At 35.3% G+C, this 42,400-nt stretch carries 45 protein-coding genes and 3 pseudogenes; 12 read left to right on the top strand and 36 right to left on the bottom strand.

Annotated elements, in window-relative coordinates:
- Nucleotide 1 precedes the first annotated feature (1 nt).
- The gene (locus ADJ83_RS23885) at nucleotides 2-1,363 is read right to left on the bottom strand and encodes an IS4 family transposase (RefSeq protein ID WP_048717268.1); all 1,362 of its coding nucleotides are present in this window, start codon (nucleotides 1,361-1,363) and stop codon (nucleotides 2-4) included.
- Between the two features lie 553 nt (nucleotides 1,364-1,916).
- On the opposite strand from ADJ83_RS23885, the gene ADJ83_RS23880 reads away from it, so the two are divergent.
- The 3 genes from ADJ83_RS23880 to ADJ83_RS23870 all read left to right on the top strand — a co-directional run bounded on the left by ADJ83_RS23880 (nucleotide 1,917) and on the right by ADJ83_RS23870 (nucleotide 3,456).
- Nucleotides 1,917-2,387: a hypothetical protein gene (locus tag ADJ83_RS23880; protein WP_268817776.1), complete on the top strand. Its 471-nt coding sequence runs from the start codon at nucleotides 1,917-1,919 to the stop codon at nucleotides 2,385-2,387.
- A gap of 102 nt (nucleotides 2,388-2,489) precedes the next feature.
- On the top strand, nucleotides 2,490-2,984 hold the full coding sequence (locus ADJ83_RS23875; protein ID WP_031534681.1) for a CBO0543 family protein: 495 nt from the start codon (nucleotides 2,490-2,492) through the stop codon (nucleotides 2,982-2,984).
- Entirely contained in the window at nucleotides 2,977-3,456 is a 480-nt protein-coding gene (locus ADJ83_RS23870) for a CBO0543 family protein (RefSeq protein WP_031534680.1), read from the top strand. Before ADJ83_RS23875 ends, ADJ83_RS23870 begins: the two co-directional genes overlap by 8 nt.
- A gap of 59 nt (nucleotides 3,457-3,515) precedes the next feature.
- Here ADJ83_RS23870 and ADJ83_RS23865 read toward each other — a convergent pair whose 3' ends face one another.
- Complete coding sequence (locus ADJ83_RS23865; RefSeq protein WP_031534678.1) at nucleotides 3,516-4,223, bottom strand: DNA alkylation repair protein; 708 nt, start codon at nucleotides 4,221-4,223, stop codon at nucleotides 3,516-3,518.
- Between the two features lie 160 nt (nucleotides 4,224-4,383).
- Here ADJ83_RS23865 and ADJ83_RS23860 point away from each other — a divergent pair, with 160 nt between their 5' ends.
- The 3 genes from ADJ83_RS23860 (at nucleotide 4,384) to ADJ83_RS23850 (ending at nucleotide 6,031) form a co-directional block, all read left to right on the top strand.
- Nucleotides 4,384-4,947: a GNAT family N-acetyltransferase gene (locus ADJ83_RS23860; RefSeq protein ID WP_031534676.1), complete on the top strand. Its 564-nt coding sequence runs from the start codon at nucleotides 4,384-4,386 to the stop codon at nucleotides 4,945-4,947.
- Between the two features lie 99 nt (nucleotides 4,948-5,046).
- Entirely contained in the window at nucleotides 5,047-5,538 is a 492-nt protein-coding gene (locus tag ADJ83_RS23855) for a CBO0543 family protein (protein ID WP_031534674.1), read from the top strand.
- Between the two features lie 109 nt (nucleotides 5,539-5,647).
- A complete protein-coding gene (locus tag ADJ83_RS23850) occupies nucleotides 5,648-6,031 on the top strand; it encodes a VOC family protein (RefSeq protein ID WP_031534672.1) in 384 nt (127 codons plus the stop codon).
- 157 nt (nucleotides 6,032-6,188) lie between these two features.
- On the opposite strand, the gene cydC is transcribed toward ADJ83_RS23850, so the two are convergent.
- The 16 genes and pseudogenes from cydC to ADJ83_RS23770 all read right to left on the bottom strand — a co-directional run bounded on the left by cydC (nucleotide 6,189) and on the right by ADJ83_RS23770 (nucleotide 19,804).
- A complete protein-coding gene (gene cydC, locus ADJ83_RS23845) occupies nucleotides 6,189-7,907 on the bottom strand; it encodes a thiol reductant ABC exporter subunit CydC (protein ID WP_081836528.1) in 1,719 nt (572 codons plus the stop codon).
- Nucleotides 7,904-9,637 carry a thiol reductant ABC exporter subunit CydD gene (cydD, locus tag ADJ83_RS23840; RefSeq protein WP_031534670.1) on the bottom strand — a complete coding sequence of 578 codons (1,734 nt, stop codon included), beginning with the start codon at nucleotides 9,635-9,637 and terminating at the stop codon, nucleotides 7,904-7,906. Before cydD ends, cydC begins: the two co-directional genes overlap by 4 nt.
- A 39-nt stretch (nucleotides 9,638-9,676) precedes the next feature.
- Nucleotides 9,677-10,690 carry a cytochrome d ubiquinol oxidase subunit II gene (locus ADJ83_RS23835; protein WP_031534669.1) on the bottom strand — a complete coding sequence of 338 codons (1,014 nt, stop codon included), beginning with the start codon at nucleotides 10,688-10,690 and terminating at the stop codon, nucleotides 9,677-9,679.
- On the bottom strand, nucleotides 10,687-12,039 hold the full coding sequence (locus ADJ83_RS23830; RefSeq protein WP_031534668.1) for a cytochrome ubiquinol oxidase subunit I: 1,353 nt from the start codon (nucleotides 12,037-12,039) through the stop codon (nucleotides 10,687-10,689). Before ADJ83_RS23830 ends, ADJ83_RS23835 begins: the two co-directional genes overlap by 4 nt.
- 364 nt (nucleotides 12,040-12,403) lie before the next feature.
- Nucleotides 12,404-13,180 (bottom strand): sulfite exporter TauE/SafE family protein, encoded by a 777-nt coding sequence (locus ADJ83_RS23825; protein ID WP_031534666.1) that lies wholly within the window; start codon nucleotides 13,178-13,180, stop codon nucleotides 12,404-12,406.
- 53 nt (nucleotides 13,181-13,233) lie between these two features.
- Nucleotides 13,234-13,461: a sulfurtransferase TusA family protein gene (locus tag ADJ83_RS23820; RefSeq protein ID WP_031534664.1), complete on the bottom strand. Its 228-nt coding sequence runs from the start codon at nucleotides 13,459-13,461 to the stop codon at nucleotides 13,234-13,236.
- Between the two features lie 26 nt (nucleotides 13,462-13,487).
- Nucleotides 13,488-14,615, bottom strand: coding sequence for an MBL fold metallo-hydrolase (locus ADJ83_RS23815; RefSeq protein WP_031534662.1), 1,128 nt, complete (start codon nucleotides 14,613-14,615; stop codon nucleotides 13,488-13,490).
- 1 nt (nucleotide 14,616) lies between these two features.
- Nucleotides 14,617-14,997 (bottom strand): annotated as a pseudogene (locus tag ADJ83_RS23810) (DsrE/DsrF/DrsH-like family protein).
- 109 nt (nucleotides 14,998-15,106) lie between these two features.
- Nucleotides 15,107-15,682 (bottom strand): sulfurtransferase TusA family protein, encoded by a 576-nt coding sequence (locus ADJ83_RS23805; protein WP_031534660.1) that lies wholly within the window; start codon nucleotides 15,680-15,682, stop codon nucleotides 15,107-15,109.
- 53 nt (nucleotides 15,683-15,735) lie between these two features.
- Entirely contained in the window at nucleotides 15,736-16,032 is a 297-nt protein-coding gene (locus ADJ83_RS23800; RefSeq protein WP_031534658.1) for a rhodanese-like domain-containing protein, read from the bottom strand.
- A gap of 12 nt (nucleotides 16,033-16,044) precedes the next feature.
- Complete coding sequence (locus ADJ83_RS23795) at nucleotides 16,045-16,410, bottom strand: rhodanese-like domain-containing protein (RefSeq protein WP_031534656.1); 366 nt, start codon at nucleotides 16,408-16,410, stop codon at nucleotides 16,045-16,047.
- A gap of 41 nt (nucleotides 16,411-16,451) precedes the next feature.
- Nucleotides 16,452-16,931: a DsrE/DsrF/DrsH-like family protein gene (locus ADJ83_RS23790; RefSeq protein WP_031534654.1), complete on the bottom strand. Its 480-nt coding sequence runs from the start codon at nucleotides 16,929-16,931 to the stop codon at nucleotides 16,452-16,454.
- 63 nt (nucleotides 16,932-16,994) lie between these two features.
- Nucleotides 16,995-17,222 (bottom strand): sulfurtransferase TusA family protein, encoded by a 228-nt coding sequence (locus tag ADJ83_RS23785; protein ID WP_031534653.1) that lies wholly within the window; start codon nucleotides 17,220-17,222, stop codon nucleotides 16,995-16,997.
- Between the two features lie 86 nt (nucleotides 17,223-17,308).
- Nucleotides 17,309-17,572, bottom strand: a complete 264-nt coding sequence (locus ADJ83_RS23780; protein WP_031534652.1) for a metal-sensitive transcriptional regulator — start codon at nucleotides 17,570-17,572, stop codon at nucleotides 17,309-17,311.
- A gap of 49 nt (nucleotides 17,573-17,621) precedes the next feature.
- Nucleotides 17,622-17,972: a hypothetical protein gene (locus ADJ83_RS23775; protein ID WP_031534651.1), complete on the bottom strand. Its 351-nt coding sequence runs from the start codon at nucleotides 17,970-17,972 to the stop codon at nucleotides 17,622-17,624.
- 566 nt (nucleotides 17,973-18,538) lie between these two features.
- Entirely contained in the window at nucleotides 18,539-19,804 is a 1,266-nt protein-coding gene (locus ADJ83_RS23770) for an IS110 family transposase (protein ID WP_031534650.1), read from the bottom strand.
- Nucleotides 19,805-20,029: 225 nt separating this feature from the next.
- Between ADJ83_RS23770 and ADJ83_RS25400 the strand changes: the two genes are divergently transcribed.
- Nucleotides 20,030-20,206, top strand: a complete 177-nt coding sequence (locus ADJ83_RS25400; protein WP_192840972.1) for a hypothetical protein — start codon at nucleotides 20,030-20,032, stop codon at nucleotides 20,204-20,206.
- A 207-nt stretch (nucleotides 20,207-20,413) separates the two neighbouring features.
- Here the strand turns inward: ADJ83_RS25400 and ADJ83_RS23765 are convergent, their stop codons facing one another.
- On the bottom strand, nucleotides 20,414-22,375 hold the full coding sequence (locus tag ADJ83_RS23765) for a CoA-disulfide reductase (protein WP_031534649.1): 1,962 nt from the start codon (nucleotides 22,373-22,375) through the stop codon (nucleotides 20,414-20,416).
- A 620-nt stretch (nucleotides 22,376-22,995) separates the two neighbouring features.
- On the bottom strand, nucleotides 22,996-23,379 hold the full coding sequence (locus ADJ83_RS23760; protein ID WP_031534647.1) for a DUF302 domain-containing protein: 384 nt from the start codon (nucleotides 23,377-23,379) through the stop codon (nucleotides 22,996-22,998).
- Between the two features lie 491 nt (nucleotides 23,380-23,870).
- Here ADJ83_RS23760 and ADJ83_RS26415 point away from each other — a divergent pair, with 491 nt between their 5' ends.
- The gene (locus ADJ83_RS26415; protein ID WP_031534646.1) at nucleotides 23,871-24,251 is read left to right on the top strand and encodes a ferritin-like domain-containing protein; all 381 of its coding nucleotides are present in this window, start codon (nucleotides 23,871-23,873) and stop codon (nucleotides 24,249-24,251) included.
- Between the two features lie 466 nt (nucleotides 24,252-24,717).
- Here ADJ83_RS26415 and ADJ83_RS26410 read toward each other — a convergent pair.
- From ADJ83_RS26410 to psiE, 5 genes and pseudogenes are all read right to left on the bottom strand, one after another.
- Nucleotides 24,718-24,840 (bottom strand): annotated as a pseudogene (locus tag ADJ83_RS26410) (VOC family protein); the annotation flags it as partial.
- A 246-nt stretch (nucleotides 24,841-25,086) separates the two neighbouring features.
- Nucleotides 25,087-25,529 (bottom strand): annotated as a pseudogene (locus ADJ83_RS23750) (cell wall hydrolase).
- 282 nt (nucleotides 25,530-25,811) lie between these two features.
- Entirely contained in the window at nucleotides 25,812-27,035 is a 1,224-nt protein-coding gene (locus ADJ83_RS23745; protein ID WP_031534645.1) for a sensor histidine kinase, read from the bottom strand.
- Between the two features lie 243 nt (nucleotides 27,036-27,278).
- Nucleotides 27,279-27,599, bottom strand: coding sequence for a putative quinol monooxygenase (locus ADJ83_RS23740; RefSeq protein ID WP_031534644.1), 321 nt, complete (start codon nucleotides 27,597-27,599; stop codon nucleotides 27,279-27,281).
- A gap of 87 nt (nucleotides 27,600-27,686) precedes the next feature.
- A complete protein-coding gene (psiE, locus tag ADJ83_RS23735) occupies nucleotides 27,687-28,100 on the bottom strand; it encodes a phosphate-starvation-inducible protein PsiE (protein ID WP_035415921.1) in 414 nt (137 codons plus the stop codon).
- A gap of 297 nt (nucleotides 28,101-28,397) precedes the next feature.
- Here psiE and ADJ83_RS25785 point away from each other — a divergent pair, with 297 nt between their 5' ends.
- The gene (locus ADJ83_RS25785) at nucleotides 28,398-28,535 is read left to right on the top strand and encodes a hypothetical protein (protein WP_155986731.1); all 138 of its coding nucleotides are present in this window, start codon (nucleotides 28,398-28,400) and stop codon (nucleotides 28,533-28,535) included.
- A gap of 128 nt (nucleotides 28,536-28,663) precedes the next feature.
- Here ADJ83_RS25785 and ADJ83_RS23730 read toward each other — a convergent pair whose 3' ends face one another.
- The 8 genes from ADJ83_RS23730 to ADJ83_RS23695 form a co-directional block, all read right to left on the bottom strand.
- Complete coding sequence (locus ADJ83_RS23730; RefSeq protein ID WP_031534641.1) at nucleotides 28,664-29,464, bottom strand: EcsC family protein; 801 nt, start codon at nucleotides 29,462-29,464, stop codon at nucleotides 28,664-28,666.
- Nucleotides 29,465-29,497: 33 nt separating this feature from the next.
- Nucleotides 29,498-29,956 (bottom strand): NUDIX hydrolase, encoded by a 459-nt coding sequence (locus ADJ83_RS23725; RefSeq protein WP_031534639.1) that lies wholly within the window; start codon nucleotides 29,954-29,956, stop codon nucleotides 29,498-29,500.
- A gap of 35 nt (nucleotides 29,957-29,991) precedes the next feature.
- On the bottom strand, nucleotides 29,992-30,435 hold the full coding sequence (locus ADJ83_RS23720) for an NUDIX hydrolase (protein WP_031534636.1): 444 nt from the start codon (nucleotides 30,433-30,435) through the stop codon (nucleotides 29,992-29,994).
- A gap of 39 nt (nucleotides 30,436-30,474) precedes the next feature.
- A complete protein-coding gene (locus ADJ83_RS23715) occupies nucleotides 30,475-31,005 on the bottom strand; it encodes a hypothetical protein (RefSeq protein WP_031534634.1) in 531 nt (176 codons plus the stop codon).
- Nucleotides 31,006-31,067: 62 nt separating this feature from the next.
- Nucleotides 31,068-31,490: a hypothetical protein gene (locus ADJ83_RS23710; protein ID WP_152910860.1), complete on the bottom strand. Its 423-nt coding sequence runs from the start codon at nucleotides 31,488-31,490 to the stop codon at nucleotides 31,068-31,070.
- A 200-nt stretch (nucleotides 31,491-31,690) separates the two neighbouring features.
- Nucleotides 31,691-33,607, bottom strand: coding sequence for a DNA mismatch repair endonuclease MutL (mutL, locus tag ADJ83_RS23705; protein WP_031534630.1), 1,917 nt, complete (start codon nucleotides 33,605-33,607; stop codon nucleotides 31,691-31,693).
- A 209-nt stretch (nucleotides 33,608-33,816) separates the two neighbouring features.
- Nucleotides 33,817-36,438, bottom strand: a complete 2,622-nt coding sequence (mutS, locus tag ADJ83_RS23700) for a DNA mismatch repair protein MutS (RefSeq protein WP_031534628.1) — start codon at nucleotides 36,436-36,438, stop codon at nucleotides 33,817-33,819.
- 289 nt (nucleotides 36,439-36,727) lie between these two features.
- On the bottom strand, nucleotides 36,728-37,276 hold the full coding sequence (locus ADJ83_RS23695) for an outer spore coat protein CotE (protein ID WP_031534625.1): 549 nt from the start codon (nucleotides 37,274-37,276) through the stop codon (nucleotides 36,728-36,730).
- 351 nt (nucleotides 37,277-37,627) lie between these two features.
- Here ADJ83_RS23695 and ADJ83_RS23690 point away from each other — a divergent pair, with 351 nt between their 5' ends.
- From ADJ83_RS23690 to ADJ83_RS23680, 3 genes are all read left to right on the top strand, one after another.
- Nucleotides 37,628-38,083: a hypothetical protein gene (locus tag ADJ83_RS23690; RefSeq protein ID WP_031534623.1), complete on the top strand. Its 456-nt coding sequence runs from the start codon at nucleotides 37,628-37,630 to the stop codon at nucleotides 38,081-38,083.
- Nucleotides 38,084-38,119: 36 nt separating this feature from the next.
- Entirely contained in the window at nucleotides 38,120-38,428 is a 309-nt protein-coding gene (locus tag ADJ83_RS23685; protein ID WP_031534622.1) for a hypothetical protein, read from the top strand.
- A 107-nt stretch (nucleotides 38,429-38,535) separates the two neighbouring features.
- A complete protein-coding gene (locus ADJ83_RS23680) occupies nucleotides 38,536-38,889 on the top strand; it encodes a hypothetical protein (RefSeq protein ID WP_031534621.1) in 354 nt (117 codons plus the stop codon).
- A 153-nt stretch (nucleotides 38,890-39,042) separates the two neighbouring features.
- Here ADJ83_RS23680 and ADJ83_RS23675 read toward each other — a convergent pair whose 3' ends face one another.
- The 3 genes from ADJ83_RS23675 to ADJ83_RS23665 all read right to left on the bottom strand — a co-directional run bounded on the left by ADJ83_RS23675 (nucleotide 39,043) and on the right by ADJ83_RS23665 (nucleotide 42,280).
- Entirely contained in the window at nucleotides 39,043-39,423 is a 381-nt protein-coding gene (locus ADJ83_RS23675; RefSeq protein ID WP_031534619.1) for a RicAFT regulatory complex protein RicA family protein, read from the bottom strand.
- Entirely contained in the window at nucleotides 39,423-40,973 is a 1,551-nt protein-coding gene (gene miaB / locus ADJ83_RS23670; RefSeq protein WP_031534618.1) for a tRNA (N6-isopentenyl adenosine(37)-C2)-methylthiotransferase MiaB, read from the bottom strand. The genes ADJ83_RS23675 and miaB overlap by 1 nt, the downstream gene beginning before the upstream one ends.
- A 383-nt stretch (nucleotides 40,974-41,356) precedes the next feature.
- The gene (locus ADJ83_RS23665) at nucleotides 41,357-42,280 is read right to left on the bottom strand and encodes a dipeptidase (protein ID WP_031534616.1); all 924 of its coding nucleotides are present in this window, start codon (nucleotides 42,278-42,280) and stop codon (nucleotides 41,357-41,359) included.
- Nucleotides 42,281-42,400 lie beyond the last annotated feature (120 nt).

Genomic DNA, 42,400 nt, shown 5'->3' with positions numbered 1-42,400 from the left:
CTCAACTTTCGCAGAGTGATATCGGCAAATAAGCCTTGATATAATTAGGAAGGCCAGCGATCCACTGTTCAAGTTGACTTTGAATTATTTTTTTGATTTTCTTATTCGTTTGTTTAAGTGCATCTTGAAGAAGCTCGATCAATTGCTGTAATGCGACAGCCCAATCAAGTTCATTTACTTCATCGCATAATTCGTAAAACAGACCACCTATTGTGCGTTGATCGGTATTACAGCGATTCTGCCACGACAGAACGATAAAACGAGAAAACACAATCGTTGTATGGCAAATAAGCGCGTCATATGAACGGCTTTGGAATTCTTTTTCAAGTTTCAAAAGAGATTTGGCCGCCTTAAAGAATACCTCGATATCCCAGCGCATTCCATAGATTCGGACGATCTCCTGTTCTGAAAGAGTGCAGTCTGTGCTGAGGATGGCAAGCCAGTCGCTTTTCTTATTTCTGTTTTGAATGAATACCACTTTAATTGGTGTTCCATTAGCCATGATCGTATGGATGGAACGAAGAATTCCTTTCTTGGATTGAATGGGTCCAGCTAGGCGGTATAGTTGCTTTAAAGAAACCATCTCCCCGTTTACGTTATAACGTTGTTTTGTTTCTTTGACCATACCAATTACGTCTAATCCTTGATCCACAATAGACTTTACAAGTGGTGGCAATGTAAACCAAGAATCCATAAGGACATAACTTGCATCTATCCCATTGGCTAATGCACGTTTAATCATGTCAGGAACTTGTTCAGGCTCAGTTTGTAATGCATTTTCTCGACGCTTGTATCCACAAGTACGTTTATCAATTTTTTCAGAGATACCATTGATTTGAGACTTTTTTGAACTGACTAAAGAAAAGTCAATTGGCATAAATGTATAGCCATCTGACCAGCCCAAAGTGAGCATACGAAACCCCTTAAAGAAACGCATTTTCAGGGAAGCATGATCAAAACAACGAGCGAGAAGCTCTACCTTTTTACTACGATTTCGGTCATACGCAGAATCATCGATAATCAGTACTTTTGGACGCTCTTTATTCGTAAGGCGAGTCACCTTTTGAATAGTAAAAATGCTCAACAGTAGTAAGAAACGGCGCCAATTAAAAGTTGATTGGTTTAAAAAGCGATAGACGGCATCTTTGGCTGGAAACTGATCGGCTTTCTTTGAATCAAGAAGTGAAAACCAATTTTTGTGCTGGAAAATCAAACAGAAAACAAGCTGAAATAAGTAGGAACAGCTGAAACCGAAGGATTTTTTAATTCCTGCTTGGCGCAGGTGTTTATTCATTTCAAGCTCAGAAAAAACCGAATTAAGTTCTTTTGGTAGTTGATTGTTTTGGCTATTTTGGTCTATCATATAGGGAGCACCTCTTCTGTATGGTAGTGTTTTCTCTACAATTACACTATACCAAAGAATGAGGTGTTATTTCATTTTATTAAACACTGTCAAGCAACATATTTAATAGACCATAGACGCAATACAACTAACGATTTGCACTTATTTTTTTGGTGCGAAAGTTGAGTACATAATATACAAGGAACCAAATTAAATTTTTCTTTAAAACTTTTTCTGCAAAGTAATTATATTACCAGAAAGGAGTTACTCTGATGTTTCCCATCTTTTTGGAGTTTATTTCGCAGATAATCTTGATGATTTTTCCAAGTGAGAAATACAAAATCTAATGAATAGGAGGAATATAATTTAATATCGCCATCTATTATGGGATAGTGATATTTTCAAAAAATGTTCTTCCTAAGCAAAATCATTACATACATAAACACAGTTCTAAAACATTTTTTTAGAATCATTTTCTGTATTTATAAAACAAAAATAAAATGTAAATAATTACTATTTATATTATGGGTGTTTACTGGTAAAATGAAGGAAAAATTATACAATGTTAGGAGAAATGATCAATGTGATTGGATTATTAATTTCCGTACTTCTTTTTAACTTCTTTGCCTTTCGGTTGAATAAGCATTTAAACAAGAATCAGATACTACATATTTATATTTTTTCTATCGCATTTCAATTATTATTTGATATAATTATCGATTTTAAGCTGCATGCATATTGGTATTTTACGATAGAAATAGAATGGCATGTTTTATTATATGCTATCTTTCTAGTACCTCCTGTCAATATAATTTTTCTCAATTATTTTCCATTCAAAAAATCTATTTTACATAAAATAACCGCAATCCTACTATGGAATATTGCATTCCTACTCTATGAATTCCTTACTCTATCTCCAGAGCCTTGGGGCTACTTCCATTATGGCTGGTGGAAATGGTGGTACTCGGCTTTACTTAATCCAGTTTTACTAGTAATCGTCATTAAGTATTATCGTTATATACAGAAAATAGAAAGTTCGGTATAACGTTAAACATTGGTTAAATTATCGTTAGCTGCTTTACATATATTTTTTTCCTTTAGGTAATACTATGATTAATAATTATCTAATGGAGCAGGTGAAGATTGGATGAATATGGAAAGGTGGATTTTAATAGGAATCATTGCAATAAGCATCCTTGCCCTTTTCTTTCTTGTTCCCAAAAATAAAGCTAGAGAAGCTTGGATGATATTTTTATCTCTGCAGATCATCACTTGGCCAGCTGGATTACTTGCAGTGGAATGGAACATGATTGATTATCCTATTCAGCTTTTCTCCTTCGCAAACGAATTTAATCGATCAAGCTTCACCTTTGAATTTTTCCTTTTTCCCGTAACAGCAATTATGTTTAATTTATATTACCCGAAAAAAATAAAAAAAACAGGGACCTTTTTTTATTATTTTCTCTTTGCTGGCTTTTTCACCTGCCTGGAAGTCATCATTGAGCGACATACCGAGCTCGTGAACTATATAAGCTGGCATGGATCTTATACGCTAATAACAGTTATGGTTACCTTATTTCTTAATCATACTTATTATCATTGGTTTAAAAAAGGGGTAAAAGGAACAGAGACAAATGAATAAAGAACTAGTTATTTTAATTTTCTCATGGATTACTTGTTTATTTTTGCTCATTAAATTTATTCCGAAAGAGAAAAAAAGGTATTTCCAAATTATTTTTTTGTTTGCTCATGCAACAGCCTGGATATTTCAATATATCCAAGTAAATATAGGGTTAGTAAGTTTTCCTTATCGAGAATTTGAACAGGCAACCAAAATGAGTTTTTCCCTCTATTATGTGGTTTTGCCAACTTTCGCTGTTTTTTTCATGCTTTTTTATCCAGAAAAGCAGAATTGGATGAGAAAATGGATTCATTATCTAATTTTTTGCAACGGTATGCATCTTTATATGTTTTTAGTGGAGAGACATACTGAGCTTGTTCATGATATAAACTGGCATTGGTGGTTTGCTGTCACGATCGACCTATGTATATTATACCTTGTAAAAACATTTGCTTTCTGGTTTAGGAAAGGTTTAAGTGAATCGTCTGACTAAAAAAGCCAAAGTCCACTAAAGGATTTTGGCTTTAAAAATTATGCTAATAAAACAAACATTCAACATCTCACATATTTACGCTTAAAGCCAAGTATGCCTCTATCTAAATCCTTTTGAATTCTTTCTGACACATTTGACATCGTGCTTTTTTTCTTGCCTTTCTTGATTTCAACTAGACCAACCTCTTTAGCCGTTTCTACTGCTTTTTCATGAAGGGGCACATAGGATATGGCAACGGTGTAGATAAAGTTATTCATAGCTGATTTCACCGTATCTGGAGATTGATGAATCGTATTTTTCACTTGATCAAGCATACTTGCAAGCTTGCTTTCACTAAATTCAAAGTCCTGTCTATTTCCTAACAGCCAGCAATAACAGCTCCAGCCTGCAGACATTCGCAGTTCTTCTCCGCTTTGAATCCATTTATCGGCAACCGCTTGCGCAAAATCCGTTTCTGCTAAAGACACGGCCACCACATAATCTGACAGCATAAAGAAATAGGCCGCATCTATCCAGCGTTCAAAATCTTCCTCTGTCATGATATCTGGATCACAAATGACACCAGCAAAATACATCGCATCATAGTTGCCCGTTGCGTATAGCTCTTCTGCTAACGGTTGATTCTTCTTAATTTTCCGAGCAATTGGCTTCATCGCACCAGTAGCTACGCCAAATACTGGCTCGTTTGCACCATTGCCCATATAAAGCTTCTTCGTCCTTTCCTTCCCAAGTGCTTCTAACTCTTGCATCACTGTTTCAAACTCCATTGGTTCCCTTCCTCCTAATGATATAGTATCTTCTAATTATTCGTTCCCTTTATATCTTTCTTCTACCATATAAGCCATAGATTAGATTTAGCAGGAATTATCTATTTGTATATTGAATATGTACTAAAGCTATTTTATTTACAAAGAAGGAGAATTGTCAATGGAGCGCGTATTTCCACTTATTGAAACAGAGCGTTTAGCTTTACGAAACGTAAGCGCTAATGATGCTAAGGATATGTTTACCTACCTATCTGATCAAGATGTTGTTCAACATATGGGGCTAGAACCATATAAGTCTTCTGAAGAAGTGATGGAAGAAATTAATTGGTATAAATCAATCTGGGAAAACGGCACTGGAATCAGATGGTGCATTACATTAAAAGACGAAGATACCGTGATTGGCAGCTGTGGATTTTTGAATATGCAGCAGAAACATTATAAAGCAGAAATAGGATATGAACTAAGCAGAAATTATTGGGGGCAAGGCATTGCTAGCGAGGCTTTAGAAGCTGTGCTTGCCTATGGCTTCAAGCATTTGAACTTAGAAAGAATCGAAGCATTAATCGAACCATTAAATACCTCTTCGCAAAGATTAGTCGAAAAACATGGCTTTCTAAGAGAAGGATTATTAAGACATTATGAATATACTTGCGGGAAATTTGATGATTTATACATGTACTCTATCCTTAAAGGAGATTTTCCTTCTTTAAAGCATACTAAATAGATATTCATACAAAGAATCAGCCCTCCTTTTCCATGTAAAATTCAACATTAACTCTGCCTCCTTTGGTTAAACTAATATAAAATCAAAGGAGACAAAAGTATGAGGAAACGCAAGCGTGATGAAAACATATTAAGAATTTTATGTATCATAGGAATAGGTGCTTTTTTTAACCTACTTCGAAAGCCTCCATTAAAGGATTGGCTCATTATTTTCTTGGTGAAAAGTTATATAGCTTCCATTTTAGATAATCTTTTGGTAAAAAAAGGGTATCTCGTCTATCCAATAAAATTAATCAAAACCTTTGATGTGAGCGTATTATTCAGCTATCTTCTTTTTCCAGTAACATGTATCTATTTCAATCAAGTAACGAAAAATTCAAGTATCATCGGCATATTGATAAAGTGCTTATTCTTTAGCCTTCCTTCTGCACTTGCTGAATATTGGATAGAAAGAAAGACTAACTTAATTCGATATAAAAAAAATTGGAATTCCACTTATAGTTTTCTTTCCATTGCAGGAACCTTTTTATTTGTGCGTTTTGTAATCGTTTTAGTTCGAAAAGCTGCGAATAAGCAGGCAGAAGAAGCCTAATATTTTCATTTAGTTATTGTATTTTTCCACATAAACATTCCTCATTTTAAAGGAATTTCTTCTTTTTTATCGAAGTAATTTTATAATCCAAAATAAAGGTGGAATGTTTATGCATTCAATTATTTCTCCTATCATATGTAAAATAAATAATGTGTTTATACATGTTAGCAACCTCGAAGAATCAGCAAAATGGTATAGCGACTTACTTGGGCTTCCATTTCATAAGAGCAATGTGAAATCACCAGTATATAATATTCCTCTTCCTTCCGAAACAGGACTGACATTGGATGATCACACTTTCGATCCAGACTTTAAGCTCCAGCCCTCGGAACATGTTTTATTTAATTTTTTCGTTCGGGATATTGATGAAGCATATGAATTTGTAAAAAGCAAAGGAATTATCATTGTTAAAGAAATAGAGCGAATTGGCGATTTTGCTTATTTTAACTTTAAAGACTTAGATGGAAATGTACTAATGATTTGTAATAATTAATCCATCTAACCTGATTTCAATGCAGCGATTCTTTGCTGCATTGATTTTACTTATATATCTTGTATTTTATCCCTTTTTAATACTAATTGTTAATATCTCAAGTTAGAATTAACCTGAAATATATAACAACTAAGGAAGACTTAAATCCGCTTCGTTCTTAAAGCAAACTTTCTTCTACTACCTTCATTTTATAAAAATATTCTTGTTTATTCATTAACTCCCTATAAGAACCGCACTCGACAATTCCCCCTTGATCCATTACAATAATTTGATCCATATGATCTAATTCCTGTAAACGATGGCTAACTAAAATGAATGTATCCTGTTCAGCACACTCAAAAATTTCCTGATAAATATTTTGTTCTGTCTGTGCATCAAGTGATGACGTTGGCTCATCTAGTAACCATAAATGCCCTTTTTTCAAAAATGCTCTAGCAATAGCCAAACGTTGTTTTTCTCCCCCTGAAAGATTTTCTCCTTTTTCTAACACGCGATGCTCTAGCGAAAAATGTTCTAACCTTGCCTTTTTTAATGCCGCTTCCATTTGTTCGTCACTAAGCTGTGATCCAGCTAATTGAAGATTATCACGAATAGTTCCATAAAAATAATAATTTTCCTGTAAGACAACTCTAGTTTGTTCCCAAATTGCCTCGCTGGATACTGTCGATGTGTCAAAATCTCCCCAATAAATTTTTCCAGCATCTACATGTTGTAGCTTTAAGATAAGCTGAAGCAAGGTGGATTTTCCAGAGCCACTCGCACCAACAATCGCCGTCTTTGACCCGGCTGGCATCATAAATGATAAGTTTGGAATCGTTCTACGCCAATTTCCCGTGTAAGTGAATTGAATGTCTATAAACGCTAATGATGGTGCGAGGCTAGGTAATTCATTAATAGTAGACTCCCTTTTATCTTCTATGAAACTCAGATCTTCTACTACTTCATATAAACGTGTAGATGCATCTCTACTTTCTTGCATATAAATAGGAAAAACCGCCATCGGTGCAGCAGGCTCAAAGACAGTTAGAGAAATCATGACAAGCATTGCCAAAAATATCCCTTCAAGCATCCCATTAGTAACAAAATATGCTCCAGCTCCTATGACAAACCAACTTGTAACAAACGTTATAAAACCATTAAACGATTGACTAGACACTTTATTTAAATTTTCTACTTTTTGTTGATTAATATACAATTCAGAGTGACTCAAAAGCTGTTGTTGTTTACTTGGTAATTGATGAAACAGCTTTAATTCACGAAATCCATACATTACCTCTGTAATGTAAGTTGATAGATCACCACGATCCTGCCTAACTTTCCCTTTAATTTTGACTTGCTTTAGGGAAAATAGTGCTGGAATGATAATCGTCGTTAGGAAAAATCCAAGTAATAGAATCAAAGCAATGGCGATGGAATAAAAACTAGTAAATAAGATAGTACTAACAAAAACAAGTAAGAGCACTAGCGGTGGATAAAACACCCTTAAAAAGAAATTTTGAAGGCTTTCTACATCTCCGACAACACGCGCAAGTAAATCCCCGCTTCTGTATTTGTGAAAAATTTGTGGAATAAGTGGCGTTAGTTTTCCAAAAAAAGTTACTCGTAAATTACTTAGAATCGTAAATGTCGCTCTATGAGAATAAAGTCGCTCTCCATATTTCGCTCCTGCCTTAACAAGACCGAGTAACTTTACTGTCGAAGTCAATATTATCAATGTATAAAAAGGAGGAATTAATGCAGACTTAGATATTAGATAACCGCTTGCAGCAAACAAACCTACACTGCTAGTTCCAGCAATAAATCCACAAATGACAGCAATGCTAATATCTTTTTTCTCCATTAACATCAATTTAATTATTTTCTGCAGTGCACTCACTTTTGACTCCTCCTTTTTTGGATCATTACTAACTCCTTATATGCGGGTGAAATTTTTAATAATGATTCGTGTGTACCAACAGCTAGTAGCTTTCCATTTTCTAAAAAAAGAATTTGGTCAGCATTTTTTATCGTATGTAAACGATGCGCAACAGTAATAACCGTTGCTGTCTCATTTAATTTTTGGATTGATTGTTGTAAGATTTTTTCAGTAGCTAAATCCAGCCCACGTGTTGGTTCATCCAACAATACAATATGAGGTTTTTTTAGAAAAGCACGTGCAATGGATACTCTTTGCTTTTCACCGCTAGAAAGCCCTCTTCCAGCTTCACCAATTCTAGTTTCAAACCCATTTTCTAATGGTTCAATCAATGAAGCGATTCCTGCTAATTGTGCTGCCGCTTTAATTGCTTCCATGCCAACTTCGTCTGTAGTTCCCATCGCAATATTTTCAGCTATCGTTCCTGAAAAAATATAAGGGTTTTGCGATATATAAGAAATTTTCTTTAACCAAGAGAATTCTGTATACTTTGTGAGCTCTTCTTGATTAATGTAAATCGCTCCCTTCTCAGGAGTAATCATACCTGCTATTAAATGAAGTAAGGTTGTCTTTCCTGCTCCACTAGCGCCAACAATGGCAATTTTTTGCTTAGGAAAAAAAGAAGCTGTCACAGATTCTAATTGAAAGTTAGTATTTGCGTAAGTGAAATTCACTTGATTGAGTTGAATGGTTGGTGGCACTTCCCACTCTGGAAAAATTTGTACCCCCCATATAGTAGGTTCATCTTCTTCGTCAAATACTTCTAATACTTTTTTAGCTGCTCCCATGCTGCTTCTACCGTTATGAAACGTTACTCCAAGTTCTTTTAATGAACTATAAAATTCCGGAACCAATATTAAAATCAAAAATGCAGTAAAAAAGGAGAGACTTTCATATATAATTATTTGAATAGCAAGTTCTAGTGCTACTATCCCAATACTCAACATCGATATAAGTTCAATGGCAAAAGATTGTGTAAATGCAATCTTCAATATTTCTAGTGTAGTATCGCGAAAGCTTACACTACTTTTTTCTAATTCTTCTTTTTGTCGAATTGTTTGTGCAAATAGCTTTATAGTTACTAACCCTTGTAAAGTTTCTAAAAATTTAGCAGAAAAAGAAGCTAATTTCTCCAACTTCTCTTCTGCTTTTTTTTGTGTTTTGATACCAATTACTATCATATAAATAGGAATAAATGGGGCACAGACCATTAAAATAATGCCTGAATTCATATGCAGTGTGGAAATAACAATAAGCATTAGAATCGGCACAAATATACTTTGCATAACCTGAGGGATAAACTGACTATAAAAACTATCCATCTCATCCACACCATCAAGTAGCATACTTACTTTTTCCCCAGTCTGACCTTTTTCAGCTAGTTGGACAGAATTAGAAACATACTTCTTTAATAACTTCTTACGCGTATCTCCCTTGACATCGCTTGCAATCAAAACACCAATCCGTTTACTTATATAATCCATACTAGACCTTACAAATAGAATGAGGAGTAACGCTATCAACCACGGTATAACTGCTGAAAATGTTTGTTTTTTTAGAAAAACACCATCGACAATACTTGTCATCACGTAAGCCTGTGCAACTATTGCGAGGCCAAGGATCAATGTGAGACCCATTAAAAAATAAACCTTCTTCTTATGAATCCAAACCGTTTTCTTTAAATTTCCCATGAACAATTCAGCCCTCTAATCTATAATTTAGCGTATTCTTCATTTTTTTCCTTTGGCATAATCTGCATCAAATAAAAAGAGGCGCATCAATAAGATTAGAGAAGGAATTAATAATAAAAGTCCCCCAATAAAGGCAATTATAAGCGCCATTGCCATAGATGAATTTGTAACACTATCTTCAATATTGATGTATGGATAGAGTAAATAGGGATACTTAGCCATTCCGTATCCGAAAAAGGCAAAGAGAAACTGCAGCATAATAGCAATAAATGCAATGCCATAATTTCTGCCAATATATAATAGGCTAATCCCAATGATGAAAAAGCCCATCGATAAGCCAAATATCCACCATAAATCCAACATATTTTCATAGTTGACCTGGTTTCTCTGACTTAAAGTAATCATCGTTGTCAACGCCATAATAATGGTTGGTGTTGCCCAAAATAATGCCCATTTACGTACTAACAGTAGTGCTGCTATATCTTTTGCTCTTGATGCATAATAGGTGATAAAGCTTGCACTAATAAATAAAACAGAAACAATAGCTAACGCAACAATACTCCATGCTAATGGACTGGTAAATAATTCTAAATACTTTAACGAAACTTGACCGTTTTGTTCAGAAATATATCCTCCTTCTGAAATCGTTAAGGCGACCGATAACGATGCCGGGATGAATAGCCCTGTAGCTCCATATAGAAACATATAAACATTACTTTGTTTTGAACCATAATTTTCAAAAGCATAAAAGGAACCTCGAATTGCTAGCAAAATAATCCCAAAACTTGCAGGCACAAGTAAAGCGGATCCATAATAATATGCCGTAGATGGGAAAAAACCGACGATTCCTACAAAAAAGAAAACTAAAAACACATTCGTAACTTCCCAAACAGGCGATAAATAGCGCGAAATTATTTGATTAATGATATGATCTTGCTTCGTAATCTTTGCATAATATGCAAAAAAACCTGCTCCAAAATCAATCGATGCTACAATGAGATAACCGTATAAAAACAGCCACAAAACCGTAATCCCAATTACTTCATAGCTCATTTTTCAATTCCCTCTTTCCATTCAGGGTAATGCTTCTCTAACTCCACTTCAGCTGGATTGTCTTTAAATAATTTTCGCAAGGTTATCGTAAATAATGTACCGAGCACTATATACAATGCTAGAAATAGAAAAAACATATGCAGGATATAAGTAGAAGAAGTTGCTGCCTCATCAACCGTCATATATCCTCTTACTATCCAAGGCTGTCTTCCTAGCTCTGCAAAAAGCCATCCAAGTTCTACAGCTAACATTGCAAGTGGTCCACTTATCGCAAGTAGCCAAAGCATTAATTTACTGTGCACATTCCAGCGCTTAAGCCTCCTTAAAACAATATATAAAAAGGAAATTCCTAATAAGAAGAAACCAATAGATACCATTGAATCAAATAGATAGTGTATGATTAATGGGGGTCTTTCCTGTTCTGGTGTTTCTTCCAATCCAGTTACCTCGCTCATAAAGTCACCATGTGCTAAAAAGCTTAGAAATCCTGGTACGCGAATCGCTCCAACGATTTCATTATCCTTATTCAACCATCCAAAAAGGAGAAGATCAGCATTCTCCTCTGACTCAAAAAGCCATTCTGCGGCAGCTAGTTTCTCAGTCTGATGTTTTGCTAAATATTTTGCTGACACATCACCGGCTAATGCAGTAATTACCGAAAATGTAAACATAGCAATAACCGTCATTTTTAATGCTTTTTTATGATATTCATGAGCACCTTTATTCCTTATTAACGCAATTGCGGCAATAGTTGCTAAAATAGCGGCTACAGTTAAATAGGAACCTCCCAATACGTGAAAAATTCTAGTTGGAGATGATGGATTCAACATTGCTTTTAATGGATTAACAGCAACAAATTCCCCATCCACCATCGTAAATCCATTAGGCGAGTTCATAAACGAATTTACTGTCGTTATAAAGACCGCAGACATCCCCGCACCGATAACGACCGGTAGCGTTAATAGCCAATGTGTATACTTCCCTTTAAACCGATCCCAAGTATATAAATAAATCCCCAAGAAAATAGCTTCAAAGAAAAACGCAAAAACTTCCATAAATAACGGCAATGCAATTACATTCCCTGCAAGCTGCATAAAGTTTGGCCAGACTAAAGATAACTGTAGAGCAATGGCTGTTCCAGTCACTACTCCAATTGCAACAGTTATTACAAAGCCTCTTGACCATCTTTTCGCTAGCAATTCATAATGCTTGTCTTGTTTTCTAATACCGACTAATTCAGCTATTGAAATAAACAATGGTACTCCTACCCCAAGTGTCGCAAAGATTATATGAAAAAGCAGGGTCATTGCTGTAATCAATCTACTAATCGTGACCGTATCAAAATCCATATTTTCTCTCCTATTCATTTTAAATTAGTGAATTATTGAGCATAATTATGCCATATTATATCGATATAGGATTGCTGTACTTTTATAAATCTATCCTCATTTTACTAAAGATTCCCTTTTAGAATACCCACATTATTTAAAACTTATGTATGGACAAGGTAGATAGAAATAGGTACCTATCTAGCCTCTATTGATTAAATCAAAAACTATTTTCAGTTAAAATCACTTTTATTACCTCATTGGAATTTTATATAAACATAACACTTTGATAACACCACTTTTTTCCATTTGTTCAACTTAATGTTGACGATATTAGAACAATAATAGTTTAGTCAACTACTTCTTTTAGCTAATCAATAAATACTTATAATATTTCCATCCAAGTCTTCACTGCTGTTGCTAAAATTAAAATTCCCATTATTCCTTGTAAGACCCTTGTATTCACCTTTTTTCCAACGTTAGCTCCTATAGGTGAAGCAATCAGACTGGCAACAACCAAAATAAGAGAAGGCAATATCGGTACATGGCCTGTTGAGATTTTTCCTGAGACAGTTCCTATTGATGAAATAAGTGTAATGGCTAAGGATGATGCAATGGTCATTCTTGTTGGTATTTTTAATAGGACAAGCATGATAGGAACTAATAAGAATGCTCCTCCCGCACCTACAATACCTGACCCCACACCTACGATAAAGGCAAATGAAGCAGCTAGCCATTTATTAAACTTGACTTGTTCTAAACGGTTAGCATCGATCTCTTTTTTAGGTACAAACATTAAAATAACAGCAATAATAGCTAAAATGCCATATACGATATTAATTCCACTATCCGACATGTGAGTGGAACTCATGCCCCCAATAAAACTCCCGATTAAAACGCTAATTCCCATATTAACAATTAATGTTTTATTTAAATATCCGCCACTACGATAAGCCCAAACACCACCAAGTGTCGCAAAGAACACTTGGATGGCTGTAATTACTGAAACTTCATGTGATGTAAAATGACCCACCCCTAAAATTACTGGAATATATAATAACATTGGATAATTTATAATGGCTCCTCCTATCCCTAACATTCCAGAAAGAAAGGAACCGATAAAGCCAATTGTGAAAATAGTGATGATGAAATTAATATCCATATAGATCCCCCCTCTTTAGAAAAAAAAGGAACCTTAATTGGTCCCCTTATAGTTCAACCTTTTTTAATCCAAAATTTCAACACTCCGTTTTCATCTTCGTGTTGTAATAATTCATGCCCTCCTGATTTAGCCCAAGCAGTTAAATCATTTTTAGCCCCTTTATCAGTTGTATGAACTTCTAATACCTGACCTGATTCCATCTCTCCCATTGTTTTTTTTGTCTTTACAATCGGCATTGGGCAAGCTAACCCTTTTGCATCTAATACTTTAGTTGATTCCATTATCATATTTTCCTCCTATTTATAAATTATCGGACTGCACAACGGTTTGGTCCTATTTCCATCTCACGTTGTTTATCTAAGTCTGGACTAATTTTCCCCATATTTGTTTCACGAATTTCTTGATAAGCGTTTGGTTGTGGTGGTAGGTTCTCTGTTACAAGTCTTCTAAACTCATTTTCGTCTTCAATATTTAAACCATGATTTTTCTCAAACAATGTACCTAATCTTTCTGATACACTACCGTCTTCATTCAGTTCATCAATGATCATAAAGTGAGCTGGGAGTACAATTAGTTCTTCTGAAAGTTCTCTGTAACGAGAATACAGGCTTTCACGTAAATCTGCTACCCAGTCTTCTGCCATTCCTGCTAAATCGGGTCTTCCAATTGAATCAATAAATAAGATGTCCCCTGACAGAAGGAATTTCCCATCCACAACAAATGATGTAGAACCGATTGTGTGACCTGGAGAGTACAGCGCATGAATATCAATTTCTGTTTTTCCGATTGTCACTACTTTGCCGCCTTCTAGAGCGTTGTATTCAAAAGTTACCTCAGTCGCATCTTTTGGAGGTAACCAGTATGTTGCACCTGTTTTTTCAGCGATGACTCTTCCTCCTGAAATATGATCTGCATGAAGATGAGTATCAAAAACATGTGTGATTTTTACTCCCATTTCATTCGCAAAGTTTAGAAAAATATCTGTCATACGAGTGGCGTCTATAATTGCAGCTTCTCCGTTAGAAATCACCATATAGGATAGACAACCTTTTCCGATGCGAACAAATTGGTGTAATTCTCCACCTTCCGTTAAATTCCCAATCTTTACAGGCTCTAAATGTTCACTCCACGCCTTCATACCACCTTGCAAATAAGAAACAGTTAAACCTTGTTCTGAAAGCATCTCTGCCACCATTACAGAAGAACCCTCTTTAGCACAAACAACTAATATTTCTTTTGTAGCAGGAAGTTTTTCTAAAATTTCTTCCACTCCATCAAGTAATTCAAAATACGGGATATTTAAATAATCAAAGTTTTCCCCTTCAATTTTCCAATCCTTAAAATCACTTTCGTTACGAACATCTAGAATAAATAATTCTTCTTTATTAAATACTTTTTTAGTTACTTCTTTTGTCTGCATAACTTTAACAGTCATATCATTTACCCCCTACGGTATATTTTTGGTTAAAAAAATAATAAACCCTTTTAAAAGTTAGTGTTGCGTCTGCATCTTTATCAAATTCTAAAAAGGTTACTGCTCCTCCTACTTCAGTTCCATCAACAAAAGCACCTTTTCTGATCCCATAACATTCATTGTCATTTGGCAACCAATGAATTTAACACCTATTTCTTGGGCATTGCAACTAATTCGGGGAGTAGCTGGTACATTTGCATTAGCAAACCCACCCTTGCGCGAAATGTTCTTTGCCTTGAGGCATTGGTAATTGTTTGTATTCATTTTTATGAATTAAGTTCAACCCTTCAAAAGTAAAGAAAATGGCTACTTCTTTATCTGTTGCTGCTGTTTGTTGTTTCAACTTTCACCTCTAGGAAAGAAACAGTGTGTTCTGCCAAAATTTTTTTAACAGAACACACTATGGACAACGTGAAATAGTATATACTGTTACTTCGTCCATATTAATCTCTCTATTTGATTAAAGAGTCCGATTTTCCTGTCCAAGCACTCATGCCTGGAACCACATTAATCACATTATCAAAACCCTTTTCAGCTAACTTTTGAGCAGCAAGATCACTACGGTTACCTGTGCGACATACCACATAGATTTCATCATCTGCTTTTAATTCGTTTAAACGCAATTCTAATTCTCCTAACGGAATCGAAACCGCATTAGGTATATGATTAAATGCATATTCAGCTTCTTCCCTTACATCAAGAACCACGATATTTTCATTCGTTTCTAGCTTCTTTTCAAGTGCTTCATTGCTAGTTACATTGGGATGTTTTCTTTCAATTGAAGCATCATTAGATGATTTTCTTAAATAATGTTTTAATACATTGTCTTCTTCAATTGTGCCAAGATAATGATGACCAGCACTATTAGCCCATGCTTGAATATCAGCTTTTGAGCCCTTATCTGTTGCTTGAACTTCTAAGACCTGACCAGCTTGTAAATCATTCATTGCTTTTTTTGTTCTTACGATTGGCATTGGGCAAGCTAACCCTTTTGCATCTAATAAAAAATCTGTTTTTAATGATTCCATCTTATTAAAGCCTCCCATTTTACCCCATCGGGTATTTGATTAACCGAAAATATTTACTTCGTCTCGCCTTCCCATGCAAGCATTCCACCAGTCATATTTATTACTTTAAATCCATGATCTTCGAGAAATTGACTTGCTTGACCACTTCTTCCACCAGAACGGCAAACCATGATATATTCTTTAGATTTATCTAATTCATGCATACGGAATTCTACTAACCCTAGTGGGATATGAATGGCTCCTGGGATCTTACCAGTTGCAACTTCATCAACTTCTCGAACATCAATAATATTTAACACTTTACCTTCTCTTAAAAGTTTCTCTACTTCTTTTGCAGTTAATTGTTTCATGCTTTTGCCTCCTTATGATCTCCAAGCGTTCATTCCGCCTTTTACATTGGTCACTTTAGTATATCCTAATTTTTTTAACATTTTAATTGCGTTTTGACTTCTCATTCCACTTTGGCAAATAACAATTACTTCTTTATCTTTTGAGATTTCTTTCTCCGCTTTTTGCATAATTTGTTGAAGTGGAATATTTTTAAATCCTTTAATATTGTTTACTCTATATTCCCCAGGAGTACGGACATCAATAAATTGTTTATTTTTATCCTTTAACTCATCCCGTAGCTCTAATGCTGTAATCTGTCTTACACCTAATGTAGGAATGAATCGTCTGATGATAAAAATTAACAGTAGCCCAATTATTATATAATTTAGATATTCCAAAATTATCTCTCCCTTTATGTAGGGAAGAATCCCCTACTGATTTAGATAAATAGGTTTACATTTCCATCTTCTGCATCACCCAAATAAGCAGCAACACCTGCATATTCAATATTATCCAACAGTTCTTCTTTTTGAAGTCCTAATAAATCCATTGTCATCGTACAGGCAACAAGCTTTATATCTTGTTCTCTTGCCATTTCGATTAAATCTGGAAGTGGCATTGCATTGTGTTTTTTAATCACATTTTTAATCATTTTAGGACCAAAACCAGCAAAGTTCATTTTTGAAAGCCCCATTTTATCTGCACCTTTTGGCATCATTCTGCCAAACATTTTTTCCATGAAGCCTTTTTTCAGTTGAATATCTGCATCTTTTCGCAAGGCATTTAGTCCCCAAAACGTGTGAAAAATGGTTACTTCATGATCATACGCCGCTGCCCCGTTCGCAATGATATAAGCTGCCATTGCTTTATCATAATCGCCACTAAATAATACAATTGTTGTTTTTTTCTTTTCTGTCATTATAGTTCCTCCTCATGTATCAGTCACCCTTACCTGTATGGGTATATTTATAAACAAAAAAATTTAACCTTTTTTAATCCAAAACTTTAATACATCATTCGCTTCTTCATATTTTAGTAGCTCATGTCCACCCGATTTTGCCCAAGCAGTGAGATCGTTCTTTGCACCTTTATCAGTAGTATGGATTTCTAATACTTGACCAGCAGTTAATTCATTTATTGCCTTCTTTGTTTTTACAATTGGCATTGGACATGCCAATCCTTTTGCATCTAACAATTTATCTATATTCATTCTTTTAACTCTCCTTTCATCATTTACCTTTACCCCTATGGGTATAATAGTAATAAAAATAAAAGTGGGTGTCAACCCTTTTATTTTTATCTACTTTTCACAAGCAGATTTACAGCTTCTTTTACTAAATCTTCTGTGTTTTTTTCTCCATTTTCTTCTGCATTGCGCACACACTCTACTAAATTAGAACTAACCACAACACCAATTGTCCGATCAATAGCAGCACGTGTTGCAGATAGCTGAGTTATAACATCCTTACAGTCTTTGTTTTCTTCCATCATCCTTAAAATTCCTCTAAGTTGGCCTTCTATACGTTTTACTCTATTTTTCATTTGCTCATTGTACTCCATGTGATTACCCTCCTTAACAAATAATTACTTTTTAACTTGTCTCCTATAGTTACCTATGTTCTCCCATTTCATACTCATCGAAAAGGATGTATCCGACTATCTTGAAACCTTTTTGGCGTAATAAACGAACTCCTACATTCTTTTCCAAGCGATTCGAAGCTACTACAATCAGATCGCTTTTTGATATATCTGTGTAATGCCTATTTATATAAGAAACTGGAATGTTAATCGCACCTTGTATAGGGCTTTTATAAGAAACATTATAATCTCTTATATCTACAACATTCAACATACTTAATTCAATATCTTTTTTATTTATTTGTGGAACCCCAATTATTGGGATATTCCTTCTAAAGATAAAGTAACCAATAATGATAAAACTTAAAATAACAATAGTCATATGAATCTTTCCTCCTAAATGAAAGAGGCAGGAATAACTGACAAAATCTATATTATACCCCAATAGGTATTTTGTCAACACTCCTTTTTGTTTTTTATTACTCAATCACCGGACATCTTCTTACTCAAGAGCACAAGCATTTGCAAACCTTGATAATATCAAATAAGTATAATTGCTGTTACTACCTCCCTCTATAAATATTGATGTACCAAGGGTTTGTGCCATTGGTACGGTGTCAAAAAAATATTTTTCGACAAAGTTCCCTACAGTATTTTCATAATATGTGAAACTATTCCATCATAGGGGTACGCTACGCGGTCACTACTGGATAATGGTGGAAAGTAGTGATAGGAAATTATGCGATGCACAATGGATCTCTGCGTAACTTATGATGACGTACCCTCCCATGTCTCTGGGCATCTAAGTGCCTACATTCCTTCGTTCGGTCTAGTCATAAGGCAGAGGCTAGCGAAGCTCCTTTAGGGACTCAAGGTCGAATGGAAAAAATAGTGCCAGCTTCTCCGTGTCATCCTGTTGTCTAGGTCTATTTAAGGGGATATAGGGACTTATGCAGCCTCTGCGAGACTAGGAATATCCCTCATCATTCGCTGTGCGTCAAACGCTTTGTGCTTCGTGCTAATTCCATGTAATACTTTTAATAGCTTACCGCATAGAACCACAATGGATTGTTTCTTGCGTAACGGATTAACCTGACGGTTTGTGTAATACTCGTGTAGCTTTTTAAAGGCTTCGTTGTGACGGACCATCGGCATCATTACTCGGAACAGGAGGGCACGCAGCTTTCTTCTACCCCGTTTGGAGATACGTTTTTGCCCTTTGTGCAGGCCGGAGGAATTTTCACGTAACGTTAATCCCGCGAGTTTGATTAGTTGGCGTGGATCTTCATAGTGTGAAAAGCTTCCGATTTCAGCTAATAGGTCAACGATTGTGGTATCTCCAAGTCCTGGTACCGTTGATAGCCATTGGTACTCTACAGACGTTTTTACAAGTTCAACTAAGCGTTCCGTAATACATTCGATATCTTCTTCTAGCTGGTGGTAACGTCGGACGAGTGTGGCGATTTCAATACGGGCCATCTCACGTCCTTCTGTTACACCGATAGAACTAGCTGCGACCTCTATCAGGCGTATTGCTTTCGGTCTTTGGGGGGATTTGAGCCCCTCGATTTCCCGGTAAAGTGATAACACTTCATCGGGTTGTTTTTGGTGAAGATCACTTGGAAATGGAGTACATTCAAGAACAGCCATTGCCATTTTTCCGAATGATGGGAACACCTGAGTAAATTCAGGAAAATAGCGATCTAACCAACGAATCATCATGTTTTTGACAGCTCCTAGTTCCTCTGTCAATTTACTTCGAAATGTTGAACCAGCACGAAGTTCGGCTTCCATCCCTTTGAGGATTCGCGGATAACTAAAGCGTCCATCCTTTACAAGACGAGCGATTACCAGCGCATCTTTACGGTCATGTTTGGTTGGCAGATTGTCGTCCAACTCTTTTGAACGTTTGACATGCATAGGGTTTGCCATTACTAGGGGAATACCGCGTTCCTCAAGGAAATAGGCTAAATTGAGCCAGTAATGGCCAGTTGGTTCAATCCCAATGATGACTTCCGTTTTTTCGTTCTCTTTCATTGCAGCGAGAACACGTTGATAGAAAAGCTCGAATCCATCACCAGTTTGAGAAACAGAAAATGATTTTTGGAGGTCATCCACAAAGCAGGCGTAGTGTGTCTGCTTGGCAATGTCGATTCCGACAACAAGTGTTTTTTCAGTGACTTGATTTATTTTCTGGTTTTGTTTAAAATCCATTATGGAGTCCTCCTTGGTTAACAAATTAGGGGTCATTTCGTCGACGATTTGACACCCCGCATCATACCAAGAGGGCTCTTTTTGTTCAAGTCCCCGAAAATCCTTCTAACAGGAATGCTCCTATTATTTTAACTTTTGGATTTCAATCCATTGAGTTTTTTTAACTACTCATTTATAATACCAAGTATTACAATATGATTTAAAGGTTATTGTGGAGGTGCCATTATGAGTTTATTTAAAACTTTATTTAGCGAAAAGTGCCCTGAATGTAAGAAAACTTTAGTAACGGATAAAACAGCTTTTATGAATTCAATAGTAAAAAAGTCTTGTCCTGATAATCATTATCAAAAAGAATATCATCCAGCTCTTGAAACGTTTGTTGAAAGCAATCATGTTTCTTAAAAAAATATTAAATGGCAGGAATCATAAATTTTATAGGAACTAAGACTATATCCTCCAACAAAGAATGAGTATAAAAAAACATTAGCTATTAATTATATTCCCCAATACCCTTACTGTTAACTTTGACAGATGATTTTGCGAAAGATAAAAAGCATGACTCCAAAAATAGGAGGCATGCTTTTTAAAGTATTTTTGATTAAATAGAAGTTAAATGCTTCCCTTTAATTTATCTTCATTTTTTTTAATCCAAAATTTAATCACTTTTTCCTCTTGTTTTGTTTTTAAAAGAATATGTCCGGCATTTTTTGACCATGCAGGCAGATCATTTAATGCACCTTTATCTGTCACATGGATTTCTAATATTTGACCGCTATCCAACTGCTCAATCGCTTTTTTTAGTTTTACAATCGGCATTGGGCAAGATAAACCAGTAACATCAACAACAGCATTCACCGGTATTTCATCAATATCTTCTGATTCCTCAAGTTGATTTGTTTTCGTTTCAATCGTTTTGTTTATAACGCTTTTAAATACAGAGGAATACGTTTTAAAACCTCCATCAACATTTTTAACAGTATATCCACTATTTTTTAATATCCTGCTTGCCAGATATCCCCTTAATCCAACTTGACAACTGACATATATCGTTTGTTCTTTTGGAAGACTATCTAATCGGTTCCTTAATTCATCTAACGGAATATTCAAGGAACCTTTAATATATCCAAATTCCCGTTCCATTGGCTCGCGAACGTCAATCAATAACCCTCCATCTTTAACAATCTCATCGATTTCATGCCACTGAACCATTTCTAATTCACCTTCCATTATGTTAGAAGCTACATAGCCAGCCATATTAACAGGGTCTTTTGCTGAAGAATATGGGGGAGCATAAGATAATTCTAAATTAGTCAAATCATTCACCTTTAATCCACCTTTTATTGCTGTTGCAATTACGTCAATCCGTTTATCAACACCATCTGCTCCTATAGCTTGTGCACCAAATATTTTTCCTGTTTCTTTATCAAAGATTAATTTTAAAGCAATTGGTGCTGCTCCTGGGTAATACCCTGCATGAGAACTTGGATGAATATGAACAACTTCATATGAAACTCCTAAGCTTTTTAGCGTCTTTTCATTATTGCCAGTAGTCGCAACTGTTAAATCAAATACTTTAACAATGGAAGTTCCCAATGTGCCATGATACTTCTCCTTTTTCCCCATCATGTTATTTGCCGCAATTCTGCCTTGTCGGTTAGCCGGTCCTGCAAGTGGAATCATAGCTTTTTTCCCGCTAATATAATCCACCACCTCAACTGCATCCCCGACAGCATAAATATCCTCATTAGAAGTCTGAAGGTATTCATTTACAACAATTCCTCCACGCTCTCCTAGTTCAAGTCCTGCTACCTTAGCTAATTCATTTTCCGGTTTAACACCTATAGAAAGAATGGTCATATCGGTTTCTATTTCTGTTCCATCAGAGAGAATAACTTTTTTTCCCTTATTAGCAAATGCTTGGACCCCGTTTTCTAATATTAGATTCACACCTTTTTCTTTTATATTTCCGTGTAAAATACTAGCCATTTCAAAATCAATTGGAGCCATAATTTGCTTTGCCATTTCAATAATCGTTACTTCTATTCCTCTTTCCAACAAGTTTTCAGCCATTTCAATTCCAATAAATCCTCCGCCAATTACTATCGCCTTTTTAGGTTGATTGGTATCAACATATTTTTTTATTTTATCTGTATCTGGAATATTTCTTAATGTAAATAATACCTCATTTTCACTTAATCCTGGAATTGGTGGGACGATTGGTTTAGCCCCTGGTGACAATAATAACTTGTCATAGGATTCCTCATACTCTTTCCCTGATTGTAAATTCTTAATTGTGACTTTTTTATTTTTGGGATTAATGCTTAATACTTCACTAAAATTCCGAATGTCCAGATTAAATCGATTCGACATTCCTTTAACGGTCTGGACTAATAATTTGCTTCTGTCTTTGATTGTTTCTCCAATGTAATAAGGCAGTCCGCAATTAGCAAATGAAATATATTCTCCCCTTTCTATAAGAACAATTTCTACATCTTCACTTATTCTTCTTAACCTTGCTGTAGCTGTTGCTCCACCTGCAACTCCACCTACTATAATGAGTTTCTGTGACATGTTATTCCCTCCAACTATTTTTAATTTAATTCCAATCAATACCCTTGAATATACCCCGATAGGTTTATACCTGTATGGGTATTATAAAATATAAATTAATTTTGTGAAGGTTATTTGAGTTTATTTCACAATATCTTCACAATTAAATACTTATAATATTGTAAAAATATTCCATCCAATCATTTTTTTAAGCGCATTTCTTCTAAAAGACTGTTTTTTCAATAGAAAAAAAGAATTAGTTGGAAAATAGAGCAGCCGAATACACGTAGACTCCCTACTGTGGGATTAGCGAGGACAGTCTGAGACTCTGCAGGAGCTTGAGTGAGACAACTGAAAAACCGATGATTAATCCTAAAAATCATCGGTAAATCTCTTTTCTAGTTTTTTGAGTATTACATCCATATATTCCCATATGCGAAAGGGATATTTATCTGCCCCACGGAAAAGCGAAGTATTCCGGCTGAGGGCGATAGCAACAAACTTTACGAAAAAAGCCTATTAAAAAAGTTTAAATTCAATGTGCGGAATAACATTAGACCTGATCTAATTACATGGAAACAGGTCTTGAATCATATAGTTTTTCAAGGATTAAAGAAACTTATTAACTCAACTCTTCAACTTTATATACTTTTATTAATACAGCTAATTAAACGGACCTCAATATCTTGTGCAAGTTTTTTGATTTCTTCATTATTTGCTAAGTTAATTAAAGCTGTTGGTCTCGGCATGCCAATTTTAGTTTTTCCCTGGTCGGTATAAACAATCATTTTACATGGCAAGAAATAACCAACTAACAAATTCTCCTTTAACACTCTTTGTGCTTCATGTGGGTTACAAACCTCTAAAACTTTATAGTCAGATTCAAACTCTAGTCCTTTCTCTTGAAGTTTATCTTTTATATCAAACATCCATAATACACCAAACTTTTCTTCTTTTAAATTTTCTTCCAAGCTATAGATTGCCTCACTAATATTTTTACTGGTTTCTACAGTATAATCAAACATTTGTCACACTCCTTAACTTTTAGTATTTATAATGGTGGTGAAATATATATCAGGATATTTTTTAAAATTACTAAAGGCAGAAAAGAAAATATACCCTTATTATCAATACCCAGACTTTTATTAAATAAAAGTGAAAAAAACAATCCACAGATAAAATTGAGTTGAACACCCAATTCTCTTAGAGACAAACATCTATAGAAGAGCGATGTCATAATATGATACAAACAAATTATAGGAGGTAAATCATGCAACCAGAAATAATCACCGGTCTTGATGGTGTAATGTATAAAGGTTATCCCTTTATTAAACATGGACCTTGGAATCAGCTTTTACATTGCCCTGGGAATTCATGTCACGTTCACTATGGGCATGGAACATATCACATTAAACAACTTCCATCTGATCCACATGCATACTATCATTATCTAGGACCACTTGTTCCAAATGTTACCGGCCTTACAACAGCTTTTCATGCTCATTCTAGGGAAAATATTGTGACTTTAATAGAAAAGGCAATAGATGGTGAATATTCAGCCATTTCATGTTATCAGCATTTAATTAATTTAGCTTCTACTCAATATATAAAAGATAAAATCAACGAAATCAGAAAAGATGAAATAAGACATTTTAATAGCTTTTCAAATTTATATACACAATTAACAGGTGAAAAATATAAACCAAAAATTAGTGAAGAATGCCCAAAGAAATATAAACAAGGATTAGATTTTGCGTTTAAAGATGAACAAGAAACAGTCGATTTTTATTTAGAAATTGTATCTAAAACAGATAATCCAAAAATTAAAGAAGAGTTTCAAAGAGCAGCACATGATGAACAAAATCATGCAGTTTGGTTCTTATATTTCTTGAAATAAGTTTTTAATTCTAGGTACCAACCTAGTTTTTTTATAAAATTTATTTAAGACTGTGCCTAATGGTCTTATACAAGAAAGAGCATTAATCTTACTCGAGTCAATACTCAGGGTAGTTTAAGTATAATTTCCACAATGTAGTCCTATAAATCCATCAGATTACAGAAATAGTAATCTCAAGACTGCATAAAAAAAGGTTGTACAATTTTTAATCTAATAAAATAAGCGTTAACTCTTATTTTGAGTGATAATTCTTCTTAGCCTTACTTATGATATAATAAAGAAACGTCTAATCCCTTATGTATCGAGGTTTTAGACGTATATCATTAGAAATTATTGTAGCATTAATATGAATTATACAAAATTTTCTGTTATTATTTGAACAATCTACATAAATTTTTTTTCTTGCTCGGCTAAAGCACACGGTAATGTAATAAGGTAATTTATTGATAATAATCTTACCAGGTACTTAAAGTTTATTACCATTTGGGTCATAAAAGTGGAAAAAAGTATGACCATTATCTTCTTTTATCTCCTCGACCTTAACTTGATTATCAATTAAGTGTTGATTAAATTCAGATAATTCTGGACTCTAATTGAAATACAATTTACACTGTTCCAAATACTTCATATTCTCATTCTAAAAAGGAGTCTGTAACCATTGAAATTAGCATACCAGGTTACAGACTCCTAATAAATATTTTAAATTCTTTGAACTTAATTCCGATACTTGGGCTAAATTCTGTATTTATATTGGATTTTAGAGCTCTTATTTTTTATTACCAAATGAACCTATTGCAACCCTACTCCATCATCTACTGTACAGATTAAAATAGGCTTATCCTCCTGTATAAACAGTTTCACAGGTTCCAGGTTTTGGCTCGTAAAAACAATGATCTTTATATTGACCTGCAAACGGTTGACCATACCACGTTGGAGGACATGGAGCATATGGATTGAAATACCAAAGGGCATATTTTCCTGGATGTTCTCGCCAGTAATCTAAATTTTGTTTTGCTAATTTTTTTCAGCTGCTCTTGCTCTTTGATAAAATACATTCCCTTTTTGAACAGCTTCAAAAGAATAATTTCCTCCTTGTACTTGAAAAATAACCTGTGAAATGGTTCTTAAACCTTTAAAATCTGTACAATCTGCTTTAAGACGATTAACAATTACATTTCCAACATACAGCATTCCTTGTGGGCCTTCCCCTTCTGCTTCCGCCCTCATCATCCTTGCCATTAGGTCAACGTCTGAACTTTTGTAGCTAACTCTTGGCATTTTTGTCACCCCTAAAATATAGTATAAAAAAAAGATTCATTAACAAAATTTTTATTAAGAAAATAAGAATACTTCGTTTGCCCTAAAAAAAATGAAAAGCATTCTTTTTTATAGTTTTATTCAATGAAATCCCTGTCCGATTACCTAAAAAATAAATTATTATTCTATAAATGAAATAATAGGCAGATAACCTTTTAAAAAGTTTTTTCAACGAATCCTCCACCTAATAAAAAAACGTCTAAATCCTTATGTAGCAAGGAGTCAGACGTTTCACACAAAATTTTACAAAGAATCGATTTTAACAATAGGAAAGGTGACTGTCACCTCTGTCCCCTTTCCTTCCTCGCTCCAAATGTTAATCATTCCATCATACTTTTGGATAATGCTATAACAGATCATTAAGCCGAGTCCTGTACCTTTGGCTTTTAAGGAATAGAAAGGGGTTCCTATCTGCTCCTGTTGTTCTCGGCTCATTCCAGAACCGCTATCGATTATCATTATTTTCACATTATCCTGTTCACCGGTCACTTTTACTCGAATTGTATCTCCATGATGAGAAGCTTCAATCGCATTTTTTAATAAATTTATAAATAATTGCTTAAACTCCATTATATTACATTTAATTTCATAATCTCTTGCCATTTCTAATTCAATATGAATCGTATCATTCATAGCATAGGTGTTTAGTAAGTCCATCACAGTATGAAGTGCAGTATTGACCGATACAATCTCCATCTTGGTTTCCGCCGGTTTTGCCAGTGATAAAAAATCAGAAATAACCGTTTCGGCAACTTGTAGCTCATCCAACATTAGTTTGTAATGCTTTTTGATATGTTCTGGCAATGCCTTATCATTTTCATGTAGTTGAATAAATCCTTTTACCACCGTTATAGGATTGCGAATTTCATGTGCAACAGCTGCCGCAAGCTGTCCAGTTGTCCTAAGTTTTTCAGCTTGCTTCACTTGATCGTAATATAATTCTTGATTCTTCATCCTTTTTTGGAAGAGAAGAAAAAGAAAAAGTAGCAAAAGCTGTGTCGCCAAGAAATTAATCGCAACTCCAAAGAAGTCCAAATAATTATAAATATGTATACTAGGTGTATCAACCATCATCATGTAGATAATAATGCTAATAGTAATTGTAATGTTACCAATCAATGTGATATAGAATAATCGGATATGCAAAAATAACACTGGAATAACTGGGATAAAACTAATAAGTAATAGCAAAGCAAATCTCTCGGGAAACCGTAAATACATAAATAAAAAGTATGCTGACATGCAAATAATAATCGCAGCTCTATAATTTACGGAATCCCTTTTTGGAAAGATGATTAATAGCACAGAAATGCTTATAACGAATATAAATTGCAAAAGGAAAGATAAAGAAATGATTCGATCATCTTCTATGTATATTAAAACTAACCCTGCACTCATTAATACAATAAAAATGCCAATAATCATACGATAAAGCTTTATACTAGGTAAAAATTCATTGTCTATCATTTAAAAAATCCTCACAATACTATTGTATCTTTCTAAATTACTCGAAAAAAATGGTCCATTAGCTATATAAAAGTCTATTTTACCTTAATGTTCCTTCTTTTTGTAGTCTAGTTTTTCTCTAAAGCTATTATTTAGCCTTCTATTTCTTATTAAATAAGAAAAAACGTCTACCTTTATGAAAAAAAGGGATAGACGCTTAATTTTTACATAGTATGTAACATCTGAACTTTGAGGCTATTGAAACTAGTAAGACTTTGATCGTACTCCTTTTCCACCTATTGTTTGAAGAGTATTGATTCTTTCCATTCCAGTAAGGAGTGGTTTGGCGCGCCTTATTAATGTTTGTGTGACTTCAAGAGTCAGAGAGGCTTGATGGGCATTTTCATTACTCCAAACTTCATAAATATAAACAGAATTTGGATCACTTTCAGAAATATTAACAAGATACACTTCACATTCATCCAGATTCTTCATTGATTCTGCTGCTTCCAACAAAATAGCAACCATTGTTTCACGTTCGCCCTCTTGAACAGTAAATTTTCCAAACAAACTGAATTTCCCCATACTGTTCCTCCTTCCTTTATCAACCCCCATATTTGTTTCTACATCCCCCCCATCTAATCCTTTTATTCAATAAGGAAACATAATGGATTAATAATCCTTTTTTAGAAGTTTTAAGTTTGTTAATAATAAGGAAATAATTAAAATGAGAATAGCCAATGCCCACCAGAAAGCATTAATTGGATCATCATGCTCAATAATAATTAGTCTTACAATTGCTGTAATAGCAATGTAAATAAGATAGCGTAACGGAAAGTGAAACTGAGATCCAAAATACTTTATAATTAAAGCGATAAATTCAAAGTATAAAAAGTAAGTAAGCAGCTCCTCTGTGAATAAATAATAATCTTGTTCATTCTCTGGTACAAAGGCTACATATGTAAAAATATACCATGTTTCCTTTATAAGCAGAAAACTTAAAATCAATCCTATAAGAAACAGGGAAGCATTTAACAGTATTTGTAAAAATATAGGTATAAGCGAGAATATCTTTATTTGATTCAATTATCTATAACTCCTTTTTTAAGTGTGTATAACTTAATATGAGCTATTTTTGGATCAAATAACCAAGAAGTAAAGAGCGGACACTTTCTCAATAGTACAAATCGAACAAAACAAAACGAAGCTAATCGGAATGGAATTTTTCATTTGAATCAGACTCTTTTAAGTAGATATCATTTCCAATTTTTATCCTTGTAACCTTTTTTCCCCTATCGATGAAAAAAGGTTTACTCCTCCATGGAAAAATTACCTGTCATTGGATTTTTATTTTTACCCATCCTATTATTGGAGGTGGTAAAGATGAACAAGCAAAATCCGATTGAATATACTGGGAAAGTTCTAGACCAGCGAAATGATCTTACTGGACCAGATGCAGGCAAAGCATCGTATCCAAAACGTCCAAAGCATGTATCGATCCAGGAGCCAAAAAGAAAATAGCTCCAACCCCTGCCCCCTATTGCATTAGGGGGAAACTTACTTAAAAACAAGCGCAAGTTCCATTCTAACTTGTCCAATAAGAAAGTTTGTTGCCGATTCAATAGTTCTTACAATCCAAAAAAGAAGGACTACTCCACCTTACCTGTGTATTGCTCTATTCTCTCCAATACCCTACGCTTTTGATAGAGCTTATTCGCAACTTCTCCCACATCTTTTATGGCTGATTTATTCATATACGCACCAAAAATCATTCCAGCGACGGGAATCATTTGAAACAGCTTTTTCCAACCAAAATTATCTCGATAAGAGGCGAATACCTCTCTCCAGCCTTGTAGCTGCGCAAAGCCTTCCTCCTCTTGTGCATTTGTCAATTCATTTAAGATTGCTTTTTTTCCAACTATATCAGATGACGTAAATTGCATACATTTGATCATGAATATTCGTTCTTCCTTATTGGATGGGTCATATCCATATGCAACCGCCACTTCTTGTATAGTCTTTAAGGTAATCCCAAAAATAAGGGGAATATCTACAGCGAGAGTAAAAATCCCCCCAAATCCAGTTGTAGCCCCCTGAATTTGCGCATTCTTAGCATGACTTTTTATAAAGGCTTCTGCTGTCTTTTCCATGGAATCAATAGAAAAGTATTTTATATCATCAAGTTTTATATCCTTCTGTAAGGATAATTCTTTTTTTACTTTATGTACTGTTTTTTCCTTATTCACTAAATATTTTCCGCCATTGTCAATATATACTGCAATTTCATCTAATAGGATATGTATTTTGTCTTGTATGTATTTCGGTGTCCATTTGTCTAACAGCACAAATGGAAGCCGCCCGATTTTTTCCCAGAAGAACAACCCTTTTTGGTTTTTCTCCCATTTTTCAATTGTCTTTAATTTTATTCTGAGCTGTTCTAGATTTTCCATTCCTACACCTCTTATAATTAAATGCTTCCGCTATCACAACACATTATTTTCCCATTCTATATATTTCTCCAGATATCCTCTATATTCATCCGATAATTCACTAGGCAATTTATTTAAAGGAAAATACTGCATTTTTTCTGACTCATTATAATCAATGTTCATTTCTCCACTTATATCTTTCGTAAAATACACTGCTGTTACTGCATATACTTCATCGCCATTGGGGATTTTAAAATAATAATCAGAACCAGAAAATACATTTAGTAATGTAAGATTTTCAACTTTTAATCCTGTTTCTTCAAAGACCTCTCTTCTTGCTACTTCTTCAAAGCTCTCCCCTAAATCCATTAACCCACCTGGCAATCCCCAATATCCATCAAGCCTTTTTTGCAATAACACTTCCTCTTGTTCATTTAGCATGATGACAACAGAACCAGGTAGAATAAGTGGCTTATGCCCTACATGCTGCCTTAAATATTTATAGTATTCCATTTATTACGCCTCCAAGCTCAGATAAGTGAAAATTGTTATCCTTTTCGTAATGCTTCCTGAATTGCCCAGCTTTGATGTTCATGAAATAAACCTTCTATTGCTTGAATTGGTTCTAGCCATTTTAGAAAATGACCTTCCTCTGTTGGTTCCCCTATTTGTTTAACGATCTTGCATATATAGAAATACCCTTCACTCAGATAATACTTATATTCATTTGTTGAGTAAAAATATCTGCGCGCACTCCCAATAAAGGAATTTATTTCAATGTCCATTCCCATTTCTTCCAAAGCTTCTCTTACTAAGCATTCTTTATGGGTCTCATTCTTTTCTATTCCTCCACCCGGAAGAAAGTAGTTGCCATCACTAGTTTGAATGATGGCAATTTTATCTTTCTGCTTATTAAAGATCACACAATACGCTGCAGGTCTTATGATGTATTCTTTCCCTTCTTCTTTTTTGCCGAATGTGATTATTTCCATATAAATCTCCTCTTATACAAAAAAATTGATTATCTTTCCCTACTCCGTAATCACTTCAATATCCTCATACGTAGGTTCTTCCTTTGTATAAGAAATCCAATAGGTATATGCTCTTGAAAAATCATCTGTAAAATGCTCTAAATAGGTTACTGCTTTTGCAGATTCTCCAAGCACTTTTACCTCTTTGACAGCTGTATTTCCCGTTGGCATCGTAATAGTAACAGTAGGACCATCTTCTCTTGCAAATATCATAGACGTATCAACAGACCCTGTACGATCCTCTGGACCCGCTACCCAATTTACCTTTCCTTCCTTATTCTCTAAAATAACTAAATCAGGATTATGCGTATTGCCGCTTTCATGCTTGTTTTTAAAAATAACATAAATGAAATCATCTTTTAGATCGTAATCAATAATTTCTTTATTCTTTAATTGATGTTCTGCTATTACACTCGAAATTTGTTCTTCGAGTGAATCAGTATCACTTGATTTTACGTCAGACTCTTTCCCTTTATTAGAACAACCAAGCAAAGTGAATAAAATAAGAAAGGAAGCAAGTAATTTTTTCATAATTAAACAGCTCCTGACATTTTTGTTTACGGATTAGAATTGGAAAAGAATTTATTGAAACCTTATGCTTTATATAAAATGACTGCTGCGTAGATTTCTTGCTCCGTAAAAGGTTCATTGTTCACCGCAAACTTCACATCTATTATTTCATGATTTTCCAATTCTTTTAACGCTTTATTTAGATTAAGCTCGAATTTTTTATAGGAAGTAAAATATGCCTTATACTTCTTCACTAAATAAGCATCCAAGTTATTAGTTGAATTAATTTTTTCTTTCGCAGCTATTATCGTGTAATTATTTGGATCTTCTAAAATATCACGAAGCTCCTTATTAGGTACGGTAAACGTTTCGTTCAATACCGTTTCAAGTGTTTTACTGTTTTTTTCCTCTGAGGCATTTTGAGCCGAACACCCAACTACCATTGGCAACAATACAATGAATAAAATGGACATAAATTTTCTTACAAATTTATTTATTTTACTCACCCCTCTCTTAGGAAATACGTTTGAATAGTGAAAAAGTTTCACTTTGTGAATGAAAAAAAGGTCTACCCCAAAAATCAGTGGATGCTGATTTTCGGGGCAGACCTTTATATTACACAAGATGATTAAATTCTAAGCCTTCCCATTCAATTAGTGTATTTTTCTAGTTCAATAAGGAATATTATAGGGGCTCACTTTATTATTTACATAACTCTCTTGAACATCTTCTCCATCTCATAAGTCGAATAATGCACAATAATCGGTCTACCATGCGGACAGGTAAATGGATCGGATGTAGTCCGAAGTTCGTCTAATAAACTTTGAATCTCATCATTTCGCAAATGGCGGTTTGCTTTAATAGAGCCTTTGCAGCTCATCATAATGGCTGCTTCTTCTCGTAAAAGCTTGATGTCTACTTTTCTCATGGAGAGAACTTGTTCGATCATTTCTTCGATTGTTTCTTTTTCTTCTCCTTTTGGGAACCATTGTGGATGGGAGCGAACTAGGTAGCTTTGCTGGCCAAATGGTTCGAGAAATACGCCTACTTTTTCTAATTCAGCTTTATTTTCTTCTATTTTCATCCATTCATCTAGAGAATAATCTAATGTTAATGGGATGAGCATTTCCTGTAATTCATTATGCACTTCTCCAACTTTTTCCCGGAAAAATTCGTATTTGATTCGTTCTTGGGCTGCGTGCTGGTCGATGATGTATAGTCCTCTTTCGTTTTGCGCAAAGATGTAAGTTCCGTGCATTTGCCCAATTGGATAAAGGGGCGGAACTCTGGGACCTTCCACGACGTCGGCTATTTCTTCCTCACCCCACGTTTCCTCTATCTCTTCTACTGGTGCAGTTGGAATGAAATTGCTTCCTTTCTGTTCAAAGAAAAAGGCTGTGGTATCTGTTATTGTTGTTTCTTCTCTAGCTTCTCCAGCTTGCCAACTACTTGGTGGTTCTTCTATTGGCTCGTTCCAAGTTGGCTTTTCCTCTTGCTCTTCTGTTGAAATCGAAACAGTTGGTTCTGATTTTGGAGCAGATATTGGCATTGCTGGCTCACGCACCGTGTCAAAGCTAAACGCTGCTTGCTCTTCTTTTGGTGCAGTCTTTTTCTCGCGGATTAGTCCAGCTGGAATAAGCTCTTTTTTCTTGAAAGCTGCTTTAATGGTAGTACTTACAAGTTCATACAGCTCTTGTTCTTTACTAAAGCGCACTTCCATTTTCGATGGATGGACATTGACATCAACTAGAATCGGATCCATTTCCACATTTAAGAGAACAATTGGATATCTTCCAATCGGCAGCAACGTATGATAGCCTTCCTGAATGCTACGTACGAGAGAATAGTTTTTAATAAAGCGTCCATTAATCATCGTGGAAATATAGTTACGTGACGCTCGTGTAATTTCTGGCAGCGCCATATAGCCACTTAATTTAAAGTCAAGGGTGCTTGCTGAAATTGGAATCATTTTTTTTGCAATAGTTAAGCCATAAATGCTCGCAAGAACTTGTCTTACATCCCCATTGCCATTCGTATGAAGGAGCTTTCGGTCATTATGGACTAGGCGAAAGCTAATATCAGGATGCGCAAGGGCAAGTCGATTGACGATATCAGTAATATTGCCAAGCTCAGTATGAATCGATTTCATATATTTTAATCTTGCTGGCGTATTAAAGAACAAATCGCTGACGATAATCTCTGTACCTCTTCTTCCAGGTGCGCCTTCCTGTTTCACTAAATGACCGCCTTTGAGTTCGATCGTTGTACCCTTTTCCCCAGTGGAAGTTGTTAAGGTAACTTGTGAGACAGAGGCAATACTTGGTAGTGCCTCTCCTCTGAAGCCAAGGGTACGAATCCGGAATAAGTCATTTTCGTCTTTAATTTTACTTGTCGCATGTCTGGAAAAAGCAGTTAAGACATCCTCTTCGTCAATTCCTAGTCCATTATCAAGAATGCGGATGCTTTGCAAACCAGCCTCTTCGATAAAAATTTCAATCGAAGTACTTTTTGCGTCAATACTATTTTCTACTAACTCTTTTACAACAGAGGCTGGCCGCTCAACAACTTCACCTGCAGCAATTTTATTCGAGAGTGCATCATCCAGTTGAATAATCTTTGCCATTGTTTCTCCTCTTTTCTTTCTTACTTATTTTCAGATTGGTGGTAGTTTAGCATTAGAATGAACGGTGGTTCTAATTTCGGCTTTTATTTTGTGTATGATAACCACTTTTTCTGGGATTCCTCTTTTTTCTGGCGTTCATTTCGCTTATGAAAACCACTTTCCTCAACGATAACCCTATTCAAACGTTCATCCCACTCACCAAATCCACTTCATCTATCATTTCGGACTTTTTTATGAAGCTCATATAATGTATTTAATGCCTGCATTGGCGTCATTTCTAGAATATCTATCTCTTTAAGCTTCGCTACAATTTGCTTTTCCTTAGTAGAAAGCACTTTGTGCGGCTTTTTCTCTTCTTCTGTACCAAAGAAGGATAATTGTGCCTCTTCTTCGATCTTTTCTGCTTTTACGGTAGGTTGCTCGACTTCCGCCACTGCTGCTTCTTCAGCGAATTGATCTTTTTGCTCTAGGCTTGTTAATAGCTCTTGTGCTCGTTCAATAAGTGCCTCTGGTAATTCTGCAAGCTGGGCGACGTGAATACCATAGCTTTTATCTGCTGCTCCTTCTTTTATTTTGTGAAGGAAGACAACTTTTCCATTTTGCTCCATCGCACTTACATGAACATTGCTTAAGGACGGAAGCTCATCTGCAAGTACGGTTAGCTCATGATAGTGAGTCGAGAATAATGTCTTTGCCCCGACTTCATGGTGGATATATTCAATAATGGCTTGTGCAAGCGCCATTCCATCATAGGTACTTGTGCCTCGGCCAATTTCATCGAATAAGATTAAACTATTATTGGTGGCATGCAACAGGGCATTTCTCGCTTCTAGCATCTCAACCATAAACGTACTCTGTCCAGAAATAAGATCATCTGCGGCACCAATTCTTGTAAATACTTGGTCAAATAGCGGAAGAACTGCTTCGTCTGCTGGGACGTAACAACCAATTTGCGCTAAAATACTGGTTAAAGCAATCTGGCGCATATACGTACTTTTACCAGACATATTCGGTCCTGTAATTAACAGTAATTCTCGGTCTTTATGCATGGTGCAATCATTTGCTACATAGCTCTGTGCGTTCATCACCTTTTCTACTACAGGGTGACGGCCATTTTTAATAGAAAGTGTTCGGTCCGCAGAAAATTGCGGCTTCACATAGCGACGATCCTCACTGACAGTTGCAAAACACTGCAATACATCTAGTGCACTTACTGTTTTGGCTAGCTTCTGTAAGCGGGGAATATATTCTTTAATCGTTTCGCGGATTGTCGTAAAAATTTCATATTCCAGCTCGACCATTTTTTCTTCCGCTTGTAAGATTAGGCTCTCTTTTTCCTTTAATGCAGGCGTAATATAGCGTTCTGCATTGGCAAGTGTCTGTTTGCGCTCATATTGTCCTTCTTGTAAAAGATGAACATTGGCACGCGTCACTTCAATATAGTAGCCAAATACACGGTTATAGCCAATCTTTAGTGATTTAATGCCCGTTTTTTCCCGTTCTTCTCTTTCCAGCTGAGCAATCCATGTCTTGCCGTTTCGACTTGCATCCCGGTAGCTGTCTAATTCAGGATGATAACCATCTAAAATAATATTTCCTTCTTTAATAGAAAGTGGCGGATTTTCCACAATCGCACGTTCTAATAAATCGGTAATATCTTCACATGGATCCAATTTATCTGCAAGGCTGCTTGCTTCTTTTGACCCGAATGATGCCACGATTTGCTGAATAATCGGTATTTGCTGTAACGATTTTTTTAGTTGCACAAGATCTCTTGCATTGACATTACCGAAAGCAACGCGACCTGCTAAGCGTTCTAAATCGTATACTTCCTTTAATTTTTCTCGCAAATCTTGGCGCTCAAAATAATGACTAATCATTGTTTCTACTAAGTTTTGGCGATTTTCAATCTCGTCCTTATTTAATAATGGACGATCGATCCATTGTTTTAGCAATCTGCCACCCATCGCAGTTTTCGTTTCATCCAAAAGCCAAAGAAGAGAACCTTTCTTCCCTTTTGAGCGAATCGTTTCCGTTAATTCTAAATTTCGCTTTGAATAATAATCAATTTTCATAAATTGATCGATTACATAAATTGAAACTGGCTGTAAGTGATCAAGGCTTCTTTTTTGTGTGCGATATAAGTAATTGAACAAGCGTGCAACGGTGTTTTTCAGTGATTGTTCTTCTATTCCTTGTAATAAAGAAACATGCATGTCTTTTTCAACAATATCATTTTCAATCGAAAGGGTTATAGTTCCCCGCTCCTGTAATCTTTTCAAATACTCTTTTGAAAAATCGTCTGCAACAACCACTTCTTTCGCTCCTGATAACGATAATTCATTCAATAATGAATCGATTCCAGTTAATATGGTTGCCTTGCTTTCCCCTGTCGATAAATCGCTGTATGCAAAGCCAAATTTTTCGTCCGTCAGTGTTGATATGGTTGCAATATAATTGTTTTCTTTATCTGATAAATTTTTCCCTTCCATCATCGTACCAGGTGTGATTAGCTGAACCACTTCTCTTTTTACGACACCCTTTGCTTGCTTCGGGTCTTCTGTTTGTTCACAAATTGCCACTTTGTAGCCACGCTCAACAAGCTGTTCAATATAGTTTGGCGCAGAATGGTGAGGAACTCCACACATTGGAATTCGCTCTGCTCCGCCCCCTTCTCTGCTCGTTAACGTAATTTCAAGCTCTTGTGATGCTTTGATCGCATCATCAAAGAACATTTCGTAAAAATCTCCTAAACGAAAAAATAAAAAGGCATCCTGATAATCTGCCTTTACCTGTAAGTATTGTTGTATCATTGGCGTATATGTTGTCATAACTTCCTCCAAAATCCAAGTCCAAATCTATTATTTTCTCATTATACCATAAAGAAATAGAATATTTGAGTGGGGGGTTTTGGGAAAAAACAGCTATTGTAAACATATAAAACTTTTATTCTTTAAGTAAAGTTAGATTTGATAACTTGTTCGTTCCATTTCGCTCGAGACATAAGATTAGCCGGGGAAAAAGATGCGCCTCCTCAGGCTGTGAGGTTCTAGCAACAAACTTTATGTAAACAGCGTATTAAAAAGGTTCAAGAAAAAAAGACTAGGAAGCTCCTAGCCTTTACTCTTCTTCTCCGCCTACTAAAAAGTCTGGATTTAATTCTTCAAATTCTTCGTCTTCTACGTCATCTTCAAACCATGTGTCGTCATCTTTACCACATTCATCTGTGCATACTTCTACACAAATTTTTGTTTCTCCAATAACTTCTACAATAAATTCTCTTTCTACATGAACAATAATTTTATTGCCATTTGGAGAAATTACTGCTTCGATACAGTTTGGTTGCTGTAATACTGTTGCAATCACATCGTGGTCTTCTAGGCAGTCAGGATCACGATATTTTAGTTTAATGACATCTGTATATTTTACACGCTCTGTAACGACTTCTGTTTGTGTATTGTCATTATAGGAATACCAAACGTTAATGTCATAGTATCCGCAAATTTCTACTGTTTTACCAACCTTTTCTGCCTCATACGTATGGTTGATAATCCAGCAGCCCAAGATGCTTGAAGGGCTGTTGTCTGGACAGATCGTATGATTGGATTTTGTGAATTTGCGTCCTTTCGCTACGACTGCCTTTGTAATAATCTCTCTATATTCTCCCATGTTCGAGCGAAACCTCCTCATTCATTTTCATTTCATCCTATGCGGGATAGGAGTCTAGTGTGCGACAAATTTTAAAGACTGTAAGTAATGCTTAAATCTACTTCATTGTATGTAAAACTTGGGTAAGTGTGCCGATATTAGCCATTTTTCTAGACGGATATCCTTGCTTTTGCAAAGCTCCACTCCATGCCTTTGAATGGATCTACTTCCATTCTATTTATGGGTAAAACTCAGCATTCCTTCGATAAAATTTTTAACTCATAAAAAAATATGCGTTTGTATTAATACATTCGCGGATACAGCTTGGTCAAATCTTTATATACTGTAGTATACGGTAAGGGGGTGAGGAAGTTGGCAGGGTTATTTAATAACAACGATCAGTTTGATTTTAAATTCAATGTAAATGGCAAAGAGGTTTCTGGTGAAGAAGGAGCTAAATACGCACAAGAATTAGTCGGTAAGTTATCTACTGAAATGGGTGGATTGGTTCAAAAATTAACAGAAGGTTTAAAAAGCAATGTATCTGAAAGAACCATGGAGGCAGTGAAAGAAAAGGTTGCATCGAATGTTGACTTAGATTCTATTAAAGAAAAAGTGGCTAATATCGATTTAGATTCGCTTAAAGATAAAGTAATGCCGAATCTTAATCCAGAAACGCTAAAGAGTTTAATAAATCAAGAAACATTAAGTAAGATACAGGAGAAATTACCTGTTATTGATGCTTCAAATGATGATGGGAATCTCCAATTAAACGTGAATGGCAAGCCTATTTTTTCACTAGATTTATCAGATTTTATCAAAAAATAATGAATTTATCTTACTTTTGAAAGGAGGTGAAATCATATGTTGTCTAACTACACATCTGATTGTCACAAAGGTAACGGTTCTGGCGTTGCTGGTACTGATGTTACTGCTAAAGGTAAAGGCATTGGAAATAAAGGAGCAGAACTTCGCGGATTCACTAACGCTACTCAAGGAAATGGTAACCTTGCTAACCAATTTACAGCTTCTGGCGCTGCTGGTGGTGCTGCTGTAGGTGTTAACTTATTAAACTTCTTCGTTGGTGGTATTTTAGTTAATGCTAACGTTGCAGGTGCTGCTACTGCTGTATCTTACAACGAAAACAGCCCTGAAATGGTAAACGAAGGTTAATCAGCTTTTAAGATAATCACTCTTACAAGATAGAAGCATATAATAAAGGGCAACATCATCTGGTGTTTGCCCTTTTCTTTTTTACATACCTAATAGGAGGGAAAAGAATGGCGAAGGATAAAAATATTGGCTTAACAGCTGAGAAATTAAAGGATCTTGGTGTACCAGAGGAGCTTATTGATAAAATTCTGGAAACGGGAGGGCCTTCTGTTAACACACATGCAGAAGGAGGAAATGGCGGAAGTGCTGTCAGCCTTACTTATGTTGATAACTATTCTGTTTTATTTTTAGTCTATACATTTCTTCAGCAGTCGATTAATAATGGAAACGCGAAAGATAAAGAAACGAAGCAGCTTAATAAAGCATTGCTTTCTACCTTGCAAACTGCTATGAAGGAACAGCAGGAATATCGAAAAGCTTTCTTACGAGCAATTAACATTTTAAATAATCAAAATAAGTAAAAAACCAAGCGAGAATATGCTTGGTTTTTCTACTTTTGGGCATTTTAATTGTATTCGCAAATAAATGAAGCCTATTGCTTTCAGCTCCAATCAACGGAAGAATGTTAAACGTTATTTAACTCAATGAACATTCTAATCTAACAAAAACCCTTTTTACTCTTCTTTCTTCTTATCAACGGAAAGAATTTCGGTTTCAACTGTGTTTGCGATTGTTTTTGTTATCATTTGAAGCATATCGTTAACGATTTCCTGTGATTCTTTAAATTCGCTGACGATTGGAAGCTCATCGATTTCTTTTTGCAAGGCATCAATTTTTGCTTCTGTTTCTTTTAAAGCCGCAATTTTCCCATAGTGCTGAAGGTTAACTGCTTGTTTTTGCAATTTTTTGATTTGAGCAATTCGATCATTCACTTTTTTGTTTTGATTGATTTGCTGTTCTGCCCGCTGATAAAATTCGACTTCTTCTGTATCACGAATCATCTTGGCAAGTTGTTCTGTTCGCTCGATGATTTCTTCTTTTGTATACTTAGCCATTAGTTTGCCTCAACAGCTTCCGCTTCTAATACCTCAATCATTTCCCCGTTTAATGACCATGTTTTCGCATCCGTAATTTTAACAGAAACAAGTTTACCGATTGCTGATTTTGGTCCAACAAAGTTTACTAGCTTGTTTTTGCGTGTATAGCCCGCTAGTACATCTGGATTATTCTTGCTTTCCCCTTCCACAAGGACTTCCACAATTTGATCTTGGTAGCCCTTCATGGAATTAGCAGAATACTCATTAACTAAAGCATTTAGGCGCTGTAAACGTTCCTTTTTCACTTCCATTGGAACATTATCTTTCATTTTCGCAGCTGGCGTACCTTCACGTGGTGAATAAATGAATGTATATGCAGCTTCAAAGCCAACCTCTTTATAAAGAGATAATGTTTCTTCAAATTGCTCATCTGTTTCATTTGGATACCCAACAATAATGTCTGTTGTTAGTGTTAAGTTAGGAATAGCGGCTTTCATTTTGCGAACTAATTCTAAATATTTTTCTCTTGTATATTTACGTGCCATAATTTTTAACACATCTGATGAACCAGATTGAACTGGTAAATGGATATGTTCCACTAAGTTGCCGCCTTTAGCAAGCACTTCGATTAAATGATCATCGAAATCACGTGGGTGACTTGTTGTAAAACGAACACGTGGGATATCAATTTTGCGCATTTCTTCCATTAAATCACCGAAGCGGAAATCAATGTCCGTGAAATCTTTTCCATAGGCGTTTACATTTTGACCAAGCAAGGTGATTTCTTTATAACCTTGTGCAGCCAATTGACGTACTTCTTGAATAATATCCTCTGGACGGCGGCTACGTTCTTTTCCTCGAGTATATGGAACGATACAATAGGTACAGAATTTATCACAGCCATACATGATATTAACCCATGCTTTTATTTTTCCGTTACGTACTTTCGGAAGGTTCTCGATAACGTCCCCTTCTTTAGACCAAACTTCCACAACCATTTCTTTAGACATATATGCTTCTTGAAGAATATTTGGTAAACGGTGAATATTATGTGTTCCAAAGATCATATCTACTTGTGTGTATGTTTTTAAAATCTTATTTACTACGGATTCTTCTTGGGACATACAGCCACAAACCCCGATTAAAAGATCTGGTTTTTCTGTTTTTAAATGCTTTAAATGTCCTAATTCACCAAATACTTTATTTTCTGCATTTTCACGAATCGCGCATGTATTAAGAAGAATAACATTGGCATCATCTACAGTATCTGTAGCTTCATAGCCTAATGCTAAGAAAATTCCTGCCATTACCTCTGTATCATGCTCATTCATTTGACAACCGTATGTGCGAATGTAGAATTTGCGTCCTTCTCCCATTCCACGGAATTGTTCGGAAATAGAGAAATCTTTTTCATAACGAACTTCTTCTTTTCCACGTCTTTTGGCATCTTTTAAAGATGGTGCTTTATACACTGTTTCGAAATATTTGCTGTAATCCTTTTCGGATTTTTTGTCCGAAGAATTATTGCTTTCAATTTTTTGTCCTTCTAAACGTTGTTTTTCGTTCATTTCAACTACTCCTCTCTTATCGATGAACTTGTTTCATCCATAAGTTTGTTAATATACATGGTTTAGGTTAGTTCTTATAGATTGTTTTCTTTATAACATGGTTTCCATTGATTTAGCCAGGTTAACCACTTGCTCCCCGCAGAAGTTCGGTACTGTCGCAATATAAACAACAATCTTTTCTTCATATGTACTATTCTTTATAGACATATTTTCATTATTCTAGTATAAGCCTTTGACCTTTTGAAAACAATAGCTAGGTTAGAAAGAAGAATTTCTACTATTTTCTTTATCTATATATAGGAATCTTACAGCAACGGGCAGTTGCGTTTTCCTACCTCAAAAGGAGAGAACGCAACTGCCCGGATGCTTTTTAAAATTACCCTTTATTTCGGAAATCTTTTTACCATATTCGAAAATAAAAACTTCTCTACTTGGCTACTAGTATAATATTTCATAAGTTCGTTAATTAGATTCGGGTAATCGGCAGTAGAAGATAACCCTTTAACGGTTTGAGAGATTCCATCAAAATCAGAACCAAAGCCGACATGATCCTCTCCTCCTAGGGAACAGATATAATCTAAATGCCGTAATACATCTGTAATGGTTGCAGCATTTGTGCCACTTAAAAATTGCGGCACAAAAGTAATCCCGATTACGCTGTCTGCTTCAATCAAAGCCTTTATTTGGTCATCTCGTAGATTACGAGGATGTGGACAAAGATTATATGTATTTGAGTGGGATGCATACGGATGATCGGCAAGTTCCATGACATCCCAGAAGGAGTTTTCTGACAAGTGGGAAACATCTACTAAAATATCTTGTTGATTTAGTAGTTTTACTGTTTCTCTTCCAAATAAAGATAAACCAGCCCCTCTTGGTTCTAACGCACCATCTGCAACAGCATTGGCGTAGTTCCAGGTTAGTCCGACTGCTGATACGCCTAATTGAAGCAATGTCTTTAATTTCAATAAATCGCCAGCGATTGCATCACAGCCCTCAAGTGTTAGAATCGCGCCAATTTCTCCATCTTTCAATTGCTCGATATCCATTTTATTACGGATAAATTTAAGATCTGGGTTAGGCTGTAGGATTTTTTCATTAAAAATAGTTGCCATGGATAATGCAGCTTCAAACTTCATATCTGGATGAATGGATTCTGGAATATAGATGGCAAAGCATTGGATCTTTGCTCCACCCTTTTGGAGTCCTTCTTTCGTTATATGAAGTTTTTTACTATTCTGAAAATTAATCATTTTATCCTTAAACATTTTTAATAATACATCGCAATGCCCATCAAAGTAATTCAAAAAATTCACTCCTATACGATTATGCTCTTTATTTTCTTCTATGTAAATCTTAATTGGCCTTCCACCAAGATATCATTAATCTCAAACTATTTAAACCTGAATTTTCAATTTTAAAAAAAG

It is taken from the genome of Bacillus sp. 522_BSPC (genome assembly GCF_001076885.1).
In the GTDB taxonomy this organism is placed as follows: domain Bacteria; phylum Bacillota; class Bacilli; order Bacillales; family Cytobacillaceae; genus Niallia; species Niallia hominis.
Note: the sequence above shows the minus strand (reverse complement) of the source record. Positions and strands in the feature narration are given on the sequence as shown.

Bases quoted from the DNA above. Each gene is read 5' to 3' on its own strand.
- ADJ83_RS23885 (WP_048717268.1), bottom strand. From the start codon at position 1,363: ATGATAGACCAAAATAGCCAAAACAATCAACTACCAAAAGAACTTAAT.
- ADJ83_RS23880 (WP_268817776.1), top strand. From the start codon at position 1,917: ATGATCAATGTGATTGGATTATTAATTTCCGTACTTCTTTTTAACTTC.
- ADJ83_RS23875 (WP_031534681.1), top strand. From the start codon at position 2,490: ATGAATATGGAAAGGTGGATTTTAATAGGAATCATTGCAATAAGCATC.
- ADJ83_RS23870 (WP_031534680.1), top strand. From the start codon at position 2,977: ATGAATAAAGAACTAGTTATTTTAATTTTCTCATGGATTACTTGTTTA.
- ADJ83_RS23865 (WP_031534678.1), bottom strand. From the start codon at position 4,223: ATGGAGTTTGAAACAGTGATGCAAGAGTTAGAAGCACTTGGGAAGGAA.
- ADJ83_RS23860 (WP_031534676.1), top strand. From the start codon at position 4,384: ATGGAGCGCGTATTTCCACTTATTGAAACAGAGCGTTTAGCTTTACGA.
- ADJ83_RS23855 (WP_031534674.1), top strand. From the start codon at position 5,047: ATGAGGAAACGCAAGCGTGATGAAAACATATTAAGAATTTTATGTATC.
- ADJ83_RS23850 (WP_031534672.1), top strand. From the start codon at position 5,648: ATGCATTCAATTATTTCTCCTATCATATGTAAAATAAATAATGTGTTT.
- cydD (WP_031534670.1), bottom strand. From the start codon at position 9,637: ATGGGAAATTTAAAGAAAACGGTTTGGATTCATAAGAAGAAGGTTTAT.
- ADJ83_RS23835 (WP_031534669.1), bottom strand. From the start codon at position 10,690: ATGAGCTATGAAGTAATTGGGATTACGGTTTTGTGGCTGTTTTTATAC.
- ADJ83_RS23830 (WP_031534668.1), bottom strand. From the start codon at position 12,039: ATGGATTTTGATACGGTCACGATTAGTAGATTGATTACAGCAATGACC.
- ADJ83_RS23825 (WP_031534666.1), bottom strand. From the start codon at position 13,180: ATGGATATTAATTTCATCATCACTATTTTCACAATTGGCTTTATCGGT.
- ADJ83_RS23820 (WP_031534664.1), bottom strand. From the start codon at position 13,461: ATGGAATCAACTAAAGTATTAGATGCAAAAGGGTTAGCTTGCCCAATG.
- ADJ83_RS23815 (WP_031534662.1), bottom strand. From the start codon at position 14,615: ATGACTGTTAAAGTTATGCAGACAAAAGAAGTAACTAAAAAAGTATTT.
- ADJ83_RS23805 (WP_031534660.1), bottom strand. From the start codon at position 15,682: ATGGAATCATTAAAAACAGATTTTTTATTAGATGCAAAAGGGTTAGCT.
- ADJ83_RS23800 (WP_031534658.1), bottom strand. From the start codon at position 16,032: ATGAAACAATTAACTGCAAAAGAAGTAGAGAAACTTTTAAGAGAAGGT.
- ADJ83_RS23790 (WP_031534654.1), bottom strand. From the start codon at position 16,931: ATGACAGAAAAGAAAAAAACAACAATTGTATTATTTAGTGGCGATTAT.
- ADJ83_RS23785 (WP_031534653.1), bottom strand. From the start codon at position 17,222: ATGAATATAGATAAATTGTTAGATGCAAAAGGATTGGCATGTCCAATG.
- ADJ83_RS23780 (WP_031534652.1), bottom strand. From the start codon at position 17,572: ATGGAGTACAATGAGCAAATGAAAAATAGAGTAAAACGTATAGAAGGC.
- ADJ83_RS23775 (WP_031534651.1), bottom strand. From the start codon at position 17,972: ATGACTATTGTTATTTTAAGTTTTATCATTATTGGTTACTTTATCTTT.
- ADJ83_RS23770 (WP_031534650.1), bottom strand. From the start codon at position 19,804: ATGGATTTTAAACAAAACCAGAAAATAAATCAAGTCACTGAAAAAACA.
- ADJ83_RS25400 (WP_192840972.1), top strand. From the start codon at position 20,030: ATGAGTTTATTTAAAACTTTATTTAGCGAAAAGTGCCCTGAATGTAAG.
- ADJ83_RS23765 (WP_031534649.1), bottom strand. From the start codon at position 22,375: ATGTCACAGAAACTCATTATAGTAGGTGGAGTTGCAGGTGGAGCAACA.
- ADJ83_RS23760 (WP_031534647.1), bottom strand. From the start codon at position 23,379: ATGTTTGATTATACTGTAGAAACCAGTAAAAATATTAGTGAGGCAATC.
- ADJ83_RS23745 (WP_031534645.1), bottom strand. From the start codon at position 27,035: ATGATAGACAATGAATTTTTACCTAGTATAAAGCTTTATCGTATGATT.
- ADJ83_RS23740 (WP_031534644.1), bottom strand. From the start codon at position 27,599: ATGGGGAAATTCAGTTTGTTTGGAAAATTTACTGTTCAAGAGGGCGAA.
- ADJ83_RS25785 (WP_155986731.1), top strand. From the start codon at position 28,398: ATGAACAAGCAAAATCCGATTGAATATACTGGGAAAGTTCTAGACCAG.
- ADJ83_RS23730 (WP_031534641.1), bottom strand. From the start codon at position 29,464: ATGGAAAATCTAGAACAGCTCAGAATAAAATTAAAGACAATTGAAAAA.
- ADJ83_RS23725 (WP_031534639.1), bottom strand. From the start codon at position 29,956: ATGGAATACTATAAATATTTAAGGCAGCATGTAGGGCATAAGCCACTT.
- ADJ83_RS23720 (WP_031534636.1), bottom strand. From the start codon at position 30,435: ATGGAAATAATCACATTCGGCAAAAAAGAAGAAGGGAAAGAATACATC.
- ADJ83_RS23715 (WP_031534634.1), bottom strand. From the start codon at position 31,005: ATGAAAAAATTACTTGCTTCCTTTCTTATTTTATTCACTTTGCTTGGT.
- mutL (WP_031534630.1), bottom strand. From the start codon at position 33,607: ATGGCAAAGATTATTCAACTGGATGATGCACTCTCGAATAAAATTGCT.
- mutS (WP_031534628.1), bottom strand. From the start codon at position 36,438: ATGACAACATATACGCCAATGATACAACAATACTTACAGGTAAAGGCA.
- ADJ83_RS23695 (WP_031534625.1), bottom strand. From the start codon at position 37,276: ATGGGAGAATATAGAGAGATTATTACAAAGGCAGTCGTAGCGAAAGGA.
- ADJ83_RS23685 (WP_031534622.1), top strand. From the start codon at position 38,120: ATGTTGTCTAACTACACATCTGATTGTCACAAAGGTAACGGTTCTGGC.
- ADJ83_RS23680 (WP_031534621.1), top strand. From the start codon at position 38,536: ATGGCGAAGGATAAAAATATTGGCTTAACAGCTGAGAAATTAAAGGAT.
- ADJ83_RS23675 (WP_031534619.1), bottom strand. From the start codon at position 39,423: ATGGCTAAGTATACAAAAGAAGAAATCATCGAGCGAACAGAACAACTT.
- miaB (WP_031534618.1), bottom strand. From the start codon at position 40,973: ATGAACGAAAAACAACGTTTAGAAGGACAAAAAATTGAAAGCAATAAT.